The organism is Kiloniella laminariae, from assembly GCF_027214005.1.
GTDB lineage: Bacteria > Pseudomonadota > Alphaproteobacteria > Kiloniellales > Kiloniellaceae > Kiloniella > Kiloniella laminariae_A.
The window spans coordinates 57,672-114,100 of the sequence record NZ_JAPWGY010000003.1; the positions used below are offsets into that span (position 1 = coordinate 57,672).

Here is a 56,429-nt window from a genome sequence, read left to right on the forward strand (position 1 = left end):
CGACCAGATGAACGGCGAGGGGAAGCTTTTCGGGTGGCAGTCCCCGTTTTCTTTACCCGTTTCCGAGAGGTGGTTGTTCGTCCCGAAGGATCAGCCTTCAGGGTTTGCCCGCTTTTGGAAGAAACTCTTTTCTTCGGTGTCTTTTTGTCAGTCGCCATGATCACTTGATAAACTATTCAATTTCTACAGGCTATAGGCAGAAAGATGTCAAGATCGTGACCATCTGCTTTCCTACATGCCTCAGTAGACATAAAACGAACGATCAGGATGAAAACAACAAAAGGCCGGGCGTTAAACCCGACCTTTTGCTATTTCAATTCCGGAAAAATCAAACGTCCAGATTAGATACATCCAGCGCATTGGTCTGGATAAACTCACGACGTGGCTCAACGACATCACCCATAAGGGTCGAAAAGATATCCGAAGCCTCATCGCTATGTCCGACCTTCACCTGCAAAAGAGTACGGGCGTTGGCATCAAGAGTCGTTTCCCAGAGCTGATCCGGGTTCATTTCCCCCAGCCCTTTATAACGGGATACATTAATTCCCTTGCGGCCAAGCTCAAAGACCAGATTTGCCAGCGCGTTCGGCCCGGAAATCATCGTATCCTTATCCTTCACACGGTATGTCGAGCTGGAAGAGTAAAACTCCTGCATTTCTTCCGCCATACCATTCAACCGACGTGCTTCGCCAGTGCGCACCAGGCTCAGATCAATAAGCCGGCGCTCGGTCAGACCGCGCAGAGTCCTGACCATGGTCATGATCCCGTCAACCGTATTGGTTTCTGCCTGCCAGCCCCGCTGAAGCTCGGGTAAATTGGCATTCATCCGCTCGGCAATCTTCTCTGCAACAGCCTGTGCACGACTTTCATCGCGCAACAGTGTTTCATTCAAGGCGCCCATGATGGTGGCCTGCTCGATCATCTCGACGCTGCCGACTTTGCGAATTAACGGTTCCATCAGGTTACGGGCAACAACAGCATGGGTGACCACGTCAGTCAGATCTGCCCCGGCAACCTGTGCGCCATCTTTTGTGATCAATGTCGCATCCTTGACACCATTTTCGATCAGATAGGCTTCCATCATCCGGTCATCCTTGAGATACCGGATGGAATCGCCCCGCTTTGCACGGTAGAGCGGTGGCTGCGCGATATAGAGATATCCCCGCTCAATAATCTCGGGCATCTGGCGATAGAAGAACGTAAGCAACAAAGTTCGGATGTGACTTCCATCAACGTCCGCATCGGTCATGATGATAATCTTGTGATACCGCAGCTTCTCGATATTGAATTCGTCGCGCCCGATACTTGTGCCCAATGCAGTGATCAGGGTTCCGATCTCATTGGATGACAGCATCTTGTCAAAACGGGCACGTTCAACGTTCAGGATTTTCCCACGCAATGGCAGAATGGCCTGGGTCGCCCGATCCCGGCCCTGCTTTGCAGATCCACCCGCAGAATCACCCTCCACCAGGAACAGTTCAGAACGGGCCGGATCCCGTTCCTGGCAGTCAGCAAGTTTCCCTGGCAGAGAGGAAATATCCAGTGCGCCCTTGCGACGGGTCAATTCCCGGGCTTTACGAGCAGCTTCACGAGCGGCGGCGGCTTCAACAACCTTACCCACAATCCGTTTGGCTTCCATTGGGTGCTCTTCGAAGAACTGACCGAGACGATCATTCACGATATTTTCAACCACAGGCCGGACTTCTGAAGACACCAGTTTGTCTTTGGTCTGGCTTGAGAACTTCGGATCAGGCACCTTCACGGACAGGACACAGGTCAGACCTTCACGGGCATCATCCCCTGTAAGGCTGACTTTTTCTTTTTTCATCAAGCCGGATGCTGTGGCGTAGGTGTTGATCTGCCGGGTCAATGCCGCCCGGAAACCGGCCATATGAGTACCGCCATCACGTTGCGGAATGTTGTTGGTGAAACAGAGTGTATTTTCGTGATAGCTGTCGGTCCATTGCATCGCAACCTCAACCGTGATGCCATCCTTCTCTGAAATCATGTAGACCACATCTTCGAAAAGAGACGTTTTGGTCCGGTCGAGATACTTTACAAACGCCTTGAGACCACCTTCATAGAACAGAACCGTTTCTTTCGGTTCTGCATGGCGATGATCACTCAGTGTCAGGCGCACACCCGAGTTCAGGAAAGCCAGCTCACGTAAACGATGCTCAAGCGTACTGTAGTCAAACTCGATCATGGTAAAGGTGTCGGTAGACGGCACGAAGGTGACATGCGTCCCTTTCCGACCATTTGCCGGTCCGACGACAGCAAGGCGATCATCCGCTTCACCATGGGTAAAGGACATGAAGTGTTCTTGATCATTGCGGAAAATCCGCAATTCCAGTTTCACTGAAAGCGCATTAACAACAGATACCCCCACCCCGTGCAGACCACCGGAAACCTTGTAGGAGTTCTGGTCGAATTTCCCCCCGGCATGCAGCTGGGTCATAATCACTTCGGCAGCAGAAACGCCTTCCTCGTGATGGATATCTACGGGAATACCTCGACCATTATCATGTACGGTAACAGAGCCATCACCATTGAGGATTACCCCGACAGTGTCGCAGTGGCCAGCCAGAGCCTCGTCAATCGCGTTGTCAACGACTTCGTAAACCATGTGGTGCAGACCCGTGCCGTCATCTGTATCCCCGATATACATACCGGGACGTTTACGGACAGCTTCCAGGCCACGCAGTACCTTGATGGAATCTGCGCCGTATTCAGCGTTGGCCCCACCGTTTTCCTGGTTTTGCATATCGCCATTATCGGTCATTTCTACCACTTTCTTCCAAGTTCTTTAACAGTCGCATCAGGTCAATTCCTGACGGCAGTTGAAAAAACAGCTCTGTCCTTGACCGACAGATGCTGTGCCTTGTCTCCCATTGCCGCAAACACATCGGCATCGGTACCTGTCATCCAGGCCTGACAACGCAAATTCAGTATTTCCTCAAAAAGACTATCACGTCTTTTTTCATCCAGATGTGCCACAACCTCATCCAGCAGCAGAAGAGGTGATGCGCCGCGCTCAAGCATCACCAGACGGGCATGTGCGAGAACAATCGACAGCAACAGCGCCTTCTGCTCTCCGGTTGAACACAGACCCGCCGGCATAGCCTTTTCAAGATGGTGTACCAACAGATCGCTCTTGTGAGGCCCCCAAGAAGCCCCCCCTGTAATTGTATCCTGTGACCTGCTTTCATAAAGGCGGCGACGTAATTCTTCCTCGGCAATCAAGGCTGGCTTATCTTCTAGCCACTCTTCCACAGCCCCCTGCAATACAAGACCCGCCACAGGAAAGTCTCCATGTGTTTCAGCACAGGCATGCTGCAGCTTTTCGGTAATTTCCCGCCGAGCCACGGAAACAGCAATCCCATAACGGGCCATCCGGTCCTCAAGCGTCGAAATCCAGGTCAGATCCCGACTGCCACCTTTCAACAGACGGGCCCGCTCTCGCAGAGCATGTTCATAGGCATTCGTATTTGCCGCATGTTCAGGATCGAAACCAAGCACCAGCCTGTCCAGAAACCGCCGCCGCCCAGATGCGCTATCGCGCAAGAGACTGTCCATTTGTGGCGTCAGCCAGACCGCAGACAGCACCTCTGCAAGCGCCTGCTGACTTTTGCAGACCTCGCCATCAATCTTGATCAGACGCCGCTCCCGTCCACCAGTGCCCATTGCCAGAGGATCCCGCCCCGTGCCAACTTCCCTTATTTCCTCTTCTGCACAGACTTCGGCAGCCACAGCCCAGGCAAACAGTGTTCCTTCCGGCACGATACGGGAAATTTCGGAAAGAGCCCCCCCGCGCAACCCCCGCCCTGGTGTCATCAGGGAAATTGCTTCCAGCAGATTGGTCTTCCCTGCACCATTTACCCCGGTTAAAACAACAGGACGTTCATCAACTGTAATCTCTGCACGCTCATAACTGCGAAACTGGGTGAGTACCACCCGCCGCAACCAAAGGCGTTCTGATCCGGCTTCGTCAGTCACAAAGGGGGATCCATTCTGGGCTACAGCCAGCATGCGAAGAGAGTCCAGATCCGACCAGATCAAACACGCATTGGCATCAGCACATACAGGGCTGAATTATCAGCAGAATCACGAACAATCGTTGGAGAAGCTGCATCCGCCATCAGGAATTCAGCTGAATCCCCTTCAATCTGCTGCGCAATATCCAACAGATACCGCGAGTTAAATCCGATATCGAGTGCTGTCCCTTCATAGCTGATTTCAAGGACTTCAACCGCACTACCATTTTCAGCAGAGTTGGCAGAAAGTGTCATGGTCGAACCATCAATACTGATTTTCACCGCCCGGCTTTTTTCAGTTGAGATGGTCGAAACACGATCCACTGCAGAAGAAAAGGTCTTGCAGTCCAGAACCAGGCTTTTGTCATTGCCGCTTGGAATCACCCGCTGATAGTCCGGGAAGGTTCCGTCGATCAATTTCGAACTCAAGACAGTTGAATCAAACCGGAACATGATTTTCGTTTCCGACAACGAAACTTCGATCGGATTGCTGGTTTCATCAATCAGTTTGCGGAGTTCGTTAACCGTTTTCCGCGGCACGATCACACCAGGCACGTTCTCGGCACCCTCAGGCAGCGGCATCTCGAAGCGCGCCAGACGATGACCGTCCGTCGCAACAGCCCGCAATACAGCAGTACCATCAGCCTCGGTAGCGTGGATATAAATACCGTTCAGATAATAACGGGTTTCTTCGGTCGAGATGGCAAAGCGGGTCCGATCAATCAGATTTTTCAGCTCACTGACCTGAACGCCAAAAACCTGTGGCAAGCTGGCCATGCCGGAAGCCGGAAAATCCTCGCGCGGCAGGGTCTGCAACGTAAAGGTCGAGCGCCCGGCTTTGAGAGTCATCTGGGCCGTATCCGGATTGGCCGAGACTTCGACCTCGGAACCGTCCGGAAGTTTGCGGACGATATCATAGAAAGTATGCGCGGGGGCTGTTGTCGCCCCGGCTTCCACAATGGTCGCCCCAACCTGATCCACAATGGTCAGATCCATATCTGTCGCGGTGAGGGAGAGTTTTCCGTCTTTGGCTTCCATCAATACGTTGGAAAGGATCGGAATGGTGTTTCTGCGTTCCACTACACTTTGAACATGCGCCAGGGATTTCAACAATGCAGAGCGTTCAATTGTCAACTTCATGATGCTATGACTCAGTCCGTATCTCTCATCAAAACCTTATAACACTCTTCCTCCGGCTGCCCGGAAAAAGAGGTCGTGAATGCCCCGTGTTACCAGTTGCGACCAGACCATAGGCCATCACCTCGACACGGGCGAAAAGTATAGCGGGTTCATACACAGAAGGAAAACAATTATAATACTTTATCAGCAAAGAAGCAGCGTAATCTGAAATTAGGGAATCGGCTCAAAAAGATAGCTCGATTTCAACCGCCTTCCTTAAGACAAAGAGTGCTAAAGCGAAAAGAAAACCGGAGAGGAAATCAGTTTTCCAGCATCCGCCGCAGAAGTTCGATATCTTCTGAAAACTCGACATCTCCCGACTTCAGCTCTTCCACTTTTTTAACCGCATGCATCACTGTCGTATGATCGCGACCCCCGAATTTTCTCCCGATTTCAGGAAGCGAGCGGGAGGTCAGATGCTTGGAGAGATACATGGCGATTTGCCGGGGGCGCGCAACAGCCCGGGCACGGCGGGACGAATGCATGTCAGAAATACGCACATTGAAGTGCTCAGCTACTTTTTTCTGGATTTCCTCGATGGTCACACGGCGGTCATTCGCGCGCAAAAGGTCGTGCAAGACTTCCTGCGTCGTTTCCAGAGACACCGCTCGCCCGACCAGGGTTGCGTGTGCAACGATGCGGTTCAACGCTCCCTCGAGCTCCCGGATGTTCGAGGTAATCTTGTGGGCCAAGAACTCGATCACCTTCTGCGGAATAACCACATCAAGCTGTTCGGCTTTTGATTCAAGAATTCCCAGGCGCAGCTCATAGGTTGTCGGATGAATATCCGCAACAAGCCCCCAGCCCAACCGTGACTTCATCCTGTCTTCTACGCCAGCAAGATCAGAAGGGCTCTTGTCAGCAGAGATCACAACCTGACGATTTTGATCAACCAGAGCATTAAAGGTATGGAAAAACTCTTCCTGGGTCGCTTCTCGCCCCCCGATAAACTGAACATCGTCAATCATCAGAACATCAACAGAGCGGAACTGCTCCTTGAAAGACATCGTGTCTTTTGTCCGCAGCGCCCGAACGAACTGGTACATAAATTTTTCCGCAGAAAGGTAGATAACCTTTTTTTGCGGATAGACATTGCGAATTTGGTGAGCAATAGCGTGCATAAGGTGGGTTTTACCCAGACCAACCCCGCCATAAAGAAACAGGGGATTGAACGGAACGTTTTCCGCCTCGGCCACACGTCGCGCAGCCGCATAGGCCAACTCGTTAGGTTTACCAACGACAAAGTTATCGAAGGTAAAGCGCGGGTCCAGAGAACCGGAAAGGCTCTGAAACTCGGCAACACGAGGAGATTCAACAAGAGCAGGAAGCTCGGATTCTTCACGAGGAGATTCTGGCTTTTCAGACAGACGAACCTCTGCTTCAGCACCAACCTCAACAAGAGCTGGCTTAGGTACCGGCCGGGCAAGGGGCAACACCACGATTTCCACAGCAGAGGAAACCCCGGCCTCATCCTGCCAGAGAGCCTGAATACGATCCTGATAGTTTCCCGCAACCCAATCACGCATGAAGCGGGTCGGCACTGCCATACGAATACAGGAATCGTCACTGCTCAGGAGCGTCAATGGCTTCAGCCAACTACGATAAGCGGCCTCACCGACTTCAGCACGCAGCCGACCAAGAACACGGTCCCACTGCAACTGAATTGATGAAATCACCTCACTTTGAGCCATAAGTCTCCCCAACCCACATACAGTATCATAATCAGGCTGCCCTCTCTTCAGGCAACCTGTTATCAAGTTATGGCCCGTTCGCATGGGCTCTTCACAATCAGCCAAAAGTAATTATTAGCTAAAAACTTATATTGTTTTTAGCTTTTACTTCAAACCGCCAAATATTCAGGACGGAACAACTTAGAATTGCGAGGACAAGCAACGCTGAAACTTCCGTTCAACTGACGAAAGCCCTTCCCAAGGCTGTTTAATGTACTAGCCTCTGGCGACGCATGCAATATGATCAGACCAAGAACATCATATTTTTTCCCGATCCATGCGTTCCTCTGCCGGGAGAAAATCCTGACCTACTAAATCTTGTGTAGGGACTCGGAGGCAGCACAGAGAGCATGTCACTTGAATAAGCGACCCTCTCGGATTCTCAGAATAACCAGACGAATCGACACAAAAAAAGTCGCGCCCATAAAGAGCGCGACTCTTCTTATTCCCCATCCGAAGATGGAAAAACTTAAGCCAGAGCTTTGATGCGGCTGTTCATACGAGACAGTTTGCGAGCTACTGTGTTCTGATGAAGGATACCAGAACGAACACCACGATGCATTTCAGGCTGTGCTGCTTTCAATGCTTCCTGTGCCGCAGCTTTATCGCCACCGCTGATCGCTGCTTCAACCTGTTTAACGAAGGTGCGGATGCGACCCATACGAGACGAGTTCAGCTCGTAACGCTTGGCGTTACGACGGATCCGGGTTTTTGCAGAAAGATGATTAGCCATCGATAGGCGCCTATTCTTCTATAAATAATGAATCTCGAAAGTTGCGGCGTTATAACGGTGCCCGGAGAGTTCGTCAAGCACGATCAAACGGAAATGCGACTCCTACGCCGCATAAATCATGGCATTTGACAAAATTCCAGCAAAATCAGCGATGTTTCCAATCCGCTTTTCTCTTTTCAGCAAAGGCTGTCATGCCTTCGCGTCGATCATCCAGAGCAAACGTAGAGTGGAATACCCGGCGTTCGAAGCGGAGTCCCTCACTCAGAGTTGTTTCGTAAGAGCGGTCGACGGATTCCTTGGCAATCATCGTGACAGGCAAAGAATGTCCAGCAATCTTTGCCGCAGCAGCCATGGCTTCCTCCATCAGCTTATCCACAGGCACGACCCGACTGACCAGACCACAGCGTTCCGCCTCATCCGCATCCATCATCCGTCCAGTCAGACACATATCCATTGCCTTGGATTTACCGACGATGCGGGTCAGACGCTGCGTTCCACCCGCCCCGGGAATCGTCCCGATGGTGATTTCAGGTTGGCCGAACTTGGCATTTTCAGCTGCAATGATAAAATCGCACATCATGGCCACTTCGCAACCTCCGCCAAGCGCATATCCCGCCACAGCAGCAATTACAGGCTTTCTGGTCTTGGCCAGAACTTCCCAGTCATCGGTAATAAAATCCTCCCGATAAACCTGCTGAAAGTCCTTTCCGATCATTTCCTTGATATCAGCACCAGCGGCAAAAGCACGCTCAGAGCCCGTCACCACAAGACAGCCGATCTCGTCGTCAGCCTCAAACAAGGCGACAGCCTGACCAAGCTCATCAATCAGTCCAGCGCAGAGAGCATTCAGAGCCTCGGGACGATTAAGGGTAATCAGACCGACCCGGTCACGCTTTTCCACGAGGATATATTCATAAGCCATAATCAGGGATGCTCCTTATAATCAGTATTTGGGGCAGAGTGCCGAATGTTCACTGCGAGGGCGCGAGAATAATTCGCAGAATAGATCTGCCATTTTCCACACCCTTTATAATCTCGATACTGAGAATTTCCCCTTCGCGCTGAAACAGCCCCTCTTCGAATACGTTCCAGCCCAACTGGGGCAAAGTGCGTCCGTAAAATTCCCGGATTTCCTTTTCATTCACCAGTCCTGATGCAAAACCTTCGACAATACGTCCTTCGGGTTTGTCAAAGACCATGCCCATTTCAGGCATTTCTTCCATTCCCGGCATGACGGGAACACCATCACTCCCCGTAAAAAAACCCGCTGTGAATTCTTCCGCTGTCGCAGCAAGTACATCGCCGACACGAAAAGCACCCGAAGAAAGCACAACAGCCATCAGGAGAGCAGAGATCAGAATGCGTAAAAGGATCAGACGGAACATGACTAACTTGTACATCAGCGTTGGCACCCAGGACAGAAGAAAGTTGACCGCCCGCTTTGCTGTACCCGCGTGATCACAGGAGCCTCAGCCCCCTCTCCGCACTGCCGACAGGGCTCACCCTCCCGGCCATATACCGCCCAGGAATGCTGAAAATACCCCAACTCCCCTGTTGCCTGGACATAGTCACGCAAACTTGAGCCCCCTGCCTCGATCGCCCGGGTTAATACACTCTTGATTGTTGTGGCCAAAAGGTCCGCCTCGCTCCCCTGAACAGAGCCAGCCGGGCGCTCTGGCGATATGTGGGAAAGGTAGAGAGCTTCACAGGCGTAAATATTTCCAATTCCTGCAACAACCCGCTGATCCAGCAAAGCGGCCTTGATTGAATTCTTTTTGTTTTTAAGCCTCTCGGATAATATCGGACCATTAAAACCATTACCCAAAGGTTCGGGACCAATATCCCGGAACGCCTTGTGTTGAAGAAGATCAGCCTCCGCAACAAGATCCATCATGCCAAAACGACGCGGGTCACAATAGCGGATCTCTTCCCCCTCATCGGTTTCAAAAATGACATGGTCATGAGGGTCAAGAACCGGGCGTTGCTCCGCACCGGAGACACGCGGCAGGATCGTCATCCGCCCGGACATGCCGAGGTGGAAAAAGAGCACCATACCATCATCCAGGTGAACCAGCACATATTTGGCCCGCCGTGCCAGCTTCACGACACAGCGCCCGGTCAATCTCTGGGCAAAGTTTTCCGGCAAGGGAAAGCGCAGTTTGTCCCGGCGCTGGATCACCTTTTGGAAGCGACGTCCCTCCAGACTCGGGCGCAACCCCCGCATCACGGTTTCTACTTCGGGGAGCTCTGGCATAACCCTGTTTTCCTTTGCGTTCGACTGGCTGCGGTACTATATCATTCAACCAGACAGGCAAAAGGGCTTTGCACGGGTCACTGCAAGAAAATTGCGCCGAAAGCGGCTGGACATTCAAATGGCAGACAAACAAAACACCAATCACTCCCCCAACAATACCCAGGATAATGCAGTGGAAAATGTTCCGGATAATTCCTCATCAGGCACAACCCACTTTGGGTATAGTGAAGTTCCGATAAACGAAAAACGAAACCGGGTCAGGGGTGTTTTTGAAAGCGTCGCCCGCAACTATGACCTGATGAATGATCTGATGAGTGGCGGCATTCATCGTCTCTGGAAAACATCGCTTATCGACTGGCTGAACCCCCGAGCGGGCGAAGCGCACCTGGACGTCGCAGGTGGCACAGGTGATATCGCACTGAGAATCATTGATCAGGTTGGTCGCGATCTGGCCGGGCCAGTCACAGTGTGTGACCTGACCCCTGACATGATGCTGGTAGGACGGGACCGGGCAATCGATCAGGGTATTGTCCAGGGCATCAGCTGGACTTGCGGCAATGCGGAAAGCCTTCCTTTTCCGGACCGGAGCATGAACTCCTATACAATTGCATTTGGACTGCGCAACGTCACTCATATCGACAAGGCTCTGTCAGAAGCCCGCCGGGTACTCAAACCGGGTGGACGTTTCTTCTGTCTTGAATTCAGCCAGGTTGTTCTTCCGGTACTGAGCGAAATTTACGATCAGTATTCTTTCAAAATCTTACCCGCCATGGGACAGCTCATCGCCAATGACCGGGAGTCATATCAATACCTGGCAGAATCCATTCGCCGCTTTCCACCACAGGATGATCTCATTCGGATGATGACGACGGCTGGTTTTGAGCAATGCAGCTATCGCAACTATACCGGAGGCGTCGCCGCGATTCATTGTGGATGGCGTATCTAGAACCAACCTCACAGTCTATTTTTCCATAACACACCCATTTGACATTTAAAGAGCAGTCATGTTTGAAAAGATCGCAACCCTTCTCCGTTTGATGCGGATTGCACGGACGCTGGCGCGCCATGATGCTCTGGCTGCTTTTGAAGAAGAACGGCTTATCCCCGGAAAGCTCGCAGCAGTTGCCGTCTGGTGGGGGAGGAAACTGTCCCGGCGCAACACCCCTGGCCGCCCCGGTGAAAAACTCGCCCGCGCTTTGACCGAGTTGGGACCAAGTTTTATCAAGCTGGGCCAGTTTCTCTCAACCCGCGCAGACCTTCTGGGAGAACAACTGGCAACCGATCTTGCCCAGCTACAGGATCAACTCTCTCCCTTTGACGGCTCACTCGCCAAGAGCATTATCGAAAAAGAACTTGGCAGAGATCTTGAGCAACTGTTCCTGTCATTTGATATGGACGCGATCTCTGCCGCATCAATTGCACAGGTCCACTTTGCCGAAACCATCGAGGGCGAAGCCGTCGCCGTCAAGGTCTTGCGTCCCGGCGTTGAAGAGAGCTTCCGTAAAGACCTGAAACTTTTTTATAGCCTCGCGTCTCTGCTGGAAAAAAGCCGGCCTTCCTTTCGCCGCTTTCGCCTGACCGAGGTCGTGCAAACTTTTCACGATACTGTCCGGCTCGAGATGGATTTGCGTATGGAAGCTGCCGGAGCATGCGAACTGGCAGAAAATTTCGCTGACGATTTTTCTTATGACACCCCGTCAATTGATTGGGACCGCACCAGTCGTCGCGTCCTGACCATGAGCCGTGTTGAAGGTATCCCTCTTGATGACCGCGAGGCTCTACTGGCTGCAGGACACAATCTGGAAGAAGTCCTGACAAGTGCTGCTGCCATTTTCTTCAACCAGGTTTTCCGCGATGGCTTCTTCCATGGCGACCAGCATCCGGGCAATATGTTTGTCGGAGATGATGGCCGCCTCGTCGCTGTCGATTTCGGCATTATGGGGCGACTTGATAAAAACACCCGTTTTTTCCTTGCTGACATGCTGGTCGCCCTGTTGCGTGAGGATTATGTCAAACTGGCTGAAGCACATGTCACAGCTGGCCTCATTCCCGCGAACCAGTCTATCGAGACATTTGCCCAGGCCCTGCGCTCGGTCTGTCAACCGATCATGGGAAAAGATCTAAGCCACTTTTCCTTTGCCAAGATGTTGGGACAGATGCTCCATCTTGCAGAATCTTTTGATATGACGATTCAGCCACACCTGCTTTTACTGCAGAAAAATATGGTGATGGCTGAAGGCGTCAGCCGCAGTTTGGACGAGAATCTGAATCTCTGGTCTCTTGCCCAGCCACTGGTCGAAGATTGGATTCTCAAAAACCGTGGCCCGGAGGCGCGGGTACGTGAAGGGATCACAACGCTCTCGGGAAGTCTGGAGAAATTGCCCCGGCTCATCAGCAATCTGGAAGCCGCAAGTGAGAAGTTTTCCCAAAGCGGATTACGGCTCCACAGCGAGACAATTCAGGACTTTCACAAGGAAAGTAGCGGCACAGCCCGGTGGGCTTTTATCCTTGCGATCGCCAGTTTGGCCTTCTCAATAGGATTTACCGTAAACTTTATATTGTTTTATGGTTAACCTTTATTAACAATCTTTTGTTGACATTGACTCGTTTTATCCAAAAAATCGAATTCAGTATTTACGAAATCTCACCGTGAAATAAATCAGTCCATTATGATATCAGGTAAACGAGTTCTGCTGGTCATTACTGGTGGAATAGCTGCATACAAATCTCTGGAGCTTATTCGCCGTTTGCGAGAAGCAGGGGTTTTTGTTCGCGCTGTTCTGACCAAATCGGGAGCAGAGTTTGTCACGCCTCTCTCTGTCTCGGCCCTTACCGGCGAGAAAACCTATGGCGAGCTCTTCTCTCTGACCGATGAAACTGAAATCGGTCATATCCAGCTTTCCCGTCAGGCAGATCTGGTCGTCGTTGCCCCCGCGACAGCCGACTTTCTGGCGAAAATGGCCCAGGGAAGAGCAGATGACCTCGCCTCGACTATCCTGCTTGCCACAGACAAAGATACCCTTGTCGCCCCTTCTATGAACGTGCGTATGTGGAACCATCCGGCAACACAGGAAAATGTTGTGAAACTGGAGCAACGCGGCGTCAGAATGGTCGGCCCCAACGATGGGGATATGGCCTGTGGTGAGTTTGGTCCGGGGCGCATGGCTGAACCGGCAGAGATCCTGGCTGCCATTACTGATTATTTTACACCATCGACAGCCCCTCTGCAGGGCATTCAGGCTCTGGTAACCGCCGGCCCGACACACGAGGCAATTGATCCTGTTCGCTATATCGCCAACCATTCTTCTGGGAAACAGGGCTACGCGATTGCCGCCGCGCTGCAAAAACTGGGCGCCAACGTCACCCTGGTATCAGGCCCGACAAACCTTCCGTGTCCTGCCGGGGTAACCAGAATAGCCGTACAAAGTGCACTCGAGATGCTTGCGGCCTGTGAAAAAAGCCTTCCTGCGGACATCGCTGTCTGCGCCGCGGCCGTCGCCGACTGGCGGGTCGACAAGATTGCAAGCACAAAGCTTAAAAAAACGTCCGCAACAAGTCTGCCTAAACTCAACTTTGCCCTCAATCCCGATATTCTGGCCAGTATCTCCAGAGATGGTCCCAACCGCCCGGGACTGGTTATCGGATTTGCTGCAGAGACCGAGGCTGTTGAAGAAAATGCAAAATCCAAATTGGCCCGCAAAGGCTGTGACTGGATTATCGCCAATGATGTTTCTCCGCAAACCGGTACCTTTGGTGGGGATAACAACACGGTATTGCTGGTTGACCAGACCGGAAGTGAAAGCTGGGAAACCATGACCAAAAACGCTGTGGCAGAAAAACTGGCTCAGCGAATCGTAGAAAAACTGAAACTCAATACCTGATAATAAATTTATCGGGGCCGCTGAAAGATCCGAATGACCACCTTGAGCATAGCTGTAGTTCAACTCCCCCACGGAAAGGGCTTGCCGCTCCCCGGCTATGCGACACCACAATCTGCTGGTATGGATCTTCTTGCGGCTATTGAAGAACCGATGGTGCTGGCACCGGGTGATCGCTCTCTGATCCCCACGGCGCTTTCCATCGCTTTGCCTGCCGGTTACGAGGCACAGATCAGACCCCGGTCTGGGCTGGCCCTGAAACACGGCATTACCCTGGTAAATACACCGGGGACAATTGACGCTGATTACCGCGGAGAAATCGGCGTCATCATGATTAATCTCGGGCACGAACCCTTCACCATACAAAGAGGCAACAAAATAGCCCAGATGGTGATCGCTCCCTGTCTTCAGGCAGGATGGCAGCCGGTAACCTCGCTGAATCAGACAATACGCGGGGATGGTGGTTTTGGCTCGACGGGTGCAATGGTCCAGGGAGACTAAAAAAACATGCTTCGGCTTTCAAAAAAGCTGCTCTTCGCCATAGAAGCAGTAGTGGATATCGCTTATCACGCGGGGTCACACCCCGTCCGGTCTACTGAAATTTCAAGGCGGGAAGGAATTCCCCGCCGATATCTTGAGCAGGTCCTGCAACAACTGGTGCATAACGGAATTCTTGCTGGACAGCGCGGCCCCAAAGGCGGCTATCGTCTCGCCAGAGAACGCAGGCGCATTTCTGTGGGCGATATTATCCGTGTTGTCAGGGAACTCGAAGGCGCGAACGATCCGGCCAACGAAAACGATGGATCCGAAATCGGGGTTGGTGTCGTCAGGCCCATCTGGGTTGACATGCAACGGGAAATAATGGAGCGTTTCGACAATATTACTATTGAGCAGCTCTGTGATGACGCCCGTAAACAAAACATCCCCAGTGAGGCAACAGCTGCCATGCCCGATTTCAGCATTTGATCGGGCAGGTCTCCTGGGTTGATTTAGTGAGCAACCATGAAGACCGAAAGCAATAAACGCGCAGCCTCTTTCCGGGGCAAAATCTATGATTCGATTCTTGATACCATTGGTGCAACCCCATTGGTGCGTTTGAAGAAGCTTGCCAACAGTCACGATTCAAAGGCAGAAATTCTAGGAAAATGCGAATTTTTCAATCCTCTGGCATCAATCAAGGACCGGATCGGCTTTGCGATGATTGAGGCGCTGGAGGAGGCTGGAGAGATTGATCAGGAAACGGTCATAATCGAGCCAACCAGTGGAAACACAGGTATTGCACTGGCATTTGTCTGTGCCGCAAAAGGCTACAAGCTGATTCTGACCATGCCCGAGACCATGTCATCGGAACGGCGCAAAATGTTGCGCCACCTCGGCGCTGAGCTGGTCCTGACCGAAGGATCACTTGGCATTGGCGGTGCTGTTGCCAGGGCTGAAGCACTGGTTAAGGAACTTCCCAAGGCCGTTATGCCCCAACAGTTTCTTAATCCGGCCAACCCCGCAATTCACCGGGTGACAACTGCAGAGGAAATCTGGCGCGATACCGACGGCAAGGTTGATATGGTGGTTTGCGGCATTGGAACCGGCGGAACCCTGACCGGGGTGGGTTCAGTCCTGAAAGAGCTAAACCCGGACATAAAAATGGTCGCAGTGGAGCCGGAAGACAGTCCCGTGCTTTCTGGTGGACAACCGGGTCCACACAAAATCCAGGGCATCGGGGCAGGTTTTATTCCCGCTATTCTCGAAACCGGCCTGATCGACGAAGTTGTTCGGATTGGCAATGACACAGCCTTCCGCATGGGACGGGAAGCAGCTGCCCTTGAGGGTCTCCCAGTAGGGATATCTTCAGGCGCTGCCCTTGCTGCCGCTTTGGAGATAGGGGCACGTCCGGAAATGGCCGGAAAACAGATCGTTGCGATTTTGCCTTCTTTTGCCGAACGTTATCTCAGTACTGATCTTTTCGAAAACAGCTAAGCTCCCCCCAGACCCCATTACAGGCCCCTAAAGACCGTGCCCGATACAGATATAACAGATGATGAACTTTCAGATGAACAGATTGAACGCTATGCCCGTCATCTGGTGCTGCCGGAAATAGGAGAAGCGGGCCAACAAAAACTATTGAACTCAAAAGTGTTGGTCATCGGCGCAGGTGGCCTGGGATCTCCCCTGTTGCTGTATCTCGCGGCTGCAGGGATTGGCACGATCGGTTTTGTCGATGATGACAGGGTCGATCTTTCCAATCTGCAGCGTCAGATCCTGCACGATGTTGCAGCGATTGATCAGTTTAAAGTCGATTCAGCTCTCTTACGTCTCAAAGCACTGAATCCCGAAATCACACTTCAGCCTCACGCCTTACGCCTTGACTCCAGCAATGTAGACCAGATCGTCAAAGCTTACGATCTGGTTGCTGATGGATGTGACAACTTCAATACCCGCTATCTGGTCAACGATGCCTGTTATCGTCAAAAAAAGCCAGTGGTCTCAGCCGCCATCATGCGTTTTGAAGGGCAGCTGACAAGTTTCCGCGCCTTTGAAAAGGGCGATAAACCCTGTTATCGCTGCCTTTTTGGTGATGAGCAGGTTGCTGAAAAGGGCAGTTGCGCCGATGTTGGCGTGCTCGGTGCCCTGGCTGGCACCATGGGCAGCCTTCAGGCAATTGAGGTCATCAAGGAGGTACTCGGGATTGGCGAGAGCCTGAGCAACAGCCTTCTGCTTTATGATGCCCTTGGCACAAGCTTCCACCGGATGAAAACCCGGCGGGACCCTGCCTGCAGCCTCTGCGGCAACCAGATGCCACACCAGAAATAACGCTTCTCGCTGGGCGGACTACAACAGGCGCTCAATAGGATAGCCAGAAAAGTGTTTCGAGGTGTTGAGAACAACATGAGAGCTGATGTTCATCACGCCCTGTGTTTCGGTTGCATCAAGCAGATAATCATTGATCTCGTTATACCGGGCCATATCCGGCGCGACGATCCGCAAGCAAAAATCAAATGATCCACTGACCATATAACATTCCACCACCTCTGGAATGTCCTGAACGTAATCCTGGAAAGCCTTGAACTGTTCACGGCTGTGATCCTTGAGAGTCACCGTCGCAATTACCATAACCGAGCGACAGACCCGCTCCAGATCGACCATACCAAAAAACGGACCGATAAAACCGCGCTCCTCAAGTTTCCTTACCCGGTTAAGGCAGGAACTCGGAGAAAGGTTCACCCGCTCGGACAGCTCCTGATTCGTGATCCGCGCTTCTTTCTGAAGAATGGATAGAATCTTCTGATCCATTTTATCTAGCTGCAGATTCTTCGTCATTTTATCTCCACAGGTCACAGAAAACCGTACATTCCAGGAAAGATCCGTAAAATCACCTTACCCTGTTTTTTTCACCAAAACCCGCATTATGAGTAATGTAAGGCAGAACACCCTAATAATATTACAATTTTCTGCCTTTCAAGAAACAACTTTCACGAGGCCGCAGAAAGTTTCGTATAATAATTTTTAACCGCAGTATCTGCGGTTGGGAACGATGAGAATGATAACACCTGCGGTAGCTTCTACGGTAGAATTGTTTCAATGCTGTTCGTCAGTCCCGGATTTACCTTCACAGATCCCGATTTGGCGGCCCGTACATAACAAACCACTAGCAAAACCGGAACCACTTCCCTGTGAAACGGGGTGCCCGGCAAGGAGCAAAAAATGACAGACATTCTTCCCGGTCGCGAAGCCATGATGGCAACCTACAGCCCTCCTGACATCGCTTTTGAAAAAGGTGAAGGCTCCTGGCTTTACGCCAATGACGGAAGAAAATACCTCGACTTTTACAGCGGGATTGCAGTCTGCTCCTTCGGTCACGCCCACCCGCATCTGGTCAAGGCCCTGAAAGACCAGGCAGAAAAGTTCTGGCATTGCTCCAACATGTTCCGGATTACGGAAACCGAAAAACTGGCCCAGCGCCTCGTTGATAACAGCTTTGCCACCAAGGTTTTCTTCAGCAACTCTGGCGCCGAAGCCAACGAATGTGGTCTCAAGATTCTGCGCAAATACCAAGAATCAAAAGGTCGCCCCGAGCGCAAGCGTATCATCGGTTTCCACAGTGCCTTCCACGGCCGGACCATTGGCACGATTTCTGCCGCGGGCAACCCCGGTCATACCGCTGGTTTTGTCATGGAAGATGAAGGCTATGATCATGTTCCCTATGGCGACCTCAAGGCCCTGGAAGCAGCCATCACGGACAAGACTGCCGGAATCATCTTTGAGCCTGTACAGGGTGAAGGCGGTATCCGCCCCGCAACAGTTGAATTTGTCAGGGGTATCCGGGCGCTTTGTGACAAACACGACATCCTGATGATGGTCGATGAAGTCCAATGCGGTATGGGCCGTACCGGTAAAATGTTCGGATATGAGTGGTCCGGCGTAGAGCCCGACGTCATGTCCCTTGCCAAAGGCATGGGTGGTGGCTTCCCGGTTGGCGCCTGCCTGGCCAATGACAAGGCCGCGGCCCCGATGATCTTCGGCACCCACGGCAGTACTTTTGGTGGCAACCCGCTGGCAGGTGCCGTTGGAAACGCGGTCCTCGATCTCATGCTGGAAAAGGGCTTCCTCCAGTCTGTTACTGACAAGGCAAACAAGGTACGGGCCGAGCTCGAAGGCCTGATTGCCAAGCACCCCAAAGCCCTGGTTTCTGTCCACGGCCTTGGTCTGATGATCGGTATCAAATGCGTGGTGCCAAATGGTGATATGCTGCTTGAGTTGCGCAAACAGGGTCTGCTGTGTGCCAAATCCGGTGACAACCAGATCCGGTTCCTGCCGCCGCTGAACGTTTCTGATGCCGAACTGGATGCCGCGATCGAGATCTTTGATCGCGCCTGTACAGCTCTGACAGCATAAGGAAACGCCGGTCGATGACTTACCACCCTATCCTCGAGTGGATTGAACAGCAGCAGGATAAAATGCTTGCTAACGTTCTTGCGCTCAGCAATCTCAATTCCGGCAGCGCCAACGTTGCCGGAATTGAGCAGGTCGTCGACCGGCTTTCTGATCTGGCAAGCTCTCTGGGGGCAACGGAAGAACGTATCTCCCTTGCCCCGCGCAGTGAAGTCCTCGATAACGGGCAGATTCTGGAAAAACAGAGCGGTCCTCTGCTCCGTTTGACCAAGCGCCCCAATGCCAACCGACGGATTCTGCTGGTCGGGCACAGCGATACTGTCTATCCGGTTGATCATGCCTTTCAAACCTGTCGTCATCTCGATGACAACACGGTCAACGGTCCAGGCGTTGCCGACATGAAGGGTGGACTTGTTGTCATGCTGACAGCCTTGCAGGCCCTCGAACGCAGCCGCTTTGCAGAAAATATCGGCTGGCAGATTATTATCAATCCGGATGAGGAAATAGGCTCTTTTGCTTCGGCGCCCTATCTGGATGAAGCCGCCCGTGCTGCCGACGTCGGCATGATCTTTGAACCAGCGCTTGCCGATGGGACTCTGGCTGGTGCCCGCAAGGGCAGTGGCAACTTTTCACTGATCGCCCGGGGCAAAGCCGCACATGCCGGGCGGGAACACCATCTCGGCCGTAATGCCATTGCAGCCCTTGCCCGCGCCATGACCCTGCTTGATGGCCTCAACGGCCAACACGAAGGCGTCACCATCAATCTGGCCAAGCTAACTGGCGGCGGCCCCAACAATGTTGTTCCGGATTTTGCCCTCTGTCGTTTCAATATCCGGGTACCGACACCTGAAGGGCAAAGCTGGGCTGAAGAACAACTGGCACAAATTGTCGCCCGGATTGGCACTGAAGAAGGCATCACCCTCGAACTGCACGGTGCTTTTGGCAGGCAACCCAAGGTAATGGACAAGGCGCATGAACAGCTCTTCGCCCTGCTGCGCAGTTGTGGCGCAGATCTGGGCCTGCCGCCGATTGAAGCCAAAGCGACGGGCGGGTGCTGTGACGGTAACAACCTCGCCGCAGCTGGTCTGGCCAATATCGATACTCTTGGCGTACGAGGCGGCGCCATCCACAGCACAGACGAATTTCTGCTCGTGGACAGTCTGAGCGAACGCGCAAAACTGACGGCTTTATTGTTGATGAAACTTGCTGCCGGGGAAGCCAACTGGCCTGACCGGGCAACCTCCGTCAGCGAATGATCCCTGACGAGGGCCTGATATAACATTTGTCTGACCCGGCACCCCAACAAAACAGGTTGCTGGATCGACCTCTTTCAAACTGGAAATAACCTGATGCTACTTATCCGACCTGCACGACAAAGCGACATGGGCGATCTTATGGGCCTGTCGCACGCTGTTGGAACCGGTATGACCTCCATGCCCGCCAACGAAGGCGCCTGGCTGGAAAAACTGACCCGATCAGAAGCCAGCTTCAAGTCCCCGGCCAACGGGCCGACGGGTGAAATCTATTTCATGGTTCTGGAAGATACCGCCACACGCAAGGTGGTGGGGACAACCGCGATCTATGCGGGTGTTGGCCTTAAACATCCCTTCTATTCCTACAAGGTTTCCACCATTGTTTCCGCTTCCGGTGAACTGGATACCACCCGGAAAATGCGTATTCTCTATCTGGTTAACGACTACACCGGCTCAACCGAGATCGGCTCGCTTTATCTATCAGCCGACTATCGCCAGCCGGGAGTCGGACAGTTTCTTTCCCGCTGCCGTTATCTCACTCTTGCAGATTTCCCCGATCGTTTTGGCGATACGGTGATCGCCGAGATGCGGGGCTGGCAGGACAAGGAAGGTCGTTCGCCCTTCTGGAATCACCTGGGTGGCAAGTTTTTCGGTATCGCCTTTGAAAGCGCCGACAAGATTTCCTCGGTCAAGGGCACCCAGATCATTTCCGATCTTATGCCAAAGTATCCGATCTATATCGACCTGCTGCCGGAAGAAGCACAAAATGTTATCGGCAAACCCCATGATTCTTCCAGCCCTGCCCTGCGCCTGCTGGAAAAGGAAGGTTTTACCTTTAAGGGATATGTCGATGTCTTCGATGGTGGTCCCTCTGTCGAGGTTCCGGTCCAGAACATCAAGACCCTGCAGGCAAGCCGCATCGCCACCTTTGCCGGTGTCGAGGAACAGGAAACAGCCGAAGACCAGTCAAACCTCTATATGATAAGCAACGGGAATATTACCGCCTATCGCATGTGTTTGCAGCCGGCAAGACTGGATGAAGAAGGTCAGATTTATCTGACCCAGGAAACTGTCGAGGCCATGAGGCTGAACAAGGGCGATCAAATCCGCTGCGTAAAATTCCGGGAGAAAAAGGCATGAGCCTCAAACAGAAACTTTTCATCAATGGCATCTGGAAAGAAGGCAAGGGCGAAGCGCTTGTTTCGATCAATCCCGCCAGTAACGAAACCATCTGGCAGGCCGCGTCGGCGACCAGAGCCGATGTTGATGAAGCCGTTGCCAGCGCCCGTGCTGCCCTGCGCAACTGGGCGCTCGCCCCTCTCGCCAGCCGAGTAGAGATCATCACCGGCTACCGCGACCTGCTGAAAGAACGTCAGGAAGAACTCGCCGTTGCCATTGCGCAGGAAACCGGGAAACCCTTATGGGAAACCCGCACCGAAGCCGCCTCCATGGTGGGTAAGGTCAACCTGTCGCTGGATGCCTTTGAAAAGCGCACCGGACATTCCGAAAACCCCATGGGTGATGGCCTGAAAGCCAGCCTGCGGCACAAGCCCCACGGTGTGGTCGCGGTCTTCGGCCCCTATAACTTCCCCGGCCATCTGCCCAACGGCCATATCGTGCCGTCTCTGATTGCGGGCAACACCATTGTCTTCAAACCCAGTGACCTGACCCCCATGGTCGCCGAGGTCATGGTCCAGGCCTGGGCTGATGCCGGACTCCCCGCCGGGGTGCTCAATCTGGTACAGGGCACCAAGGAAACCGGGATTGCTCTTGCTGGTCATGACGGCATCGATGGTCTGTTCTTTACTGGCAGTTCCGCAACCGGGGAGCTGCTGCACCGCCAGTACGGTGGCCAGCCCGGCAAAATCCTTGCACTTGAGATGGGCGGGAACAATCCGCTGATCGTTATGGAAGCCGCAGATCATCAGGCCGCAGCCTTTCACACCATCCAGTCCGCCTATGTGACTTCTGGTCAGCGCTGCACCTGTTCACGTCGCCTTATCCTACCAACGGGCGCAGAGGGTGATACCTTTCTCGATACTCTGCTGACCCAGATCGATGGCATCAAGGTTGGCCTGGATGATCCGGAAAACCCGCCGTTTATGGGCTCTCTGGTCTCCAATGCCGCTGCCGATGGCATTCTCGCCGCGCAGGAAAAGCTCGAAGGACTTGGCGGCAAAGTCCTGCGTCGGGCCAAACGCCTGTTCGACGGCAAGCCTTTCCTTACTCCGGCGCTGATTGATGTCACCGCTGTCACCAACCTGCCAGACGAAGAATATTTTGGCCCCTTGCTGCAGATCATCCGGGTTGCCGATTTTGATGAAGCCGTCCGCGTTGCCAACAACACCCGTTTTGGCCTGTCAGCTGGTATTCTCACTGACCGTAAGGACCTCTGGGAGAAATTCTGGGCTGAAAGCCGGGCCGGGATTGTCAACTGGAACCGGCCTTTGACCGGGGCCAGCGGTGCGGCTCCCTTTGGCGGTATCGGTGCCAGTGGCAACCACCGTCCCAGCGCGTTTTACGCCGCAGATTACGCCGCCTACCCCGTTGCCTCTCTCGAAGCAGAACATCTGGACGTTCCCGCCCAGCTGCCACCGGGCATCACTCTGAACACAGGGGCGAAAGCATGAAATACTACGAGGTAAACTTCGACGGTCTGGTCGGCCCGACCCATAACTTTGCCGGTTTGTCCTATGGCAACATCGCCTCTGACAAGTCAGCCAAGGAAAACTCCAGCCCCAAGGGTGCCGCCCTGCAGGGGCTGGAGAAAATGAAGGCCCTGTCCGATCTCGGCATGAAACAGGGTGTGCTGCCCCCGCAGGAACGCCCGCACATGCCAACCCTGCGCAAGCTCGGTTTCACAGGCAGTGACAAGGAAGTCCTGAGTAAAGCGGCAAAGACCAATCCCGCCCTGCTTGCCGGAGCCTCTTCGGCCTCCTGCATGTGGGTTGCCAACGCCGCCACGGTTTCCCCTCACCCCGATACCGCTGATGGCCGGACCCATTTCACCCCGGCCAATCTGGTCTCCATGTTCCATCGCTCGATCGAGCATCCGGCAACCGGACGGGCGCTGCAGACCATCTTTGCCGATGAGAGCCGCTTTGCCCATCACCCCGCCCTGCATGGCAGCAGCCACTTCGGCGATGAAGGTGCCGCCAACCACACCCGCTTCTGCAGTGATTACGGCGATCCCGGTGTCGAGTTTTTTGTCTATGGCATCGAGGCCTTGCGCAAGAGCGCTCCGGCGCCGAAACGCTTTCCCGCCCGTCAGACACTCGAAGCCTGTCAGGCCGTCGCCCGGCTGCATGGGCTGGCAGATGACCGCGTGGTCTTTGCCCAGCAGAACCCCGATGTGATTGATCAGGGCGTGTTCCACAACGACGTGATCTCGGTCGGGAATGGCCGGATCCTGTTCCACCACGAAAAAGCCTTCCTCAACAGTGAAGAAGTAAAGGCAGAGCTGAACCGGAAACTGCCCGGTGCGGATATGATTTTTGTCGAAGTGCCCGATGCCCAGGTCCCGGTCGAGGACGCGGTCCAGAGCTATCTTTTCAACAGTCAGCTGGTCTCCTGTGGGGCCAATGGTGGCGGCAGCAACAGCGCCACCCTGATCGCCCCGATCGAATGTGAAGAGAACCCCAAAGTCCGCGCCTATCTTGATCAACTGATCAAAAGCGGCAGCGCCATCAGCGATGTCCGTTTTTTCAACCTGCGTCAGTCCATGAAAAACGGCGGTGGCCCGGCTTGCCTGCGCTTGCGCGTGGTGCTCAATGACGGCGATCTGGCGTCACTCGGAGCCAGAGTCCTGCTCGATGACCACCTTTACGCCGATCTGAAAGCCTGGATCGAGCGTCACTATCGCGACGAACTCGCCGCCGAAGACCTGCGCGACCCGGCCCTGCTCTACGAAGTCCGCACCGCCCTGGAAGAGCTGACCCGCATTCTCAACCTCGGTAAACTCTACGACTTCCAACGCGGGTGAGGTCCGCCGCCTCACACAATCTAAATTGAAGAAACTCTCTGCCCCGGAAAGATCCGTCTTTCCGGGTTCTTTTTATCTAATTTAGACTGTCTCCCAAGCCACAAAAATCACTCGTACAAATCTTCCCGTGTCGGCGGCAGGCCGGACAGGCCTTTACTGCGTTTAGAGGCAACGGTCTGGAAGATGTTCAGGGTGCCACGCGAAAAAGCCAGCGAGACCCCGGTGAGGTAGAGCAGCCAGAGGCGGTAACGCTCCTCACCCGCTTCGGCGATCACGGCTTCGCGGTTTTGTTCCAGCCTTTTTGCCCAGTGCTCGGTGGTTTTGGCGTAGTGTTCGCGCCAGGCTTCGACGTCGTGGACTTCAAATCCATGGGCTTCGAGATTGCGTGCGGTCATGCCGATATGATCGACCTCGGCACCGGGGAAGATATACCTGAGCATGGAATTGTATTCCGGGCGCTTGCGGTTGAACTTGGCCTCGCTGGTCTTGCCCCGGCGGGTAATGGCGTGGTGCAGGTAGAGCCCTCTCGGTTCCAGCAGACGCTTGACGGTCAGGTAGTATTCCCGGTGGTGTTCAATGCCGACGTGCTCGAACATGCCAATGGAGGAAATCTTGTCAAAGCTGCCGTCAAGCAGGCGAAAATCCTTGAGTTCAACAGTGACCTGTCCCTCCAGCCCGCGCTCTTTGATCCGGCTTTGCGTCAGCGCGTACTGCTCTTCGGACAGGGTCACACCCAGCGCGGTAACGCCGTAATGTTTTGCCGCATAACAGATCAACGCGCCCCAGCCACAGCCGATATCCAGCAGTCGGTCTCCCGGTTTCAGCCGCAGTTTGCGACAGATCATCTCCAGCTTGTCCAGCTGGGCCGTGGCCAGATCGTTGGACCAGTCTTTGAAATAACCGCAGGTATAGACCATCTCGGGATCAAGGAAGAGTTCGTAAAAGCGGTTGGAAACATCGTAGTGATAGGCAATATCTGCTTTTTTGCTGCCAGCTCCGGCGGTACTGCCCTCCCCGGCCAGTTTGCCCCCGGCTTTTCGACCGGACGCAAACAGCAGCGGCAGAAGCGATTTCAACAGCAACGGTTTGTTGAGCCGCCGGATCAGCTGCTTTGATTTCCCCTGCGGGCGCTGTGCCGCCAGATCAAACAGGGAGCCGCCCCGGATTTCAAGCCCGCCGGAAAGATAGAGATCAATTACCGTCTTCAGATTGGGGCGGCGCAACAGGCGCGGTATCGCCGTCGCGTCCGTTATGGCCAGACGCAATCCCGGCTCCATAGCCGCCGTCGCCGGAATGGTCGAACCATCCCAGAGCTGGAAAGCGAAACCCGGCTCCAGCTTTTCATGCACATGTGTCAAAGCCCGCCTGACCCGGTCAAGCACCGGATTTTTACCTGATGATATCACGCGTCTCCCCCCTCAAGAGTTTGCTTTGCACCAGCTTACCCATGCATAGGTAGCAGGGCAACAGCCACTCTCGCGCAGAGACATACAGGTGTAGCCAACAGATCTGGCTATTCCACAGAAAAACCGCACAGAAAAAACCGCCTTGTCTTTTTTCTTCAGGCACCCTATCTCCAGCCCAGAGACTAAAGGAACCAGATGCCCCCACCCTTCGAAATCAGACAGCATGATCCCTGGCTCGATGTCGTCTTTCCTGCCCCCCAGCGAATGCTGAGCTGGGCACTGGTAAATGGCGGCTACACGCTGGCCAGAGAAGTCTGCTGGTTACAGGTCAGCAATGCCGATCTGCCACCAGACTGTGACCCGGTGGCTCTCTTGCAGGACAAACTGCAGGAACGCGATCTTGGCGACGCTGTCGGCCTGATGACCTCACGTCAGGTCAGGTATCATCATATCGCCACTGAACCTGAAGGCGAAGTTCAGGTATCCGCAGTGATGACCCTGGGGTTATCCAATGCCCTGAGCGTAAAGGGGGAAACCACAGCCCCCCTGATCGATCCCCCTGCTGCAGGCACGATAAATCTGCTGTGCCATGTCTCCCTGCCTTTGAATGATCAGGCGCTGCTGGAAGCCAGTTCCATCGCGACACAGGCCAGAACCGCTGCCTTGCTTGAGTTCAACTGGATTGCCCCCGGGCAGAAACACCCGACCACTGGTACAGGTACTGACTGTATCGTTATTTCTTGTCCGACTTTGTCCCCGGCAACCACCTCGTCCAGTTCTGCTGAAAGCTTTGCTGGCCTGCATACGGATTGTGGTAAAGCCATCGGCAAAGCCGTTTACAACGTGACCCGGGAAGCAGCACTGACCTGGTTTCGGCAAAAGAACATCCCGCTCAAGGGACAAAAGCTTCCTCCTGCCAAAACAGGCTCTTCCGTGCAAACGCTTGTCTCGAAACCACCTCCCCTGTAGGCTGTGATTTCAAATACATCCCTGCTTTCTGGCTTGTTCCAGGCCCGGCCCACAACAACGACAAATACAAAGAATAGAGATACGATAAGATGGATATTATTCTCGGCCCACTGATCACCGTTACCCTGGTTGCCCTTGATCTTTTTAAATGGGCACTGATTATTTCCATCATTCTGAGCTGGCTGGTCAACTTCAATGTGGTCAATACCCAGAACCCTTTTGTCAATACAGTCGGCGAGTTTCTCTGGCGTCTGACCGAACCAGCCCTGCGACCAATCCGCAAAGTCGTTCCGACCATCAGCGGTATAGATCTCTCTCCGATTGTCCTGTTCCTGATCATTATGTTTATCCAGAACATGCTGGCGCGCCTTGCCTATTCGATCGGATAACCCGGCTGATCAATTCTGTTTCGTTCTGTGACCACCGCCCCTAAAAAAGAGCCGGATATGAGCAAGACATTTAGCCTGACTGATTCTGATGCCCTGCTGGTGATCGATGTGCAAAACGATTTTTGCAGCGGTGGTGCATTGGCCGTGCCGGAAGGCGAAGCTGTGGTGCCGCTGATCAATGGCCTGCTCCGGAAATTCCCGCACAGCCTCGCAACGCAGGACTGGCATCCCCGACAGCATAAATCCTTTGCCAGCCAACATCCCGGCAAAGATGCCTTTGGCCTGACTGAAATGCCCTATGGCCCCCAGGTACTCTGGCCGGACCACTGTATTCAGGGCCAGAAAGGTTCTGCCTTCCACCCGGACCTGGAAACCAATTCCCTTGAGCTGGTCTTGCGCAAGGGTTTCCGGGCAGAAATTGATTCCTATTCCGCTTTTTTCGAAAATGATCGCACCACCTCAACCGGCCTGACCGGATATCTGCAACAGCGCAAAATCAAGCGGGTCTTCCTCTGCGGACTGGCAACGGATTTTTGCGTCTACTATTCGGCCATCGATGCCCTGCGTGAAGGTTTTGAGGTCTATGTGATCGAGGACGCCTGCCGCGCGATTGATCTGGAGGGTTCTCTCGACAAAGCCCTGAAGCATATGCGTGAATCAGGCGTAAGCCTGATCACCTCGACCAGTTTCTAGACATATCCCGATCAGGTGATCCATAATTTGGAACAGAATGCCCGATCCCGATTGAGATAAGTCATTGCATCCCTAATCGGAAAGCCATAGAAAATCCGGATTGCGGTATCCCGGAAAAATCAGGGATATCTCCGACGATCAAACCAAGGAGATCTGCAGATGTCCACTGCGACAATTATTGATGGCAAAGAATTCGCTGCGGGACTGCGTAGCCGTATTGCTGAAGAAACTGCCCGTCTGAAAAAAGACCACAATCTGGTTCCCGGCCTGGCCGTGGTTCTCGTTGGCGAAGATCCTGCCAGTCAGGTCTATGTGCGCAGCAAAGGCAAGCAGACAGTAGAAGCTGGCATGAACTCTTTCGAGTACAAGATGTCTGCCGAAACCACACAGGAAGAGCTGCTGGCAAAAGTCCACGAGCTTAACAATGATCCTGCCGTGCACGGCATTCTGGTTCAGCTGCCGGTGCCTGCTCATATTGACGATCACGCCATTATCAATGCCATCGACCCGAACAAGGACGTTGACGGCTTTCACGTGATCAACTCTGGCCGTCTGGCAACTGGGGCCAAGGGTGCCAGCGCCCCGATGATCCCCTGTACGCCGCTTGGCTCGTTGATGCTGTTGAAAGATCACCTCGGCGATCTCTCCGGCAAGACAGCTGTGGTGGTTGGACGTTCCAACATCGTTGGTAAGCCAATGGCCCAGCTGCTGCTTCAGGAAAGCTGTACCGTGACCATCGCGCACAGCCGCACCAAGGACCTGCCTGCCGTCGTCCGTCAGGCTGACATTGTTGTCGCCGCAGTTGGACGCGCTGAAATGGTCAAGGGCGACTGGATCAAGCCGGGAGCGACAGTGATCGACGTGGGTATCAACCGCATCGAGGTTGACGGCAAAAACAAGCTGGTTGGAGATGTCGCAACAGCAGAAGCAATGTCCGTGGCTGGCGCCATTACCCCGGTTCCCGGTGGTGTTGGTCCCATGACCATCGGCTGCCTGTTGGCCAATACCCTGACAGCGGCCTGCCGTCAGGCTGGCATAGCAGAACCAAAACTGCTCTGATCTCATCAGGAACACAAAAGAAAAGAGCCTTGGGGAAACATATTCCCAAGGCTCTTTTTACATCAACTGTCCGCGAAACAGCAGACAGGCTTATTTTTCAGCAATCGCCAGTTTGAACAGCCCTTTGATCGGGGCTTTCGGATCAACAACTTCACCCTTGCGGATGATATTGATCCGGCCACTGCGTGCCAGATACAACGCCTGCTGACGAACAGCGGGCAAATACTTGCGCCAGCTGTCCGGACGGTCTTCTTTTTTGGCCCGTGGCTTGTAAAAGGCGCGCGCCAGATTATCCGGGCTCATGGGTGCTTCTGCACCGGAAAGCTCACCGAGGATAAAGACGGCTACCGGGTCGTCAGTTTTCTGCTTCTCTTCGCTCATGGCGGATCTCTCTTATCGAATGTTGCGCTTTCACTAACGCGAAAAGCAATCAGGAGCAATCATATTCTCTGATTTGCCCTGCATAGGCCCCCTGCAGAAACCAGGGATGTGGCCTCTATTTCAAACAAGTTTTTTGGTGGCGACAATAAAGAGACGTGGAAAACGCAAAAGAACCCGCCCGTCAGCCAATGGCGGATAGGCATTGCTGATTGCCCGGCTATAGGCCTCCAGGAAAAGTTTCTGTTCTGCCGGGGACAGGGGATCAAGGTAAGGTCTCAGGCCACTGGATTTTAACCATTGAACGATTGAGTCCGCTCCCGGCAATACATGGCCATAACAGCAGTTCCAGATATCCACATCGACACAGTTTGCGACCAGGGAACTGTAATAGCTTTCAAAGGTTCCGATCTTCGAACGCTGGCTCGCTGCCCCGGACAGAAGTTCCTGCCATCTCGGTCTTTTGGCAATCTCGTTCATAAGCTGGTGTGAGGGTTCGGACAGATTATCCGGCATCTGAACCGCCAGCATTCCTCCCGGACGCAGATGATCGATCAGCCTCGGGAAGAGGTCCGCGTGATCCGGGCACCATTGTAACGAGGCATTGGCAAAAATCAGGTCCACCGGCAGGTCTGGCACCCAGTCGGTGATATCACCGCGAACAAAACTCACACCCGACAAACGCTCTCTGGCCTGCTTCAGCATAGCAGGAGAGGAGTCCAGTCCGGTAATCCCGGCAAGGGGAAAACGCTCGACCAGTAACTCTGTGGAATTACCGGGGCCACAGCCCAGATCAACAATCCGTTCGGGCTGTTTCAGCTTCACCCGCGCCAGTAACTCCTGAGCCGGGCGGGTACGCATCGTCTCAAAGTTCAGATAAAGCTCAGCATCCCAGTCCGTCATGATCGTCCCTGAAGTCGTATCCGGTTAATACCCGGTCATTGCAGCTTGCCTGAAAAACAAAAAGCCCCGCAAGCAGAGTTGCGGGGCTTTTTGTTTATAACCGAAGAATTAACGCTGTTTGCTCAGAAGCTTCAGACGCAGGGCATTGAGTTTGATAAAACCTGCAGCATCATGCTGGTCATAAACGCTGTCTTCTTCAAAGGTCACATGCGCCAGGCTGTAGAGCGACTTGGGTGACTCACGTCCGGTCACAATCACATTGCCCTTGTAGAGGCTGAGACGCACTGTTCCTTCGACATGTGTCTGTGACTTGTCGATCAGGGCCTGCAGCATTTCACGTTCAGGACTGAACCAGAAACCATTATAGATCAGCTCGGCGTAGCGTGGCATCAGCTCGTCTTTCAGGTGCATGGCACCCCGGTCGAGCGTAATGGATTCAATTGCGCGGTGTGCTGCCAGCAGGATAGTCCCGCCCGGGGTTTCGTAAATCCCGCGGGATTTCATACCAACAAAGCGGTTCTCCACCAGATCGAGACGCCCTATACCATTGGCCCCACCCAGTTCGTTCAGCTTGGTCAGAACGTCAGCAGGTGACATCCGTACGCCATTAATGCCAATGGCATCGCCCCGCTCGAACTCAACCGTGATTTCGGTGGCAACGTCCGGTGCATCCATCGGGGAAACCGTACGGGAATAGACATGTTCACCCGGCGCAACCCATGGATCTTCCATCTCCTTGCCCTCGGAAGAGGTATGGAGCAGGTTGGCGTCCACCGAGAAAGGAGCATCACCACGTTTGTCTTTCGCAATCGGAATCTGGTGCTTCTCGGCGAATTCGATCAGACGGTTCCGCGATGTCAGGTCCCACTCACGCCAGGGAGCAATCACACGAATACCGGGGTTCAGGGCGTAACAACTCAGTTCGAAGCGGACCTGATCATTCCCTTTGCCCGTCGCGCCATGCGCCACAGCATCGGCACCGGTTTCACGCGCAATCTCGATCAGGCGTTTGGAAATCAGCGGGCGGGCAATCGAAGTCCCGAGCAGATAAACACCTTCGTACAGGGCATTGGCACGGAACATCGGGAAGACAAAATCGCGGACGAACTCTTCGCGCACATCCTCGATAAAGATGTCCTTCACACCGAACATTTCTGCCTTTTTACGGGCTGGTTCCAGCTCTTCACCCTGACCGAGGTCAGCCGTAAAGGTTACAACCTCGCAGTTGTAGGTTTCCTGAAGCCATTTCAGGATGACCGAAGTATCAAGCCCACCCGAGTAGGCAAGAACGACTTTTTTGATATCGCCCATGAGAGTCTACGCCTCTGTGAAAGTGCCCGTATTTTTACAACACGGATGCCGGTTAACGGTAAATCTGCCGGGAGTATAGGTAAATCACAGCCCAGAGCAAGGGGTGGCAGCAGCTGTTTGCATGGATTCGGGAGAAAAACAGAAATTTCAGCGCCCCGAAACCTGTCTTGTCCTTTTGCAGGAATAGTTCTGGAAAAGAAGCCTGAACAGCACAATATTACTTACTTGGCCTTCGCAGGGCAGCAATGTAGACCAAACTATGAACCACAAAGCGGGTGTATATGGACAAGTTAACCAGCTTGAAGATCTTTCGGGCTGTCGCTGACGGCGGCAGCTTTGCCGGAGCTGCTCGCGAGCTCAACCTCTCCCCGGCCATGATCAGCAAACACATCGCCCGCCTGGAAAACGAGCTGGGTACCCGTTTGTTCAATCGGACGACCCGACAGGTAAACCTGACCGAAGCCGGAACGCTTTACCACGAAAGATGTCGCCAACTTCTCGCTGACCTTGAAGAGATGGACGCCTCTGTCAGTGAGCTGGGGGGCAGTCCTTCCGGCATACTGCGGATTACGGCACCAATGGATTTTGGCCCCCAGTACCTGATCCCAGCCATTAAAAGTTATCAGGAACAACACCCCAAAGTCCGGGTCAGTCTCACACTGAGTGATCGTTTTGATGATATTCTCAAGGATAACTTTGATCTCGCTATACGGGTCACCTCGGACCTTTTGGATTCAAGCCTTATGGTCCGTGCAATTGCAGACACGACGGTAGGGCTCTATGCGTCTCCTGCTTACCTGGAAAAATATGGAACACCCCGTACGGCGGATGAGCTGGTTGGGCACAGGGGCATACACTACTCTCTGTCCAGACATGGTCCCTGCTGGAATCTGCCGGAAGGAAGTGGCACGCGCAAAATTGCCATGGAGTGGTCACTGGATGTCAACAATGGCCGTGCCCAATGCGAGGCCGCAGCCCAAAGCATGGGAATCAGCCAGATTCCTGACTTTATTGCTGGAAACGATCTGGCCAACGGCCGCCTGGTCGAAGTTCTTCCCGAGCTGGCCTGGCATAACAAGATCTATGCTATCTATCCCCATCGCCAGCTGCTTTCACCCAAGGTATCCAGTTTTATCGATCACCTCGGCAACTATTACCGTCAGCACAAAAACTGGTAAATTACCCTAGAGGTCCAGCACGAGTACAGAATTGCTATCCGATACGGCAGCAGGAACCGCGCTACAGATCAGGGCTTCACCGTCTGCGGGTGCCGAAATCCCCTGTCGATGCTGGACTGATCCACAGCGCACTTTGGTAGCGCAGCTTCCGCATGTGCCACTGCGACAGGAAAAATCAGGTTCCAGTCCGGCTGCTTCAGCCAGATCAAGCAATGTTCCCTGCTCCTGACTCCATTGCACCTCAATGTCTGCCCGGGCAAAACGCACCTTCAAGGTTTTCGCGACATGATCAGGCGAAAATTCCTGAAGACTGAAACTCCTGCCTGTTTCGAGAACAGCCGGGAAATCAAAAAACTCAGACCGTATCCTGTCTTGATGAACCCCGAGTTCCAGCAAAATCTTTTGTGTCTGCTGCATAAAATCTGCAGGGCCGCAGAGATAAAAATCGTACGCGCCCAGGGGCAGAAACCTTTGCAACGAAGCCTTGTCGATACGCCCGTGAAACGAAGTTTTATCATCCATGACATCCCCGGGCTCAGGCCTGACATAACACAAGTGGAGATTAAGCTGTCCAAAGATTTGACCCAGTCCCGTAAGGTAATCCAGAAAAGGCTGCTGTCCGGGTTTTTCATTACCGTGGATAAAATAGAGCTGCCGATCATTCCTTGTGACAGTCTGCTCTTTGAGAAAAGCTTCAAGCATTGCAATCATTGGCGTAATACCAACCCCGACTGAAAGCAAAACAACCGGGCGCTGGCTCTCCTCATCGAGAACAAAATTACCCCGGGGGGCCTGCGCTTCAATTATGTCCCCCGGCTTAAGCTGATCATGGAGGAATTTTGAAACCCGCCCCGCTTTTTCACGTTTTACCGTCAAACGGTACTGTCGGCCATCATAAGCATTGGAGAGAGTATAATTTCTGCGAACACCTGTTGCTTCTGGCCCATTCCTGCCAGAACCTTCTTTTTCCAAAGAAACCCGTATCGGCAGGTGCTGTCCGGCAGTGTAGAAAGGCAGTGACTGTCCTGGATTGTCTGGCACGAGGGAAAAGGAAGAAACCGTTTCACTTTCCGGCTCGATCTCGCTCACGCGATAAGGTCGCCAGCTGTCACGATTATCAGAAGAACCATGATCCGCTCTGATAATCTGATCTGCAGTTTCCCAATCGCCTGTTGCCTCCAGATAGGGAGAATAGTTGTCTAGGCTCCAGCGCATCGGCAGACTTTTCTCTGCCAGGACAGTCTCATCAATAGTAATCCGTACGAGCCTTTCAGCCCCCCTGAATGCTGCGACTTCCGGGCCTTCCCAGATTATCTCTGCACTGCCAGTCAGATACAGCATGTCTCCCCTGTCGAAGGCAGGAACCAGGAGCCCGACTTTTGGGTAGAGTTCAATATTACCGATGGTGTTAAAATGCCTGTTTCCCGGAAAATCAGGAAATAAAAGGGTTCTGTTATTCACAACTTTCAGAAAACCCGGTTTGCCCCCCCGGTGAGAAGCATCAACACCCTGTCGCTGATCTTCACCATCCTTGATATAGGCCGAAGCAATAAAAAATGTATCCGCTTGAGAAACAATTCTCCGAGCCTCAGCATCAAGCTCCCCTCGATGCCTGACTTTGCCAGCAACAGTGTTTTGCTCATCAGGATGATGCTCAAAATTGTTGTGGCGGGCCTGTATATACTGGGGACAATTGCCAAAAGCCTGATCCACCCGAACTGAAAAAGCACCCGAAGCATCCCAAGCCGTGACTTTCCCGGCCAGGCGGTTACGTCGACGGGTATGGAATTCAATCCCGAGAAAACCCAGAGGAATATCTGGTCCCAGATTCTCTGCAAGAGGGTCACCTGAAAGCAGTGTCGGGTTGATAGCAAGACTGTTACGATCAGGCGAGGAAACAAATCCAGGCTGGCCAACAACCATAGAAACCCAGGGTCTGCCCTGCCTGTCCAGAGAACCGATAACAAGCTGGGAGAGCTGGGCATAAAAAAGCCGATGCTGATCCGGAAGAAAATCGCGGACCATCCTTGGCGCATAACTATGAACCGCTTCCAACACACCAACACGTTGCTGAACAGCAATTTCTCCCGCATGGAAGGGCGTGGTATCAGGATCGAAAAATTCAGCCATACTCCCTACTCTCCTTTTCCACGACAAATCTGCCGGGATCGATTGATTAGGGGTACTGATTTAACAGCACCCCCTTCAAGCCCCTTATGCAGCTTCAACCTGCGGGGTTTTCTGCATGCCGACAAAATTGGGCAGGCCTTCTATACGGCTGAGCCATTTTTGAACATTGCCATAGCTATCAAGCACGACATCTCCTTCGGGGGCATGTGCGATGTAGCTATAGGCTGCGACATCAGCAATTGTTACGGCTTTACCCGTTAAAAAGGCCCGCTCTGCGAGAACGCTATCAATGGTCGATAACAAAGCATGGGCCCTTGTTTTCGCTTCCTCATGATCAAGTTGCGCCCCGAACACCTTGACCAGACGCGCTGCTGCCGGACCAAAAGCAATCTGACCGGCTGCCACAGATAACCAGGCCTGAACTTCAGCCTCTTCCAGCAGATCTGTCGGCAACCAGCGTCCTGCACCATAGGTTCGGGCGAGATAAACCAGAATGGCGTTGGAATCCCACAGTATTGTCCCGTTATCATCCAGCACCGGGATCTGCCCAAAGGGGTGCAACTTCAGAAATTCGGCTGTTTTGTGTGCCCCAGCCATCAGATCGACATCGAGCAACTCATAGTCCAGCTGGAGTAGAGAAAGAAAAAGTTCCACACGATGCGCATGTCCAGACAGCGGATGGCGATAAAGTTTGATCATTGGAATAGTCCTATCAAAAAAATTCTGTGTATTCAGATGAAGAAACCTGTAAATCCCCTGTGCTTCCTCTCTGCATAACAACTTAATTTACTCGTCTTTAATCGGGTATTGGTATATTTTGGACATTATTATAAACGATATGGTTATAATAATGGACACACTAGAAGCCATGCGGATCTTTACCCGCGTCGTGGAACAAGGGGGATTCACAGCCGCCGCCAGGCACCTTGGCATTTCCACAATGCTGGCCAGCAAATACGTCAGGCAACTGGAAGACCGGATTGATGCCCGCCTGCTTAATCGCACGACACGACGGGTGAGTGTAACCGAGCTGGGACAGATCTATTATGACCGGGCGCTTACGATCCTCGAACAGATGGATGAGCTGCAAAGCCTGGTCAGCGAACAGACAGGAAGTATCCGTGGTCACCTTCGGGTGACAGCTCCACGGGTTCTGGGAGAAGGAATTGTGGTTGACTGTGCCAATGATTTCCTTAAGCAGCACCCAGAAATTACAATCGACCTCAGCCTGGAAGAACGCACGGTCGACATCGTTCAGGAAGGCATTGATGTTGCTATTCGTTTAGGAAATCTGAATGACAGCAGCCTGATTGCCCGGAAGATCGCCCGCTACAAATATCTGCTCTGTGCCAGCCCCTCCTACCTCGAAGCCCGGGGAACACCGACCCATCCCGATCAACTCAAAGCCCATGATTGTATTGTCGGCTCAACCATCAGCCAGACCAATCAATGGGAGTTTATTGTCTCAGGCCAGAAGGTACTCCAGACCATCAAACCCCGCGCAAGAGTCAATGCCGCGGAAGCTATCCGAAAAATGGCCCTGGAAAACCACGGGATTGGTATGTGTCTTATTTCTACTGTTCAGGACGATCTGGCCAACGGCCGCTTGGTAAGGGTGTTACAGGAATTCGAGGCCTATGACCGAAATGCCTATGTTATCTATCCTCACCGCCGGCATCTCGCCCCCCGGGTCAAAGCCTTTGCGGATCATGTGGCCCTGTATTTTAGAAATTCAGATCAGGTCGAACATTAATCCCAAAATAGTCCGGCAACCGGGATAGCCTTACCTGGTGTTTTCTGGTGTTCGAAGATCAACAGATACTTTTCAGGGCTGCACAGCTGCCTGTCGATACTCAAATTAGCCTCACCCTCCCGATCGGGGATATCGAGACGTTCTTTTCTACCCATCAGCACCGGGTGCGATCAGAAAAGGAACACAGATAACAGGCTAAAGCCTTGTACAGGCAGAGGTGACCTTTCGTCTGAAGATCTTCGAACAGATCAAACGCTAGCTCCGGAATGGTCAAGCGTAAAAACACGTCGGGTCACAGTCTCGTGACAGAATATTTCTAGTTTCGGTCTGGCCAGATCTGGTGGTGGCTATCAATCACAAAACTGTGTGCGTGGCGATGTGGGGCATGGTAATGCGGATGCCGATGTGGCTCTGGTCCCTCCCACCCCTGATGCTCATGATGATGATGTTCGTCATGCGTATGCAGGTGTAAATGAGAAACCTCCGGGTGCTCATGCATCAACACATCACTGTCCTCTCGCGGCCAGGTCAGTAGAGCTGTCACTCCACCGATCAGAACCCCGCCTGCCATGATCATAAAAGTGAGCTCAAGCCCCAGATACCGGCCCAGCCAACCCGCCGCCGGATAGGTAATCAGCCAGCAGGCATGTGACAGGGCAAAATGGGTCGCAAAAATGCCCGGCAAATCCTCTTTCCGGGCAGAGCGTTTGAGCAACAATCCCCCCGGTGTCTGTACCATCGAACCGCCTGCTCCGATCAATGCCCAGATCAGCAAAGCCTGAGCATAGCCTGGCTGAAAAGAGGCTGCGACAAGCGCAAGGAACAACACCAAGGCACCACAAAGCATCACCGATCGTGGTGGAAAACTCTCCAGCAAGCTTCGCAGGGTAAGGGCAACAAGCATTGATCCCAGTCCAGCAGCGGCCAGAAAAAGAGCCACATCCTGCTCGCTGCCAGAAAGGGTATTTCGGGCAAAAACCACCGTATTGACGATGACCATTACTCCTGCGGAAGAAACGGCAAAACTCAAGGCCAGCAACCCGCGCAACCGGGGAGTAGCCAGATAGATCCTGCTACCGCGCGATACTCGCCGGAAAAAAGAACTTTCCTCTTCTGTGGGCTGTGCTCTGGGTAAAACAACCGTAATAACAAGAAGAGCAGAAGCCAGAAAACCGAATACAGTTCCCAGAAACAGCCAGTGAAAACTTATGAATATGAGCAGAATACTTGCAAAAAGCGGACTGAGCAGCGCTTCCAGATCATACGCCAATCGGGAAAGCGAGAGGGCTTTTGTGTAATCTTCCTCCTCGGGAAGAATATCAGGAATCGTGGCCTGAAAGGTCGGCGTGAAAGCTGCCGAGAATGACTGAAACAGAAAAACCAGAAGATAGATCTGCCAGATCTCACTGACAAAAGGCAAAAATACAATCATGCCGGCACGGCAAAGGTCCAGCCCGACAAGAAAGGCCTTCCGCGGGACACGATCCGCAAAGGCCCCGACCAGCGGCGCAACACCAACATAGGCAACCATTTTCAATGCCAGCGCAGTTCCCAAAACTGCCCCAGCATCTGCCCCCGCCAGTTCATAGGCGAGCAATCCAAGAGCAACCGTTGTCAGGCCGCTTCCGATCAAGGAAAGCAGTTGTGCAAGAAAAAGATGTCTGTATATGCGGTGACGCAGCACACTGAGCATTTATGCTTACTTTCCCATCACTGTTTTTCGGTCTGGTTCAGATCACTATTAATTTTTTGCCGATATCGGAAGCTATCTTCGCGCTGGAGCAGGGTCAAGAACAGGCCACACCCCCTTTGCATCACTTTTCGTAACAAGATCAGATTCCCCAGAAAAAAGGGCCCCCGCTCCCACCCGATAGCGCTGCAAACAAATTAATAGAAATATTATTTTGCTGACAAAATATTTACGATTACCTGCTTAAGCTTCAGCCAAAATAAATTAACCAAATGATCAAACCAACAATAAAATCAAAGAACAGACGTGGTTTTAACAATAAAATCATAATGAATTCCCCGGTCGAAACCACGACAAGGAGCAATTAAGAATGGGTGATAAGACTTCAATGCTGACTGCCGAAAACCTCAAGATAAATGAGGAGGAAGCCCAGCCCGTTATCAGGTTTGGGATCGGGAAGAGACTGATCCTTGCATTCAGTGTTGTTGCAGCGATGACCATCATCGGCAGCCTCATCAGCTGGTATAATCTTTCCCGTTTAAGCCAGGCACAGGCGCAGCTTACACTCGAAAGTGTCCCTTCAATTACTTCAGCATTGAAGCTCTCCGAAGAAATCTCCCGCCTTGCCGCTACTGCTCCATTGCTCCGCTCGGCAACAGGTACAGAACAGCGAGATCGACGTTTTCAAACGCTACAGGATTCCATGTCCGCAGCTGAAGGATATCTTGCCAGTTTGAGTACCCTCAATGTCAGCCAGGATACAATCCAGAATATCCGCGAGAGCCTTGCCGCTATTGCCCCTGAAATTACCCGACTCAATGACTTAGGCCAGGAAAGCCAAAACTTCGCAACCAGACGACAGGAACTTGAGACACAGCTGCCCCAGTTTCGGGAAACAGCCCAAAAAGAAATCGCTCCTCACCTGATCAAGATCAGGTTGGGGATTATTGATGGCGAAGGAGAACCCCTCCAGCACATGATTCTGCAGCAGGGTTTGCTGGAGTTCAAAGGTTCAACAAATCTGCTTGTCGGGCTTCTTGCTGAAGGAGGGCAGAGCAACTCAATTGCTGGGGTCGAAGCCATTGAACAAACGTTTCTAACCTCACTTGGTGCCATGGCAACACCCTTGTCCCAGTTGTCGCAAAACCAGGAAGTTCCAAAACTCAGTGAAATGTTTCAATCACTTCTGCAGCTTGGCAGCAAGGGTGACCTGCAAAACAACATACTCCTGCTTCGAAAGGAAGAACTGAAACTTCTGGAAGAGAGTGAGCAGATCATGCAGACAACACGAAAATTGGCTGAAGATTTGTCCGTGCAGATCAGCAATCTGGTCCAGACTTCAGAAACAGCTATTGCCCTGACAGCAGAAGCAAATAATGCCACTTCGAAGCAAACAGAAATCGTGATGCTTTCAATTTCTGTTATCTCGCTCGTCATTTCTGTACTCATCGGCTGGCTTTATGTTGCAAGAAACCTTCTCCGCCGGCTCATGGGGCTGGTTACCTCTATGGAAGAAATTGCCAATGGGGACCTGACAACCAGCATCAATAGAAACGGCAACGATGAAATCAGCAAGATGGGTTATGCTCTGGCAGCATTACGGAATGTTTCCCGGGAAGCCGAAGAGCTCAAGCAGCAACAGGAGCTGAGCCAGACCAGACTGGAAGAAGAAAAGCGTGCCAGCGCCCAAAAACTCGCAAATAACTTTGATGCCTCCGTCGGTCAGTCAATCAGCATCCTCTCGAGTAATGTCAGTATCATGCGTGAACAGGCGCGGGAAATGCACGGCCTCGCCGAGAAATCACAGAAAGAAACCCAGGAAATCAGCAGCGCCAGTGATGTCATGTCCAATGACATTTCCACAGTTGCTGCCGCAACAGAGGAGCTTTCGGCATCCATCGCGGCAATCTCCAATCTGGTATCGCAAAGTACCCGCATATCAACCGATGCCGTTTCCCGGGCGACGACAATGAACGGCAACATTAACCGACTTAATGAAGGCTCCAAACAAATCGAAAACGTGATCAGCATGATCAGCACCATCGCCGAACAAACCAATCTGCTTGCCCTGAATGCAACGATTGAGGCGGCACGGGCCGGAGATGCCGGGAAAGGTTTTGCTGTCGTTGCTTCCGAGGTCAAAAACCTCTCGAACCAGACAACAAACGCAACAGAAGGAATCAGCACGCTGATCAGCAGTATTCAAAGTGAAATTCACAGTGCTGTTGATGCCGCCGCACAAATTGATGCTGTGATCAAGGAAATCGATGAAATCGCAGCTGGGATTGCCAATGCGGTACAGGAACAGGGAAGTGCCACCCGGGAGATCAGCCAGACGGTCAACCAGAGTGCCAGCAACTGTTCTGTCATTGCCGAAAGGGTGCAGGGCGTTACCTCGGCATTGACCAGAACCAACCAGTCGATGTCACAGGTCCTCGACGGAGTGCAGAAAATCGATCAGGAAAGCAGTCTCCTGACCGGGAATGTAGAACAGTTCCTGGCCAGTATCCGCAAATAGCTTGATTTGACACTGTGGGCTAAAAGCGCTGTCTTCAGGATAGCGCCTTTAGCACCAGAGACCCCGCTATCAACCACATGACAATTCCGACGAAAATGTCGAGCACACGCCAAGCCACAGGACGTCGGAAGAGTGGAGCGAGCCACTGAGCTCCAAGACTGAGTGAAAAAAACCACAGGAAAGAAGCAACCACAGCCCCGACACCGAACCAAATTCGAAGGTCCTCGGGATACTGCACTCCGACAGAGCCAAGGAGTACAACAGTATCTAAATAAACATGTGGGTTTAACAGGCTGACAGCCAGAGTCGTCAAAACTGCTTTTTTAACGCTCTCGGGTCCCGCTGATTGACGCGCCTCAAGAACTTCCGGTTTCAAAGCAGCCCGGAAAGAGGACAGGCCGTAGAAAAACAGAAAAGCCGCGCCAGCCCAAGCCGTGATCTGAAGCAGCACTGGATTTGTTGTCACCAATAATCCCATGCCAGCAACGCCGATCGTGATCAAAATGGCATCAACCAAGGCGCAAATTCCGGCAATGACGAACTGATTATTCCGTCGCAATCCCTGGGTCAGGACGTAAGCATTCTGTGCGCCTATTGCAATAATAAGTCCTGCGCCAATACCCATTCCCTTTATAAAAGGCGCAATAACACTCATCATGTCTGTTCTCCCGGCAATCGCATTTCTTAAAACCGATTCCACTGTAAAACAACAGCACAAGATAAGTATTGCTTGGATTAATAATGCTGCATTATCTCAACTAATGATCCTGTAACTCAATCCATTGTCGTTCCTATCGGCCTGACCACCTCCATTACCAGCCGAGGGTTGGAAATTGTCCCTACACACCAGACATTCTGGTCATCCTGCAAGATTTCGTCATCCTTGGGATTAAGAACAAAGCCACGATTGCTTCCCCTGACCATCCGACGAACAAGATGGGTCACATCTGCATTGGGGGAAAACCCGCTGATACCAGCAGAACTAAAGATACCCGCCGGTTCTGTACGGGGGAAGTCAACCATACCTGTTCGCCTGTAAGCCATAGAATATCCCGGAGACCAGTCACTTAGGGCGCGGGCAACCGGGGCCCGGCAGCGGGTATCAGGCAAGCCATCCTGATACAGCTCCCGGTTAACATCAAAGGACAGGGTCGCCTGCATGATGTGTGTCGCCCCGATGCTCTCGATATCGAACAGCATCATGGTCTGGAAGGCATGGCTGGTCCAGTGATGGCAGGGGAAAGGATCAGCCCCGGGATCAAAATAATTTTCATAACCAACAATCATCAAGGATGGATCAGAAGTATCTGGAGGATCATCCCCAAGCAGAAAACTTGACCCCGAGCCGTGGCGATTAAGTCCGTAACAGACACCGTATCGCCCATTATCAAAGACATGGCGCGTCCCCACTTCCGTCGGTGTCAGGGTCACAGTCGCGATCTCAAGCCGACTACAGGCAGATAATCCGGCTAAAAGTGTAATTGAGATAAACAGCCGTTTTGAAAGACAAAAGAGATTCATCGGTAACATCCTTCTCTTGTGAAAAAGGAAACGTTCCGGAGACCAAACCTATTTTTCCAGAATAAAAAACTACTCACCTATCGCGAGTATAACATACTTGGCGACATCTTATTTGAGACAAGGCTTTGACCAGATTCTAGGGCATAAAGCCAATCGGCCTGACGATTTCCAGCTCCAGCCTGGGGTTCTCTATCGTACTGACACACCATACATTCTGGTCATTACGCAAGATCTCGTCATCTTTGGGGTTGAGAACCACACCACGATTAGCCCCGCGCAGCATCCAGCGAATGATATGTGTCACATCAAGATCAGGAGATGTGTCACCGATTCCAGCAGAACTGAATCTTCCCCCTGGTTCGGTGCGGGAAAAGGGAACCATCCCTTCGCGTCCTCTGGCATTTGAATAACCTTCAGACCAGTCGTCCTGTATCCGCGCGACAGGTGCTTCACAGCGACTGCTTAACAAACCGTCCTTGTAATGCTCTCTGATAATATCAAAGGACAGGGTCGCCTTCATGATGTGGGTAGCTCCGGTACTCTCCACATCAAACAGCATCATGGTTTGAAAGGCATGACTGGCCCAGTGATGGCAAGGAAAGGGATCTGCCCCTTGCAGAAAATAGTTTTCGTAACCAACAATCATCAGCGAAGGATCTGTCAGGTCAGGGGGATCAACATCTCTCAACAGAAAGTTTGATCCTCTGCCATGGCGGTCCAACCCATGGCAAACACCATACCTGCCGTTTGCCAGTACATGCCGTGTGCCGACCTCGGTCGGCGTCAGTGTTACCGTCGCAATCTCCAACCGGCCGCAACCGAAAAGACCAAAGGACAGCAACAGCAAAACCAGACAGCCTTTAAAGAAGAACAAGATATGCATCGCTTACTTCCTTTTCAAAAAAGATAAGGAAACGCTTCTGATACCAACCCGATTTTCCAGAAAAACGCTCAATCTTTGCGAGTATATTCTGTTTTTTCTCACTGTAGCTGTGTCAAACGCATCATTCTTTTTGACTGCGTCCCCCTACCCAGGCCAGATCCCTTCCTCAGACTTCCTCTTCCTCGACAGTCCAGGGCTCAGCTTTCCCCGCAGCCTCCCATTCCTGCCATGCCGGCAGCGCAGTCATCGCCTCAGAATAACGCAACACAACAGGATCATCACTAAGGGCATAAACGGAGATACGGTTCACAACTGGGGCAAACATGGCGTCTGCATTGGTAAAACTGCCGAAGAGGAAGGGGCCACCGGAATGTTCGAGACACTCGCGCCAGATATTCACGATACGCTTTACATCTCTGCCTGTCGCTTCTGAAATCGGGATCGCGCCGACCTCCCGCCGCATGTTCATAGGACATTGGGAACGCAGGGCTGAAAAACCACCATGCATTTCATGGGCAATGGACCGTGCCCAGGCGCGGTCAGCCTGATCTTCGGGCCAGAGCCCCGCTGCCGGGAAGCGCTCGGCCAGATATTCCAGAATAGCCAGCGACTCCCACACGGTAAGTTTGCCGTCTTGTAACACCGGAACCTTTTTGCTGGGGGAAAAACTGGCAAATTTTGGATTGCCTGCGGCAAAGTCAAACGGCGAAAGCTCTTCTGTAAAATCGACCCCCTTGACCTTCAGTGCGATCCAGGGACGTAAGGACCAGGACGAATAATTCTTGTTCCCGATGATAAGTTTCAGCTTGCTCATGCTCTTCTCAATTCCTCTGATCTAATAGAAATCATTCTGGGCGTTGCCATGAAATCTCATGCTCTTTGTCAGCTTGTTGATGCCAACTATGGCAAGCCGGTCATACTCTTTCCAGACCAACACTCTATAAAAGACGGGTTTGGCAAAGAATACCTGAACTTTGACAGGACTCCCCACGATTACCCTCACCAAGGGCTTTCTCTTTGGCTTTTTGCCGAAAGTAAAACCGCAATTGGGATGACAATCACAAATCAGGTATCTAATGTTTTTTTATAAAAATAAGAGACCTTTATAATCATGCTTGATTACCGTTTGCTGGCAACACTGACCGCCATTCTCGAAGAAGGCAGTTTTGAAAAAGCAGCACAGAGACTTTTCATTACCCAGTCAGCCGTTTCGCAACGTCTGCGCCAGCTGGAAGACAATCTGGGGCAAACCCTGGTTGTCCGCAGCACTCCTCTTGCTGCGACCACTGCCGGGCAACGCCTGCTCAAGCATTACAAACAGGTATCTCTGTTGGAAAGTGAGCTGGATGACGATCTTAAAGATCGTGGCGAAGCGGGATTCAACACACTGACCATCGGGCTGAATGCAGACTCGATCGGCACCTGGTTTCTCCCTGCGATCCAGAACTTTGTCCAGGACAACAAAATCCTGCTTGATCTCAAGGTGGATGATCAGGAACAAACACATCATCTCTTGCGCACAGGTGAGGTCCTGGGATGTATCAGCGCCAGCTCTTCTGCTGTGCAGGGATGTCGCTGTATTCCGCTTGGGCAAATGATCTATCGCCCCCTGGCTTCACCGGACTTTGTTGAGAAATACGCTCCCAATGGCCTGACCACGGAAAATGCATCTCATATCCCGGTTGCGGTCTTTAACCGTAAAGACCCTCTGCAGCACCGTTATCTCGAACAAAGATTCGGCGTCACCCGGTTCCCCCACCACCTTATACCTGCCTGTGATGGCTTTATTTCTGCACTGGTCAAAGGCTTTGCCTATGGGCTTGTTCCCGATCAACAAAGCAAGGAGCTTATGCAAAACAAGGAACTCGTCAGCATCGACCCTGAGTGCGAAATCCCTGTCCCGCTGTACTGGCATGTCTGGAACCTGCAAACCAGCCTGATGCAACAATTGACCCGTTCATTAACAACGACTGCTCGGAAATCCTTAACCCCAATTATATCAGCTTAAATTTTTAAAACCTTTGCTGATTGATTCCTTCCTAAATCGGCTTTTTTATCATTCATGCGTATCCAGGGTTGTTTTATACACACTTTCAACTATCTTCCTGCGCAAATTATAGAAATCAAAATTTTAGGGGTATCTTCTGTGTTAGTAAAACTTCGAAATTTGCTCTTAGTCCTCAGCCTTGGGGTATTGGCTTCTGGCTGCGCTACAGGACGGGGAGAAGTTGATGTTAAAGTAGCCGAAACCGCTAATCCTGCAGCTGGGATCGCCGTCAAAATTCTTGAAATTTCGGATAAACGACTTTTCGAAATATCCCCGAAGCAACCTTCAGTTCCGTCATTGAAAAACAAAGAAGATTACGAAAACCCAGAGGTTAAAGCCCGAGCGATTGCCAGAAAACGCAACAGCTATGGAATAGCCTTGGGTGACATTGTATTACCCGAAGGAAAGACTGTCTCTCAACTCGTACAGGCCGCATTAGAAAACGGGCTAAAAGAATCAGGATATCATATTGTTAACAGCGAACAGTCCGATTACGAAAACGTCCTTGTTTTAGAAGCTGATATCACAGAATATTGGGCATGGTTCAATCCAGGTTTCTGGTCTGTAACAGCTACTCATCGTGCGCGTGTTGAACTTATTGGTGACTGGCCCCTGATAAACGAAGAAAGAACCATAACAGGAGAAGGTCAGTCTTCAGGGATGGCGATCACGACCAAGCAATGGCAGGAAGCTTTGGAGGAAGGGACCGAGAATTTGAGTAAAGATCTCCAGAAAAAATTAAAACAACCTGGCAGCTAAGTTGATCTAATCGATCTCATTCTCGTAACCATCTTTCTTGAATATTGCAGAACAGCTGCGACCATAGAGAGACGTCTAATGGACAACAGGAAATTTTACACTGAAGCCAACCGCGAATCATGGGATGAAGCCGCCCCGAAACATCGCGCTGCCAACCAGGAACAGCTGCTGCAGGACGTGCAGCAGCGTGATTTCAATCCCCTGGCAGACTATCTTCAGGAAAGCCTTGCTCTGGTTGGGGTAAAAAACAAGAAGATCATCCAGCTCTGCTGTAACAATGGCAAAGATGTGCTGGCTGTACAAAAGATGGGTGCCCGGAGTTCGGTTGGTGTAGACGCGGCCCCTGCCTTCATCGAGCAGGGCAGAGAACTGGTCGAGGCTGCGGGACTTCAGGATGTCATGCAACTGATCGCCAGCGATGTCTATGACCTGCCGAAAGAGCTGGCCGGGCAGTTTGATATCGTGCTCACCACCGTCGGCGTCATGAGCTGGATGCCTGATATTAAAGATTTCTTCCGGGTTGTTCACAGCCTGCTTAAACCCGGAGGCCACTACGTCGTCGAGGAAATGCACCCGGTTCTTTTAATGTACGAACCTGACGAAAATGGAACTTCCAGACCGCTTTATTCCTACTTCCGAACAGAACCCTGGAAAGAAACTGACGGGCTGGATTATTTCAACCATGAAAATTACGACGCCAAACCCTGTTACAGTTTTCAACACAAGATGGATGATATTCTGATGGCGGGAATCAATAACGGCATGTCCTTGAAACACATCAAGGAAATCGATCGGGATATTTCAAATTTCTGTCAGGACCTGCAACACCAGAAAGCCGTACCACCGCTTGGTTTTACCATGGTGATGCAAAAGTCCTGAAAAGGATTCAGGCCGTCAAAAGCTTACTCGGCGGCACAAGGTTTTTTGGTTTTGCGCTTGCGCTCTGATTCAGATTTAAGCTGACCACAGGCAGCAAGAATATCTTCGCCTCGTGTCGTGCGGACAGGTGCGGAAACTCCCTGCTCAAACAGGTAATCTGAAAAACGGCGAATCTGGTTCTTTGAGGAGCATTCAAAAAACGACCCCGGCCAGGGATTGAAAGGGATCAGGTTGATCTTGGCCGGAATCCCCTTGAGGATCCTGATCAGGTTTTTGGCGTCTTCCAGCGAATCATTTACATCCTTGAGCATCACATATTCAAAGGTAATGCGCCGGGCATTGCTGACACCGGGATACTCACGGCAGGCTTGTAACAGCTCGGCCAGGGGATACTTGTTATTGATCGGCATGATTTTGCTGCGCACTTCATCCGTGACCGCATGCAAAGACACCGCCAGATTGACATTCAGTTCTGCGCCACAGCGCCGGATTTCCGGCACAACACCAGATGTGGAGAGAGTAATCCTGCGACGGGAAATGGAAAGACCTTCACCGTCCATTACAATCTTCAGAGCCTGCGCTACATTCTCGTAGTTATACAGAGGCTCGCCCATCCCCATCATCACGATGTTGGTGACACGGCGACCTTCTGCCGAACTCGGCCATTCCTCCATCGCGTCCCGGGCCATGATAATCTGGGATACGATCTCGTTCGGAGAAAGGTTGCGCACCAGAGGCTGAGTACCAGTATGACAGAACTTGCAGGTCAGGGTGCAACCGACCTGAGAAGATACGCAAAGCGTGCCCCGGTCTTCCTCGGGAATAAAGACGGTCTCGACTTCATTACCGTCAGCAAAACGCAGCAACCATTTACGCGTGCCATCAACCGAAATCAGATCTTCAACAATTTCTGGCCGCCCGACCACATAGGCTTCTTCCAGCTTGGCCCGAAAGGGTTTGCCAAGCGAGGTCATCACATCGAATGAACTGGCACCATGATTATAAATCCATTGCCACAGCTGTTTCGCCCGGAATTTTGGTTCGCCCAGCTCAAGAACTTCCGCTTCAAGCTGCTCTCGCGAAAGACCGACCAGAATTTTTCGTCCATCCGCAGCCAGTGCCAAAGGCGGGGCAAAGGCCTTTGCATGACCGCGTGTTGCGATATCCGGGGTTGCTGTGGTCATGACTCATCATCCTTCATGGCAGAATCTTGGTCTGCATTTGAGGTTTAGATAAAGCGACTCACGCAAGGATTCAAGTGGATTCGCCCTGCAATCCCTGCATGGCTGTCCGTTACCAGCCCTTTTCCTGCCGACTCTGCCCCTGGCTGGAACTGCCGAATATTGAGTTATTTTTTACCACAGGCCTGGTTAATGGATCGGTAAGCTGCTGAAAAACCACTGAGAGAATAGGTATCTTTTGTTTTGGTATCCCGGGAAGAAACCCCATGAACGATCAGTTCTGCACCCTTGATCATTGCATTGATAATTTTCTCATCATCGGCAATGTCATAAGCCCAAGCCCAGTCTTCCTCAGTAAAAAAGGTGAACCTGGATTTTCCGACATTCAGAACCGCATCACTTTTTGGCTTGAAGGTGTACCCAGTCTGAATGCTGACCTCATTCCAACGCTGATCTGCAACCCTGTGAGATACCATCAGGTAGATATCGCCGCGTTTAGAATAGCTTCCCTCTGCTTTTTTGGGGGCTGAAAGCATATAACAAACCTTCTGCCCATCCTCATTATAGCTGTATGACGTCCAGTCCCTGTGCTGGGCAATCACCTTGACTCCCTGGGCCTGTACGCCAGTAGAAAAAGCAATTGCGGTAAAAGCAACAGCCGCCATAAAAGTAGTACGGATAGCAGAATACATAGTCACAAATCTTCTCATCTTTTTCCCAATTACGCCCAAGCTACAATATTGTCAGGCCTTTGTCCGATTGTTCCGAGGCTAGGCTACAAAAAGGGAAATTCTGTGGCAGCCCCAAAAGATAACCATAAAGATTATCAGAACCATCTGCACCGAACTCAGCACCGGCCTCAGTAAGGGCCAACAAATCAGTTCTGGTCTTTACGGGTACGAAGCAACTGCCCTCCCTGGAAATGTTCCGGCAGGGGAACAATTTTTGCCCGGGGATTGACAGGTCTGGCAGGAAATTTCCCGGTCGAGATCAAACGATCATAGAGCACAATTGCACCAGCAACGCCAACATTGACGCAGAACTTCATAGGAATTTTCACAATAAAGTCACAGCGGGCCTGCATTTCAGGCGAGAGACTTCCTTTTTCCGGACCAAGAACATAGGCAGCCTGAAGCGGATGACAAAAACTGGGCAATTCAATTGATTCATCCGTCAACTCGACGCCGACCAGCTTCACCCCCTTGGGCAAAACCATTTCGTCAACAGTTGCATAGTTATACAGCGGCAGGGTTTTGGGCGCATCAGATGTATCGGACTGTTTGACTTTCCGGCTGTCATAGTTCGGCGCAACGGTAAAAAAGAAGCTAGCGCCAAAACTATGGGCGGAGCGAAGCAGATTTCCCAGATTCATGGGCTTGCTGCCGCCTTCGACACCCATGCCGAAAAATCCCTTCATTGTTCTATCTGCCATCGTCTTTACCAGGTCCTTCTTAACTCTGTTAATCTTTGTTGCTTTCCGCCTATAATGCGAGCGCCAAAGAATCAATACCAAAGAATCATCGGCTGAATCGGTTTTCCAACCAGAAAACAGGGTCAACTGTCTTAACAAAAAGAGTTTTCACGTGTCTGATCAAAATAAAAATAACAAAATTATCTCCAGTGGGGAACAGAGCAACCCTGTCATGGTCGAAGTGACACGGGGAAATATGGTCGAGAGTATTCATCGCGCGGCTTACGCTGTGGTCGATAGCGATGGCAAGGTCGTTCTCTCGGGGGGCGATTATGAGAAAGTCACCTATGGACGTTCCGCAATCAAATGCCTCCAGGCCCTGCCGCTGATCGAAACCGGGGCGGCTGATGCCTTTAATCTGACAGATGCAGAAATTTCGATTGCCTGCGCCAGTCATGATGGTCAACCCAGGCATGTCGACACCGTGGCTGCATGGCTGAAAAAAATTGGTTGCAGTGCCGATGATCTTGAATGTGGGTCTCATCTTCCTTATCACACACAGAGCATGATCGAGTTGCTCAGATCCGGTGGTTCTGAAACCGCCCTTCACAATAACTGTTCCGGAAAGCATGTCGGCTTCCTTACCGTTTGCAAGCAGATGGCTGTCAACAGCAAGGGCTATGTCAAGTACGAACACCCTCTGCAACAACGTATACTCGGCGCAATGGAAAGCATGTGTGGTCTGGATCTGGGCAATGCTCCCCAGGGGCATGACGGCTGCGGCATTCCGGTCATTGGGGTTCCCCTTGCCAACATCGCTCTGGCCATGGCACGTTTTGCTGACCCTTCGGATCAACCCGAAAGCAGACAGGAAGCCTGCGCGCGCATTACGAAAGCCATCGCGGCTGAACCTTTCATGATTGCCGGTTCAGACCGTTTCTGCACAAAAATCATCGAAGCAACCAAAGGCCGGGCCCTGATTAAGACAGGTGCAGAAGGCGTCTATACAGGCATCATCCCTGAACTTGGTCTGGGTATTGCCCTAAAGGCCGATGACGGTGTCACCCGTTCGGCAGAAACCCTTATCGGCATGATCCTGAAGAAATTACAGATTATTGACCCGGCTACAGCCGAAAATTTAAAGTCAGTTCTCGAGCCGCCTATTTTCAACCGCGCGGGCCTGCAGGTCGGCCAGATCAGAGCAGCACAAAACGCTCCTTTCTGACCGGGAACAGAGGCCAAGATGCGCGCATTACTTTGCCAAGAGTATGGAGGCCCTGAATGCCTCGTGCTTTCCGGAGATCAGGAGCTTCCCTTACCCGGGGATGAGGAGATCAGGATTGCGGTTCACGCAGCAGGGATGAATTTTTCAGACAATCTGATCATTCAAAACCGCTATCAGGAAAAACCGCCCCTGCCCTTTAGCCCGGGGTTCGAAGCAGCCGGTGTTGTTGATGCCGTCGGCAAGAATGTTTCAGACTTCAAGCCGGGAGACAGGGTACTGTCACAGACCAGTCACGGCGCCTTCGCCGAGTTTGTCCTCGCCGATCGAAAACATGTTTTCCCGTTGCCGGACAGCATGGATTTCGAGACGGCAGCAGCCTTCCCCATTGCCTATGGCTCGGCTTATGGGGCCCTGCGTTTGATGGGAGCTCTTCAAACTGGCGAAAACCTGGTCGTGCACGGCGCAACCGGGGGCGTTGGTCTGGCAGCGATAGAAGTCGGAAAAGCGATCGGTGCAAAAGTAATTGCAACGGCCAGCGGTGAAGAAAAACTCGCCCTGGCTCTTGCTACCGGGGCTGATGCGGTAATTGATTATAAACACGAAGACATCAAGGAGAGAATCCGGCAACTGACGGACGGGAAAGGTGCCGATGTCATTTTCGATCCGGTTGGCGGCGACACCTTTGATGCCAGCTTGCGATCAATCGCCTGGAACGGACGGATCATCATCATTGGCTTTGCCGGGGGTCGGGTTCAACAGATCCCTGCCAATCACCTTCTGGTCAAGAATGTTTCCTGCCTTGGATTTTATTGGGGATCTTTTCTCCAGCATGCCCCTGATCAGGTCGCCACGGCCTTTTCCAAGCTCTTTGACTGGCACAAAGAAGGTAAGTTAACACCACATATTTCTGCGCGCTTTCCCCTGGAACAGGCAATCGAAGGTTTTCAGATGCTCCAGGAACGACGCGTCACAGGAAAGATTGTCCTCACGATACAAACCGAGATACAGGGAAAGCCAAAGCCTTGAGCAAGAGTTCGTTCCAGCCTGCCGTACAGGATCAATACGAAGCCTATCCCTACCCTGCACGCAATCCGGCGGATGAAAAAAACCGCCTGATCACAGGTTCTCCTAGTAATCTGGCTGAGCTTAACCACTACCTTTTCCTCGGGCAGCGGGATTTTTCACTTCCCTTTCGGGCTTTGGTCGCGGGTGGTGGTACAGGGGATGCAGCCATTATGCTGGCCCAGCAGCTGGCTGACGCCAGTCCGGATGGCAAGGGCTTCAAAAATCAGGTGACCTATCTGGATCTGTCTTCCGCCTCACGCAGAGTTGCCGAGGATCGGGCAAAAGTCCGTGGACTACAGAACATTCAGTTTCTGAACGGCTCCCTACTCGATTTACCTCATATGGAGCTTGATCCTTTTGACTATATAGACTGCTGCGGTGTCCTCCACCACCTGGACAAACCTGAAGCTGGCCTGAAGTCCCTGTGCTCTGTCCTGAAGCAGGATGGAGGCATGGGCCTAATGGTTTACGGCCAATATGGCCGGGACGGGGTTTACCCTCTTCAAAGCCTGCTGCGGGAACTGACTCAAACGACAGAAAAACTTTCTGACAAAGTAAAGCTGACCAGACGTCTTCTGGAAAAACTCCCCGCCAGCAACAACTTCCGCCGCAATCCTTTTCTTATCGACCACAAGGCAAGTGATGCCGAGTTGGTGGATCTGCTGCTTCACAGCTGTGATCGGGCTTATACCGTGCCACAGCTGGTTGAACTGGTTGCTTCAAGTGATCTCAATCTTGTCGGTTTGATCGAGCCCATTCGCTACCAGCTGGAAACCTACCTCAAGGATCCGGTTCTACTCCGCGCTGCAGAAAATCTTGATGGCATGACCCGGGCCGCCATGGCTGAAAAGATCGCAAGCAATATCAAGATGCACGTTTTCTATGTAACCCGGCAGGAAGACACTGTCGCAAAGCTGGAAGAAACACAAACCTCAGCAGAATCTGTCATTCCGGTACTGAGAGAGATGAACGCGGTGCAGCTCGCCGCTAGCCTGAAAAAATCCCCTCAGCTCAAAACAAGTCTTGAGGGTGTTCCAATTACCCTGCAACTCCCGCGGCTTGCCGCCGCCATTGCCCAGCGTTGTGATGGTCATAAAAATCTGAAAGCGATTTTCGAAGAGCTCAAAATTCTCGATGAGCGGCTCGAGTGGAACGTTTTTGTGACCCAGTTCAAGCTGTTTTATCAGGCTTTCAATAGCCTTAATCATCTCTTCTTGAAACACACGACCCGGTAGTCAATCCTGGCGGAAGTCCAAAAGAAAAAGGCGACCCAAAGGTCGCCTTTTTCTTTATTCCAGGCTTCCCCGTCGCGCTTAGCGCTCAGGCATGATGTCCCGCAGTATGCGTGCATCAAGGCTTGACAGTATTCTTGTAACAGCGCGCTGCCGACGTCTGGTTTTAAACCCAGCAATAAGTTCAGCTGCTGTGTTGGCGACAAGATAAAGAGCCTTTTCCATGTAGAAAGGAGAAGACCGGTCAACAAACAGAGACACATGTGCCATAGTCGTTTTTCCTCTTACAGGCTCGGTCCAGTAGATCCCGTCAGCCAAGTTGTTGTGTACGATCTCCAGATACGTGCAGTGGTTCCGAACCACAAATGCCAGATTTTCATCTCCGTCATGCAATTCCGACATAGCAAAGCCTAAAATCCGGCCTTCGGGATCATTTTCTGTCGCAAACAAAAAAGTTCATGTCTGGTTCAGATTTTAAGGCAGAAAAATGGCAGGCTGCACAAGGGTTACAGCTTTTTTCCCCGAAGTCGCAGCACCTGAACTTGATGGCGTATTTACTACATTTCGCCCCTGGTTGGTTTTAATCACCGCCCTCTTGATTGAGTGAATCTGTAATCGAGTCGCGAGATGCAGAAGAAGCTTAAGGCATGACAAGTCCAACGACCTGATCTACTCTTGGATGTATTCTGTTCCCGCCACATGGTTGCCTTCACCAATGCTCAGCACAAGATTACTGTCTGCACCTCTTCGTGGGGCACTCTTTGTCGTTATTGCCTCATTCGGCTTTTCGATAATGAACCTGCTTGTGCGTATGGCGAGCGAAGAATTACCTGTAATGGAAGTTACTTTCTTCCGGAATTTTTTTGCCTTTATTTTTATGCTGCCATGGCTCTTGCGGGTTGGTATTGGCGAGCTCAAAACCAAGCGGATCAAGCTGCATTTCATCCGCTCCCTCAACGGCATCGCCGCCATGGCTGTCTGGTTTTTATCCATCAGTCTCCTGCCGATGGCCCAGGCAGTCGCATTGAATTTCACCGTCCCGCTATTTGCGACATTGGGCGCCGTGATCTTTTTGAAAGAAGTCGTCAAATTGCGTCGCTGGATTGCAACCGCGTTTGGTTTTGTCGGCGTATTGGTTATTCTCCGCCCCGGTACCCAGGACGTCAGTATCCTGATGTTGCTACCCGTTCTGGCTGCTGCGCTGATGGCCATATCCGTCTTGTTGATCAAAACGCTGACCCAAACGGAAAAGCCCAGCGTCACCGTTTTTTACACCACAATCTTTATGACACTCTTTTCTCTGGTCCCGGCAATTTTTGTCTGGGAATGGCCCAGCCAGAAAATCTGGTTCGCCGTGGCAGGTGTCGGGCTTTTAGGGGCAATAGCTAACCTGCTGGTTACCAAGGCCCTCGCGATTACGGATGCCTCTTCGGTGATGCCCTTTGACTATACCCGCCTGCCCTTTATGGCTTTGATCGCTTTTTTTGCTGTCGGAGAAGTTCCAGATATCTGGACCTGGGTGGGGGGCGGTATCATTGCCGCTTCTGCAATCTACATTGCCCACCGCGAAGCCCGTATCCGCCGGAGAGCACAGGCAGAGCTCTCAACCCGAGACACACTTCGTCCTGCCAGCCACGCTCCAAGAGGCACAGTCTGAAGTCACTAGCTTAAATCGGGAGTTACCGCTCTTTTCCGAAGCCGGTCCAGAGCATCCTGCCATTTTTGCACGACAGCAGCGGGTGTGCTGTTGGAAAAAGCCAGATACATATCATACTGACCAATCAATACCGCTTCCGACGCGGCCTCTACTGCCAGGCCTTCTTTTTCAATTGCATAGGCCATGAATACGTCGCTGGTTTCCAACAGGTCGTAACGCCCCTTCAGCAGAAGAAACAACGATTTTTCAACATTGAGAACCGGATTCAGGTTTTTAAAACCGAGAGACGTCAACAGTTCTTCCCCGGCCCCGCCCAACTGTACAGCTATATTGGCGGTTTTCTTTGCCTGGGCAAGATTGGCATCATTATCATGGGAATAGAGCTGCCGATTTTCACCCGCAGCATAAAGTCCGACCCGCACCGTATAAAGCGGGCCAACCCACTGAAATTCTGATTCTCTGTTTGGTGTTCTTACAATAGAGAAAATTGCGCTATTGCTACGTTCCTGAGCATATTTATAAGCACGTACCCAGGGAAGAACGGTGATATTGGGACTCTCCCCAATCTCAGCCATCAAATCCCGGACGATTTTTGGTCCGATACCTTTCAGTTCGCCATCTTCAACATAGTTATAGGGAGGAAAGTCTTCGGTATAGAACTCCATCGCCGAAGCACTGAAAGCCGAACTGACAAGCCAGACCATAAAAACAATGCTGATTGTAAGGCTTTGAAAAGTACCCTTGATCATTAGCCGCTCTCCAGATTTCTCTGTATACCAAAGATACTATAGCGCTTCCTTGGATAATTCGGTGAGAAATCCAGAAAAAACAGCATAAATCCGGGCATTATCTTTCAAAATTCAGTTATCGGAAGAGGGATCACTTTCCTTTTCTAGCAAGGCCTGTGCTTTTTGGAAATGTTCAACCCGAACATGTTCGCGCACCGTAGAGATCGCAGCAATCAATACCGATAGATCATCCGTAAAACCGAACCCAAGAAGAAAGTCAGGCACCAGGTCCGCCGGGACAACAAAATACGCCAGGGCGGCCATCAGAATTGCTTTGACCCGCAGGGGTGTTTTTGGATCGAACGCACAGTAATAAGCGGCAACAAGGTCTTCGGCAAAAGCGATCTTGCCGATTACCCGCCGCAGCTTTTTTAAAAAGCCTTGTTTGACCAGCTTTTCATCTGAAGAAAGCAGTTTCTGATCAGCCCGGACCGGGTCAGGTTTTCTGAATTGAAAAAGGCGCATGTTCCAGATATGTGTCCCCTGCCCAAAGTTACAAGTCATCGCAGCAGATGATACGCATCAAGCCTAACCAGCAAAGATATTCATCTTCCGGGCCAGCTCGACATCAAGCAGAGACAAACCGTCACAATCATGTGTCGTCAGAACAATATCCACCTTGTTATAAACATTGAACCATTCTGGATGATGTCCCATTTTTTCAGCAACAAGCGCAACCCGGTTCATAAACCCCCAAGCCTGATTAAAAGATTTGAACACAAACTCTTTGCGAAGGGCATCACGTCCGCTCACCAATTGCCATCCCTCAAGGGATGGAAGCAGTTCCTGACGTTGCTGGGCGTCTAGTTTCACTGGCAACTCTCTTTTAGGCATAATCACATTTACTCCACAGAAACAGTACAAGACCGATTTGTTCTTTTACAAACAATAGCATAGAATATCTATCAGATGGATATGTGATTCTTGCAAGGCTGGATCGGGTGTTTGGGATTGACACAGCTTTCGAATCTAGGCCTATTGCGACCCTCTGCAGTACGGAATGAGATAATGGGCCAAGTTCACAATATAGGGCGATTTACCACTCCCCCAGAGATCAGCGACATCGAAGCTCTGGCACGGGAGGCCTACGCGCATATTCCCGATGAGCTTCGCGATGTTGCACGCCAGATCACCATTGAGGTCCACGAATTTCCATCAGAATACATGATGGAGGCAATGGATTGTGAAACGCCATTTGAAATGCTCGGCCTCTACCAAGGTATTGACCGCGAAACCGGCAGCGGCTTTCGGACAGACATGTCCGCCGAAGACGATGTTGTCTTTCTCTTCCGCCGCCCCCTCCTGGATTACTGGTGCGAAAACGGCGAAGATCTTGGCCAAATTGTCATGCACGTCCTGATTCACGAAATCGGCCATCACTTTGGCATCAGCGAAGACGACATGGACAGAATGGAAAGCCGGACCGTCAGTCTATCCTGATTCTCCGCTCATTTCGTTTATTGACGAACCAATG

At 52.0% G+C, this 56,429-nt stretch carries 57 protein-coding genes (2 of these 57 cut by a window edge); 28 read left to right on the forward strand and 29 right to left on the reverse strand.

The annotated features are described in order from the left end of the window. From O4H49_RS09295 to mutM, 9 genes are all read right to left on the reverse strand, one after another. Positions 1–158, reverse strand: partial view of a transglycosylase domain-containing protein gene (locus tag O4H49_RS09295; RefSeq protein ID WP_269423160.1) — the 5' portion only. The gene continues 1,945 nt to the left of window position 1, outside the view; 158 of the gene's 2,103 nt are visible here — the first part of the coding sequence; its start codon is at positions 156–158; the stop codon falls past the left edge of the window. Between the two features lie 170 nt (positions 159–328). Continuing rightward, positions 329–2,782, reverse strand: coding sequence for a DNA topoisomerase (ATP-hydrolyzing) subunit B (gene gyrB / locus O4H49_RS09300; protein ID WP_269423161.1), 2,454 nt, complete (start codon positions 2,780–2,782; stop codon positions 329–331). A 41-nt stretch (positions 2,783–2,823) separates the two neighbouring features. Then, positions 2,824–4,029, reverse strand: coding sequence for a DNA replication/repair protein RecF (recF, locus tag O4H49_RS09305; RefSeq protein WP_269423162.1), 1,206 nt, complete (start codon positions 4,027–4,029; stop codon positions 2,824–2,826). Between the two features lie 26 nt (positions 4,030–4,055). Beyond that, a complete protein-coding gene (dnaN, locus tag O4H49_RS09310; RefSeq protein ID WP_269423163.1) occupies positions 4,056–5,174 on the reverse strand; it encodes a DNA polymerase III subunit beta in 1,119 nt (372 codons plus the stop codon). A 299-nt stretch (positions 5,175–5,473) separates the two neighbouring features. Next, complete coding sequence (gene dnaA / locus O4H49_RS09315; protein WP_269423164.1) at positions 5,474–6,904, reverse strand: chromosomal replication initiator protein DnaA; 1,431 nt, start codon at positions 6,902–6,904, stop codon at positions 5,474–5,476. 508 nt (positions 6,905–7,412) lie between these two features. Next, positions 7,413–7,676: a 30S ribosomal protein S20 gene (gene rpsT, locus O4H49_RS09320; protein ID WP_020594526.1), complete on the reverse strand. Its 264-nt coding sequence runs from the start codon at positions 7,674–7,676 to the stop codon at positions 7,413–7,415. 145 nt (positions 7,677–7,821) lie between these two features. Continuing rightward, positions 7,822–8,598, reverse strand: a complete 777-nt coding sequence (locus tag O4H49_RS09325) for an enoyl-CoA hydratase (RefSeq protein ID WP_269423165.1) — start codon at positions 8,596–8,598, stop codon at positions 7,822–7,824. Positions 8,599–8,647: 49 nt separating this feature from the next. Further along, a complete protein-coding gene (locus O4H49_RS09330; RefSeq protein ID WP_269423166.1) occupies positions 8,648–9,076 on the reverse strand; it encodes a hypothetical protein in 429 nt (142 codons plus the stop codon). After that, positions 9,076–9,930 (reverse strand): bifunctional DNA-formamidopyrimidine glycosylase/DNA-(apurinic or apyrimidinic site) lyase, encoded by an 855-nt coding sequence (gene mutM, locus O4H49_RS09335; RefSeq protein WP_269423167.1) that lies wholly within the window; start codon positions 9,928–9,930, stop codon positions 9,076–9,078. Before mutM ends, O4H49_RS09330 begins: the two co-directional genes overlap by 1 nt. A gap of 118 nt (positions 9,931–10,048) precedes the next feature. Here mutM and ubiE point away from each other — a divergent pair, with 118 nt between their 5' ends. The 7 genes from ubiE (at position 10,049) to O4H49_RS09370 (ending at position 16,616) form a co-directional block, all read left to right on the forward strand. Beyond that, positions 10,049–10,876: a bifunctional demethylmenaquinone methyltransferase/2-methoxy-6-polyprenyl-1,4-benzoquinol methylase UbiE gene (ubiE, locus tag O4H49_RS09340; RefSeq protein ID WP_269423168.1), complete on the forward strand. Its 828-nt coding sequence runs from the start codon at positions 10,049–10,051 to the stop codon at positions 10,874–10,876. A gap of 58 nt (positions 10,877–10,934) precedes the next feature. Then, positions 10,935–12,503 (forward strand): 2-polyprenylphenol 6-hydroxylase, encoded by a 1,569-nt coding sequence (gene ubiB, locus O4H49_RS09345; RefSeq protein WP_269423169.1) that lies wholly within the window; start codon positions 10,935–10,937, stop codon positions 12,501–12,503. Between the two features lie 96 nt (positions 12,504–12,599). Beyond that, the gene (gene coaBC / locus O4H49_RS09350; protein ID WP_269423170.1) at positions 12,600–13,811 is read left to right on the forward strand and encodes a bifunctional phosphopantothenoylcysteine decarboxylase/phosphopantothenate--cysteine ligase CoaBC; all 1,212 of its coding nucleotides are present in this window, start codon (positions 12,600–12,602) and stop codon (positions 13,809–13,811) included. Between the two features lie 33 nt (positions 13,812–13,844). Next, positions 13,845–14,309, forward strand: a complete 465-nt coding sequence (gene dut, locus O4H49_RS09355; protein WP_269423171.1) for a dUTP diphosphatase — start codon at positions 13,845–13,847, stop codon at positions 14,307–14,309. Between the two features lie 6 nt (positions 14,310–14,315). Further along, on the forward strand, positions 14,316–14,774 hold the full coding sequence (locus O4H49_RS09360; protein ID WP_269423172.1) for an RrF2 family transcriptional regulator: 459 nt from the start codon (positions 14,316–14,318) through the stop codon (positions 14,772–14,774). Positions 14,775–14,810: 36 nt separating this feature from the next. Next, positions 14,811–15,782: a cysteine synthase A gene (gene cysK / locus O4H49_RS09365; RefSeq protein ID WP_269423173.1), complete on the forward strand. Its 972-nt coding sequence runs from the start codon at positions 14,811–14,813 to the stop codon at positions 15,780–15,782. A 36-nt stretch (positions 15,783–15,818) separates the two neighbouring features. Further along, on the forward strand, positions 15,819–16,616 hold the full coding sequence (locus O4H49_RS09370) for a HesA/MoeB/ThiF family protein (RefSeq protein WP_269423174.1): 798 nt from the start codon (positions 15,819–15,821) through the stop codon (positions 16,614–16,616). An 18-nt stretch (positions 16,617–16,634) separates the two neighbouring features. On the opposite strand, the gene O4H49_RS09375 is transcribed toward O4H49_RS09370, so the two are convergent. Beyond that, positions 16,635–17,123: an Lrp/AsnC family transcriptional regulator gene (locus tag O4H49_RS09375; RefSeq protein ID WP_269423175.1), complete on the reverse strand. Its 489-nt coding sequence runs from the start codon at positions 17,121–17,123 to the stop codon at positions 16,635–16,637. Positions 17,124–17,507: 384 nt separating this feature from the next. Between O4H49_RS09375 and O4H49_RS09380 the strand changes: the two genes are divergently transcribed. The 5 genes from O4H49_RS09380 to astB all read left to right on the forward strand — a co-directional run bounded on the left by O4H49_RS09380 (position 17,508) and on the right by astB (position 23,930). Then, the gene (locus O4H49_RS09380) at positions 17,508–18,698 is read left to right on the forward strand and encodes an aspartate aminotransferase family protein (RefSeq protein WP_269423176.1); all 1,191 of its coding nucleotides are present in this window, start codon (positions 17,508–17,510) and stop codon (positions 18,696–18,698) included. Positions 18,699–18,712: 14 nt separating this feature from the next. After that, positions 18,713–19,951 carry a hydrolase gene (locus O4H49_RS09385; protein WP_269423177.1) on the forward strand — a complete coding sequence of 413 codons (1,239 nt, stop codon included), beginning with the start codon at positions 18,713–18,715 and terminating at the stop codon, positions 19,949–19,951. A gap of 93 nt (positions 19,952–20,044) precedes the next feature. Next, on the forward strand, positions 20,045–21,088 hold the full coding sequence (locus tag O4H49_RS09390) for an arginine N-succinyltransferase (RefSeq protein ID WP_269423178.1): 1,044 nt from the start codon (positions 20,045–20,047) through the stop codon (positions 21,086–21,088). Then, complete coding sequence (gene astD, locus O4H49_RS09395) at positions 21,085–22,578, forward strand: succinylglutamate-semialdehyde dehydrogenase (protein WP_269423179.1); 1,494 nt, start codon at positions 21,085–21,087, stop codon at positions 22,576–22,578. Before O4H49_RS09390 ends, astD begins: the two co-directional genes overlap by 4 nt. Continuing rightward, on the forward strand, positions 22,575–23,930 hold the full coding sequence (gene astB, locus O4H49_RS09400) for an N-succinylarginine dihydrolase (RefSeq protein WP_269423180.1): 1,356 nt from the start codon (positions 22,575–22,577) through the stop codon (positions 23,928–23,930). Before astD ends, astB begins: the two co-directional genes overlap by 4 nt. Before the next feature lie 107 nt (positions 23,931–24,037). Here astB and O4H49_RS09405 read toward each other — a convergent pair whose 3' ends face one another. Then, positions 24,038–25,336 carry an SAM-dependent methyltransferase gene (locus tag O4H49_RS09405; protein WP_269423181.1) on the reverse strand — a complete coding sequence of 433 codons (1,299 nt, stop codon included), beginning with the start codon at positions 25,334–25,336 and terminating at the stop codon, positions 24,038–24,040. 195 nt (positions 25,337–25,531) lie between these two features. Here O4H49_RS09405 and O4H49_RS09410 point away from each other — a divergent pair, with 195 nt between their 5' ends. The 4 genes from O4H49_RS09410 (at position 25,532) to folD (ending at position 28,446) form a co-directional block, all read left to right on the forward strand. Continuing rightward, complete coding sequence (locus O4H49_RS09410) at positions 25,532–26,305, forward strand: adenosylcobinamide amidohydrolase (RefSeq protein ID WP_269423182.1); 774 nt, start codon at positions 25,532–25,534, stop codon at positions 26,303–26,305. 89 nt (positions 26,306–26,394) lie between these two features. Next, complete coding sequence (locus O4H49_RS09415; protein ID WP_269423183.1) at positions 26,395–26,694, forward strand: YggT family protein; 300 nt, start codon at positions 26,395–26,397, stop codon at positions 26,692–26,694. 57 nt (positions 26,695–26,751) lie between these two features. Further along, entirely contained in the window at positions 26,752–27,387 is a 636-nt protein-coding gene (gene pncA / locus O4H49_RS09420; RefSeq protein ID WP_269423184.1) for a bifunctional nicotinamidase/pyrazinamidase, read from the forward strand. A 159-nt stretch (positions 27,388–27,546) separates the two neighbouring features. Beyond that, positions 27,547–28,446, forward strand: coding sequence for a bifunctional methylenetetrahydrofolate dehydrogenase/methenyltetrahydrofolate cyclohydrolase FolD (folD, locus tag O4H49_RS09425; protein ID WP_269423185.1), 900 nt, complete (start codon positions 27,547–27,549; stop codon positions 28,444–28,446). Positions 28,447–28,536: 90 nt separating this feature from the next. Here folD and O4H49_RS09430 read toward each other — a convergent pair whose 3' ends face one another. The 3 genes from O4H49_RS09430 to O4H49_RS09440 form a co-directional block, all read right to left on the reverse strand. After that, a complete protein-coding gene (locus O4H49_RS09430; protein WP_269423186.1) occupies positions 28,537–28,827 on the reverse strand; it encodes a DUF3253 domain-containing protein in 291 nt (96 codons plus the stop codon). Positions 28,828–28,947: 120 nt separating this feature from the next. Continuing rightward, complete coding sequence (tam, locus tag O4H49_RS09435; RefSeq protein ID WP_269423187.1) at positions 28,948–29,727, reverse strand: trans-aconitate 2-methyltransferase; 780 nt, start codon at positions 29,725–29,727, stop codon at positions 28,948–28,950. Between the two features lie 108 nt (positions 29,728–29,835). Next, the gene (locus tag O4H49_RS09440; RefSeq protein ID WP_269423188.1) at positions 29,836–31,038 is read right to left on the reverse strand and encodes an argininosuccinate synthase; all 1,203 of its coding nucleotides are present in this window, start codon (positions 31,036–31,038) and stop codon (positions 29,836–29,838) included. Positions 31,039–31,319: 281 nt separating this feature from the next. Between O4H49_RS09440 and O4H49_RS09445 the strand changes: the two genes are divergently transcribed. Further along, on the forward strand, positions 31,320–32,216 hold the full coding sequence (locus O4H49_RS09445) for a LysR family transcriptional regulator (protein WP_269423189.1): 897 nt from the start codon (positions 31,320–31,322) through the stop codon (positions 32,214–32,216). Positions 32,217–32,222: 6 nt separating this feature from the next. Here the strand turns inward: O4H49_RS09445 and O4H49_RS09450 are convergent, their stop codons facing one another. Both O4H49_RS09450 and O4H49_RS09455 read right to left on the reverse strand, forming a co-directional pair. Continuing rightward, positions 32,223–34,346, reverse strand: coding sequence for a pyridoxamine 5'-phosphate oxidase family protein (locus O4H49_RS09450; protein WP_269423190.1), 2,124 nt, complete (start codon positions 34,344–34,346; stop codon positions 32,223–32,225). Between the two features lie 84 nt (positions 34,347–34,430). Further along, complete coding sequence (locus O4H49_RS09455; RefSeq protein WP_269423191.1) at positions 34,431–35,045, reverse strand: glutathione S-transferase family protein; 615 nt, start codon at positions 35,043–35,045, stop codon at positions 34,431–34,433. Between the two features lie 151 nt (positions 35,046–35,196). Here O4H49_RS09455 and O4H49_RS09460 point away from each other — a divergent pair, with 151 nt between their 5' ends. Beyond that, positions 35,197–36,099 (forward strand): LysR family transcriptional regulator, encoded by a 903-nt coding sequence (locus tag O4H49_RS09460; protein ID WP_269423192.1) that lies wholly within the window; start codon positions 35,197–35,199, stop codon positions 36,097–36,099. 316 nt (positions 36,100–36,415) lie between these two features. Here O4H49_RS09460 and O4H49_RS09465 read toward each other — a convergent pair whose 3' ends face one another. After that, entirely contained in the window at positions 36,416–37,792 is a 1,377-nt protein-coding gene (locus O4H49_RS09465) for an MFS transporter (RefSeq protein WP_269423193.1), read from the reverse strand. A 367-nt stretch (positions 37,793–38,159) separates the two neighbouring features. Here O4H49_RS09465 and O4H49_RS09470 point away from each other — a divergent pair, with 367 nt between their 5' ends. Continuing rightward, positions 38,160–40,307 carry a methyl-accepting chemotaxis protein gene (locus O4H49_RS09470; RefSeq protein WP_269423194.1) on the forward strand — a complete coding sequence of 716 codons (2,148 nt, stop codon included), beginning with the start codon at positions 38,160–38,162 and terminating at the stop codon, positions 40,305–40,307. 34 nt (positions 40,308–40,341) lie between these two features. Here O4H49_RS09470 and O4H49_RS09475 read toward each other — a convergent pair whose 3' ends face one another. The 4 genes from O4H49_RS09475 to O4H49_RS09490 all read right to left on the reverse strand — a co-directional run bounded on the left by O4H49_RS09475 (position 40,342) and on the right by O4H49_RS09490 (position 43,525). Then, positions 40,342–40,965 carry a LysE/ArgO family amino acid transporter gene (locus O4H49_RS09475; protein ID WP_269423195.1) on the reverse strand — a complete coding sequence of 208 codons (624 nt, stop codon included), beginning with the start codon at positions 40,963–40,965 and terminating at the stop codon, positions 40,342–40,344. A 116-nt stretch (positions 40,966–41,081) separates the two neighbouring features. Next, positions 41,082–41,828, reverse strand: a complete 747-nt coding sequence (locus O4H49_RS09480) for a hypothetical protein (protein WP_269423196.1) — start codon at positions 41,826–41,828, stop codon at positions 41,082–41,084. Positions 41,829–41,964: 136 nt separating this feature from the next. Then, entirely contained in the window at positions 41,965–42,711 is a 747-nt protein-coding gene (locus tag O4H49_RS09485; RefSeq protein ID WP_269423197.1) for a hypothetical protein, read from the reverse strand. A 166-nt stretch (positions 42,712–42,877) separates the two neighbouring features. Further along, positions 42,878–43,525, reverse strand: coding sequence for a glutathione S-transferase family protein (locus tag O4H49_RS09490; protein WP_269423198.1), 648 nt, complete (start codon positions 43,523–43,525; stop codon positions 42,878–42,880). A 48-nt stretch (positions 43,526–43,573) separates the two neighbouring features. Between O4H49_RS09490 and O4H49_RS09495 the strand changes: the two genes are divergently transcribed. From O4H49_RS09495 to O4H49_RS09510, 4 genes are all read left to right on the forward strand, one after another. Then, a complete protein-coding gene (locus O4H49_RS09495; protein WP_269423199.1) occupies positions 43,574–43,801 on the forward strand; it encodes a hypothetical protein in 228 nt (75 codons plus the stop codon). A gap of 21 nt (positions 43,802–43,822) precedes the next feature. Next, positions 43,823–44,719: a LysR family transcriptional regulator ArgP gene (locus O4H49_RS09500; RefSeq protein WP_269423200.1), complete on the forward strand. Its 897-nt coding sequence runs from the start codon at positions 43,823–43,825 to the stop codon at positions 44,717–44,719. Between the two features lie 54 nt (positions 44,720–44,773). Continuing rightward, positions 44,774–45,517 carry a hypothetical protein gene (locus O4H49_RS09505; RefSeq protein ID WP_269423201.1) on the forward strand — a complete coding sequence of 248 codons (744 nt, stop codon included), beginning with the start codon at positions 44,774–44,776 and terminating at the stop codon, positions 45,515–45,517. Positions 45,518–45,595: 78 nt separating this feature from the next. Next, positions 45,596–46,396 carry a class I SAM-dependent methyltransferase gene (locus tag O4H49_RS09510; RefSeq protein ID WP_269423202.1) on the forward strand — a complete coding sequence of 267 codons (801 nt, stop codon included), beginning with the start codon at positions 45,596–45,598 and terminating at the stop codon, positions 46,394–46,396. A gap of 23 nt (positions 46,397–46,419) precedes the next feature. Here the strand turns inward: O4H49_RS09510 and rlmN are convergent, their stop codons facing one another. From rlmN to O4H49_RS09525, 3 genes are all read right to left on the reverse strand, one after another. Beyond that, a complete protein-coding gene (gene rlmN / locus O4H49_RS09515) occupies positions 46,420–47,580 on the reverse strand; it encodes a 23S rRNA (adenine(2503)-C(2))-methyltransferase RlmN (protein ID WP_269423203.1) in 1,161 nt (386 codons plus the stop codon). A 164-nt stretch (positions 47,581–47,744) separates the two neighbouring features. Next, positions 47,745–48,269: an invasion associated locus B family protein gene (locus O4H49_RS09520; RefSeq protein WP_269423719.1), complete on the reverse strand. Its 525-nt coding sequence runs from the start codon at positions 48,267–48,269 to the stop codon at positions 47,745–47,747. Between the two features lie 185 nt (positions 48,270–48,454). Continuing rightward, positions 48,455–49,009 (reverse strand): RNA methyltransferase, encoded by a 555-nt coding sequence (locus tag O4H49_RS09525; RefSeq protein ID WP_331283752.1) that lies wholly within the window; start codon positions 49,007–49,009, stop codon positions 48,455–48,457. Positions 49,010–49,160: 151 nt separating this feature from the next. Between O4H49_RS09525 and O4H49_RS09530 the strand changes: the two genes are divergently transcribed. Genes O4H49_RS09530 through O4H49_RS09540 form a run of 3 tightly spaced genes read left to right on the forward strand, consistent with a single transcriptional unit; the run spans position 49,161 to position 52,513 of the window. Further along, positions 49,161–50,213: an asparaginase gene (locus tag O4H49_RS09530; RefSeq protein ID WP_269423204.1), complete on the forward strand. Its 1,053-nt coding sequence runs from the start codon at positions 49,161–49,163 to the stop codon at positions 50,211–50,213. A gap of 18 nt (positions 50,214–50,231) precedes the next feature. After that, positions 50,232–51,239, forward strand: coding sequence for an NADPH:quinone oxidoreductase family protein (locus O4H49_RS09535; protein ID WP_269423205.1), 1,008 nt, complete (start codon positions 50,232–50,234; stop codon positions 51,237–51,239). Further along, positions 51,236–52,513, forward strand: a complete 1,278-nt coding sequence (locus tag O4H49_RS09540; protein WP_269423206.1) for a class I SAM-dependent methyltransferase — start codon at positions 51,236–51,238, stop codon at positions 52,511–52,513. The genes O4H49_RS09535 and O4H49_RS09540 overlap by 4 nt, the downstream gene beginning before the upstream one ends. 78 nt (positions 52,514–52,591) lie before the next feature. On the opposite strand, the gene O4H49_RS09545 is transcribed toward O4H49_RS09540, so the two are convergent. Beyond that, a complete protein-coding gene (locus O4H49_RS09545) occupies positions 52,592–52,960 on the reverse strand; it encodes a hypothetical protein (protein WP_269423207.1) in 369 nt (122 codons plus the stop codon). Positions 52,961–53,225: 265 nt separating this feature from the next. Here O4H49_RS09545 and O4H49_RS09550 point away from each other — a divergent pair, with 265 nt between their 5' ends. Beyond that, positions 53,226–54,167: a DMT family transporter gene (locus O4H49_RS09550; protein WP_269423208.1), complete on the forward strand. Its 942-nt coding sequence runs from the start codon at positions 53,226–53,228 to the stop codon at positions 54,165–54,167. Between the two features lie 5 nt (positions 54,168–54,172). On the opposite strand, the gene O4H49_RS09555 is transcribed toward O4H49_RS09550, so the two are convergent. From O4H49_RS09555 to O4H49_RS09565, 3 genes are all read right to left on the reverse strand, one after another. Beyond that, positions 54,173–54,916: a substrate-binding periplasmic protein gene (locus O4H49_RS09555; protein ID WP_269423209.1), complete on the reverse strand. Its 744-nt coding sequence runs from the start codon at positions 54,914–54,916 to the stop codon at positions 54,173–54,175. A gap of 111 nt (positions 54,917–55,027) precedes the next feature. Then, positions 55,028–55,420: a YkvA family protein gene (locus O4H49_RS09560; protein WP_269423210.1), complete on the reverse strand. Its 393-nt coding sequence runs from the start codon at positions 55,418–55,420 to the stop codon at positions 55,028–55,030. A 63-nt stretch (positions 55,421–55,483) separates the two neighbouring features. Further along, the gene (locus O4H49_RS09565; RefSeq protein WP_331283753.1) at positions 55,484–55,768 is read right to left on the reverse strand and encodes a 4a-hydroxytetrahydrobiopterin dehydratase; all 285 of its coding nucleotides are present in this window, start codon (positions 55,766–55,768) and stop codon (positions 55,484–55,486) included. A gap of 195 nt (positions 55,769–55,963) precedes the next feature. Between O4H49_RS09565 and O4H49_RS09570 the strand changes: the two genes are divergently transcribed. Next, positions 55,964–56,395 (forward strand): metallopeptidase family protein, encoded by a 432-nt coding sequence (locus tag O4H49_RS09570; RefSeq protein WP_269423211.1) that lies wholly within the window; start codon positions 55,964–55,966, stop codon positions 56,393–56,395. 17 nt (positions 56,396–56,412) lie between these two features. Here O4H49_RS09570 and O4H49_RS09575 read toward each other — a convergent pair whose 3' ends face one another. Next, positions 56,413–56,429: the final stretch of a uracil-DNA glycosylase family protein gene (locus O4H49_RS09575; protein WP_269423212.1), read on the reverse strand. 571 nt of this gene lie beyond the right edge of the window; the window shows 17 of its 588 coding nt (coding positions 572–588); the start codon falls outside the window, past its right edge — the gene reads right to left on this strand; it ends in the stop codon at positions 56,413–56,415.

Coding starts and splice junctions, on each gene's coding strand:
- gyrB (WP_269423161.1), bottom strand. CDS start 2,782: ATGACCGATAATGGCGATATGCAAAACCAGGAAAACGGTGGGGCCAAC.
- recF (WP_269423162.1), bottom strand. CDS start 4,029: ATGCTGGCTGTAGCCCAGAATGGATCCCCCTTTGTGACTGACGAAGCC.
- dnaN (WP_269423163.1), bottom strand. CDS start 5,174: ATGAAGTTGACAATTGAACGCTCTGCATTGTTGAAATCCCTGGCGCAT.
- dnaA (WP_269423164.1), bottom strand. CDS start 6,904: ATGGCTCAAAGTGAGGTGATTTCATCAATTCAGTTGCAGTGGGACCGT.
- rpsT (WP_020594526.1), bottom strand. CDS start 7,676: ATGGCTAATCATCTTTCTGCAAAAACCCGGATCCGTCGTAACGCCAAG.
- O4H49_RS09325 (WP_269423165.1), bottom strand. CDS start 8,598: ATGGCTTATGAATATATCCTCGTGGAAAAGCGTGACCGGGTCGGTCTG.
- O4H49_RS09330 (WP_269423166.1), bottom strand. CDS start 9,076: ATGTACAAGTTAGTCATGTTCCGTCTGATCCTTTTACGCATTCTGATC.
- mutM (WP_269423167.1), bottom strand. CDS start 9,930: ATGCCAGAGCTCCCCGAAGTAGAAACCGTGATGCGGGGGTTGCGCCCG.
- ubiE (WP_269423168.1), top strand. CDS start 10,049: ATGGCAGACAAACAAAACACCAATCACTCCCCCAACAATACCCAGGAT.
- ubiB (WP_269423169.1), top strand. CDS start 10,935: ATGTTTGAAAAGATCGCAACCCTTCTCCGTTTGATGCGGATTGCACGG.
- coaBC (WP_269423170.1), top strand. CDS start 12,600: ATGATATCAGGTAAACGAGTTCTGCTGGTCATTACTGGTGGAATAGCT.
- dut (WP_269423171.1), top strand. CDS start 13,845: ATGACCACCTTGAGCATAGCTGTAGTTCAACTCCCCCACGGAAAGGGC.
- O4H49_RS09360 (WP_269423172.1), top strand. CDS start 14,316: ATGCTTCGGCTTTCAAAAAAGCTGCTCTTCGCCATAGAAGCAGTAGTG.
- cysK (WP_269423173.1), top strand. CDS start 14,811: ATGAAGACCGAAAGCAATAAACGCGCAGCCTCTTTCCGGGGCAAAATC.
- O4H49_RS09375 (WP_269423175.1), bottom strand. CDS start 17,123: ATGACGAAGAATCTGCAGCTAGATAAAATGGATCAGAAGATTCTATCC.
- O4H49_RS09380 (WP_269423176.1), top strand. CDS start 17,508: ATGACAGACATTCTTCCCGGTCGCGAAGCCATGATGGCAACCTACAGC.
- O4H49_RS09385 (WP_269423177.1), top strand. CDS start 18,713: ATGACTTACCACCCTATCCTCGAGTGGATTGAACAGCAGCAGGATAAA.
- O4H49_RS09390 (WP_269423178.1), top strand. CDS start 20,045: ATGCTACTTATCCGACCTGCACGACAAAGCGACATGGGCGATCTTATG.
- astD (WP_269423179.1), top strand. CDS start 21,085: ATGAGCCTCAAACAGAAACTTTTCATCAATGGCATCTGGAAAGAAGGC.
- astB (WP_269423180.1), top strand. CDS start 22,575: ATGAAATACTACGAGGTAAACTTCGACGGTCTGGTCGGCCCGACCCAT.
- O4H49_RS09410 (WP_269423182.1), top strand. CDS start 25,532: ATGCCCCCACCCTTCGAAATCAGACAGCATGATCCCTGGCTCGATGTC.
- O4H49_RS09415 (WP_269423183.1), top strand. CDS start 26,395: ATGGATATTATTCTCGGCCCACTGATCACCGTTACCCTGGTTGCCCTT.
- pncA (WP_269423184.1), top strand. CDS start 26,752: ATGAGCAAGACATTTAGCCTGACTGATTCTGATGCCCTGCTGGTGATC.
- folD (WP_269423185.1), top strand. CDS start 27,547: ATGTCCACTGCGACAATTATTGATGGCAAAGAATTCGCTGCGGGACTG.
- O4H49_RS09430 (WP_269423186.1), bottom strand. CDS start 28,827: ATGAGCGAAGAGAAGCAGAAAACTGACGACCCGGTAGCCGTCTTTATC.
- tam (WP_269423187.1), bottom strand. CDS start 29,727: ATGACGGACTGGGATGCTGAGCTTTATCTGAACTTTGAGACGATGCGT.
- O4H49_RS09440 (WP_269423188.1), bottom strand. CDS start 31,038: ATGGGCGATATCAAAAAAGTCGTTCTTGCCTACTCGGGTGGGCTTGAT.
- O4H49_RS09445 (WP_269423189.1), top strand. CDS start 31,320: ATGGACAAGTTAACCAGCTTGAAGATCTTTCGGGCTGTCGCTGACGGC.
- O4H49_RS09450 (WP_269423190.1), bottom strand. CDS start 34,346: ATGGCTGAATTTTTCGATCCTGATACCACGCCCTTCCATGCGGGAGAA.
- O4H49_RS09455 (WP_269423191.1), bottom strand. CDS start 35,045: ATGATCAAACTTTATCGCCATCCGCTGTCTGGACATGCGCATCGTGTG.
- O4H49_RS09460 (WP_269423192.1), top strand. CDS start 35,197: ATGGACACACTAGAAGCCATGCGGATCTTTACCCGCGTCGTGGAACAA.
- O4H49_RS09465 (WP_269423193.1), bottom strand. CDS start 37,792: ATGCTCAGTGTGCTGCGTCACCGCATATACAGACATCTTTTTCTTGCA.
- O4H49_RS09470 (WP_269423194.1), top strand. CDS start 38,160: ATGGGTGATAAGACTTCAATGCTGACTGCCGAAAACCTCAAGATAAAT.
- O4H49_RS09475 (WP_269423195.1), bottom strand. CDS start 40,965: ATGATGAGTGTTATTGCGCCTTTTATAAAGGGAATGGGTATTGGCGCA.
- O4H49_RS09480 (WP_269423196.1), bottom strand. CDS start 41,828: ATGAATCTCTTTTGTCTTTCAAAACGGCTGTTTATCTCAATTACACTT.
- O4H49_RS09485 (WP_269423197.1), bottom strand. CDS start 42,711: ATGCATATCTTGTTCTTCTTTAAAGGCTGTCTGGTTTTGCTGTTGCTG.
- O4H49_RS09490 (WP_269423198.1), bottom strand. CDS start 43,525: ATGAGCAAGCTGAAACTTATCATCGGGAACAAGAATTATTCGTCCTGG.
- O4H49_RS09495 (WP_269423199.1), top strand. CDS start 43,574: ATGAAATCTCATGCTCTTTGTCAGCTTGTTGATGCCAACTATGGCAAG.
- O4H49_RS09500 (WP_269423200.1), top strand. CDS start 43,823: ATGCTTGATTACCGTTTGCTGGCAACACTGACCGCCATTCTCGAAGAA.
- O4H49_RS09505 (WP_269423201.1), top strand. CDS start 44,774: ATGCGTATCCAGGGTTGTTTTATACACACTTTCAACTATCTTCCTGCG.
- O4H49_RS09510 (WP_269423202.1), top strand. CDS start 45,596: ATGGACAACAGGAAATTTTACACTGAAGCCAACCGCGAATCATGGGAT.
- rlmN (WP_269423203.1), bottom strand. CDS start 47,580: ATGACCACAGCAACCCCGGATATCGCAACACGCGGTCATGCAAAGGCC.
- O4H49_RS09520 (WP_269423719.1), bottom strand. CDS start 48,269: ATGTATTCTGCTATCCGTACTACTTTTATGGCGGCTGTTGCTTTTACC.
- O4H49_RS09525 (WP_331283752.1), bottom strand. CDS start 49,009: ATGGCAGATAGAACAATGAAGGGATTTTTCGGCATGGGTGTCGAAGGC.
- O4H49_RS09535 (WP_269423205.1), top strand. CDS start 50,232: ATGCGCGCATTACTTTGCCAAGAGTATGGAGGCCCTGAATGCCTCGTG.
- O4H49_RS09550 (WP_269423208.1), top strand. CDS start 53,226: ATGCTCAGCACAAGATTACTGTCTGCACCTCTTCGTGGGGCACTCTTT.
- O4H49_RS09555 (WP_269423209.1), bottom strand. CDS start 54,916: ATGATCAAGGGTACTTTTCAAAGCCTTACAATCAGCATTGTTTTTATG.
- O4H49_RS09560 (WP_269423210.1), bottom strand. CDS start 55,420: ATGCGCCTTTTTCAATTCAGAAAACCTGACCCGGTCCGGGCTGATCAG.
- O4H49_RS09570 (WP_269423211.1), top strand. CDS start 55,964: ATGGGCCAAGTTCACAATATAGGGCGATTTACCACTCCCCCAGAGATC.